Raw genomic sequence first — 57,409 nt, 5'->3', positions numbered from 1 at the left:
GACTTGTTTTGCTTGTGCGGCTACGGAAAACAACAACAGGTTACAGAGCGCTAAAATAAGGTATTTATGCATAGTGTCTAACTTTTCAATAGGTTAAGGGATGTTAGCATAAATACGAAACAACCGGTTAGTTTATGGGTTGGTTTTTTCATGAATCCAAAACAAGTGCCAGCCGAATTCGGTTTCACAGGGTTCACTGATTTGTCGGAGCGGTGCATGCCAGGCGGCTTGTTCAAACTTGGCTGGTAAAACGCCAGGTGCAAACCAGCCTAGATCACCGGCATGGGCTTTGGACGGACAGTCCGAATAACGTTCAACCGCTTGTTCAAAACTTAGGTCTTGCTGATCCAGCCGAGTTTTTAAGCGGGCGGCTTTTTTTAAGCTCGAAACCAGAATGTGAGAGGCATGGATTAATGGCATTATTTTTATGAATCGGTACAATTAAAACCTTATTTTAAATCTTTAAGAGAAGTCCATGTGCGGAATATGCGGAGAGTTTTTGTGGCAGGGTGAGCCAGCTAAAGAGCAAACCCTAAAAACGATGATGGCCAAACTGGAAAAACGTGGGCCAGATGACGGCGGGCTCTGGACTCAAAACCAGGTGGGTTTTGGTCACAGACGTTTATCCATTATAGATTTGAGCTCGGCTGGGCATCAACCGATGCGTGACCATGAGTTGAGTTTAGTCTTTAATGGTTGCATTTATAACTACAAAGCGTTGCGAGCCGAATTGATATCGTTGGGTCAGGAATTTAAGTCTCACTCCGATACCGAAGTCATTTTAAAGGCTTACCGTCAGTGGGGCATGGAATGCACCAGCCGGTTTGAAGGCATGTTTGCGTTTGCCATTTGGGATGATCATCATGAGCAATTATTGATGGCGCGGGATAGATTCGGCATTAAACCCTTGTATTACTCGGTGATAGAAGGTGGCGTGCGTTTTGCCTCCAATACCCAAGCGTTACTAGCGGCGGGTGGTGTGGATACCGACGTAGATCCAATTGGTTTGCATTTTCAACTTACCTTGCATGCGGTTATCCCCGCACCTCATACCATTCTTAAAGGTATTAAAAAACTAGAGCCGGGTCATTGGTTGGTGGTGAACCCAGATGGTCAGATGTTTAACAAACGTTATTGGTCATTAAATGCGCAACGCCCAACGGATTCAGCCCCATCTAAAGACCACCAGGCCTGGTTGTCACAAACGCATGATTTATTACAGCAAGCGGTAATGAAACGTTTGGATGCCGCAGATGTACCGGTCGGAGTGTTATTGTCGGGTGGCTTGGATTCGAGTTTGATCGTGGCCTTATTAGCCGAAGCAGGCGCGCAAGATTTACATACCTTTTCAATTGGGTTTGAAGATGCGCCGGAAGAAAAAGGTTCGGAGTTTGAGTATTCAGACCTGGTTGTTGAACGTTATCAAACCAAACATCATAAATATGTGGTGCCTAATGCTCAGGTATTACCGCGTTTGCCGGAAGCCATTGATGCGATGTCCGAACCAATGGTGGGGCAAGACGCGGTCGCGTTTTATTTATTATCTGAACAGGTTTCAAAAGACGTTAAGGTAGTGATGTCCGGTCAAGGTGCGGATGAAGTGTTTGGCGGTTATTTTTGGTATCCGCAAATGGTACAAGCCGAAGGTAGTGAACTAGAACGCTTTGCGCCACTTTATTTTGACCGATCACATGCTGAGTGGCTTGAAGCCGTCGATGCGCGTTTTCATATAGCCGACGTCACCTCACACTATATTCAAGATCGTTTAACTGAGCCGGGTGCGGATACGTTTTTGGATCAGGTGTTACGCTTAGATGCGACTACCTTAATTGTCGATGATCCAGTTAAGCGAGTCGATAATATGACGATGGCTTGGGGTCTTGAAGCGCGTGTGCCTTTTCTAGATCATCAACTCGTCGAAGCCGTAATGAGTGCGCCACCTGAGCTAAAATTAGAAGACGGTGGCAAAACCCTATTGAAACGTATATCGCGTGGTTTAGTGCCTGACGAAGTGATTGATCGACCAAAAGGCTATTTCCCCATGCCGGCACTTAAATATGTGCGTGGCGAATTTTATGAGTTTATGAAAGGGGTTTTAACTAGCCCGCGTGCACAAGAACGTCGACTGTTTAATCCGGACTATGTGCAAAATTTATTGGATAACCCAGAGGCGCCAGAGAGTTTCACCGCGATTAAAGGCAGTAAGTTATGGCACTGTGCCTTGCTAGAACTTTGGTTGCAACGTAACGTTGACCCTTATACAAATCACAAAACAGTTTAAAACACGTTATAATAACCAACCCATTTACTAGGAATTAGGAGTTTTTAATGGATGCACAAGCAATTGAAACAGAAGTATTAGCTAAAATTGATGAACAAGTTAAAAACAATCCGGTTGTTTTGTATATGAAAGGCACCCCACAAATGCCTTCTTGTGGCTTTTCTAGCCGTACTGCCGCAGCCTTAGTTGAAACAACTGAGAAGTTTGCCTTTGTGAATGTATTAGCCGATCAAGCGATTTACGAGTTTTTGCCTAAGTACCAAGATTGGCCGACTTTTCCACAGCTCTATATTGATGGCGAGCTGCAGGGCGGGTGTGATATTACGTTAGAGTTAGCGGAATCTGGTGAGCTGAAAAAGATGATGGCTGAGGCCAACGCTAAAGTTCAAGCTTAAAACGACATTTAAAAAATTGCCATGCATTGGTTTTAATGCTTGGCATGTTTATTTATAGCGTGTCTGAATCATGGTTTTGGGGCTTAACAAGCGGCCATTGGTTAACTATTTTACAAAATAGTTGAGCGGTTTTCTCGGTGTCGTAAGCGGCACTATGAGCCAGTTTGTTATCCCAGTCAAAGCCCGCCGCTTGTACCGCCTTGCTAAGCACGGTTTCGCCATACACCAGGCCTGATAAGGACACCGTGTCGAAAGTACTAAACTGGTGGAAAGGCGATTTAACTTTGGTACGATCAGACGCATGTTTAATAAAATTTAAATCAAACATCGCGTTATGCCCAACTAAAATCGCTCGGGTGCAACCCGTTTGTTTGATTTTGGTTCGAATCGGAGCAAAAAGTTGTTCTAACGCGACGCGTTCGCTTTTGGCTTGTCTAAAAGGATGGTATGGATCATCAATACCGATAAATTTAAGCGCGCTTTGATCAAGTTTTGAGCCTTCAAACGGCAGGATGTTTTGTTGATAGAGTGTGTCTGGAACCAGTAAGCCTTGCTCATCCATTTTTAAAGTCATGATGGCGACTTCTAAAAGTGCATGGTGTTGGGCTTCAAAACCGGCTGTTTCCACATCTACTACAATGGGTAAAAACCCACGGAAACGTTCTTTTATTTGGTTAACGGGTTGAACCGGATTGTTTTCAGTCATGTTTGAGTTCTTTGATCAGCACTTTAGACTGCCTTTGATAATTATAAAGCGATTGGCGGCTTTGCGGGAGATGCTCAAGTGAGCCAGGATTAAAACCATGTTCAATAAACCAGTGTTGGGTATGAGTAGTCAGTAAAAATAGCTGTGTTAAGCCAGCTTTCAGAGCAGAGTTTTCTAAGTATTTAAGTAATTCTTCGCCGAGCTCCTGACCTTGATAGTTGGGATCAATAGCTAAGCAAGCCAGTTCTGCTGATTGACCTTCAAAAGCATAGAGTGCTCCGCAGCCAATAATAAGGCCATCACGCTCTATTACTGAGAAGTTTTGAATTTCTAGTTCGAGTCTTTCTCTGGAGCGCTTAACTAGTTTGCCCTGAGACTCCAAAGGACTGATCAGATCAATAATGCCACTGACATCTTCAATGTTGGCTGGACGAATTTGGTGGTATCGGTCAGTAAAAACTAAGGTACCAATTCCGTCACGGCTAAAAAGCTCGATGAGCAAGCTACCCGGATCGGATTCATTCATTAAGTGAATGCGTTTAACTTTTGTGGCGTGATGAATAAGTTGCTCAATTAATTGTGCTTGCTCATCATTTAAGCTACGCCAGTTTTTTAACTCCGTTAAGCTTAATTGATGAGGTAGAGATTGCATTTGATCTGGGTTGGTATAAATCAATAGTTTATCAGCTTCTAGTTTATTAGCCACGCTGCAAGCTTGTTCTAGAGTGTTCAGGTTAAAGACTTCACCTGTAAGAGAATAAGCAAGTGGGGTCAGTAGCGCTATTTGTTCAGAGTCTAAAATAGCACGAATGGCGTGCTTATTTATTTTACGGGTCTGTCCTGTGTGTTGAAAGTCAACGCCATCAATCACACCTTTGGGTTGGGCAATAACCCAGTTACCAGAACATAAACTCAAGGGTTGGTTAGTGGCGGTTTGCTGGCGACTAAAGGCGGCTTCAAGTTGACTGCGAACCTGACCAATGGTGCGCTGTAAGGCTGGCAACATCTCGACAGAGGTAATACGGAACTGTTGGTGGTTCTGCCAATTAATATCGGTCGCGGCTAAGGCTTGATTAATTTGCGGAGACGCACCCATTACCAGCACAATTTTTAAACCAAGTGCATGTAAGTGGCCAATATCTTCGGCAAACTGTTGTAGGTTGCTAGATTGGACAATCAGTTCGCCTGGCAGGTAAATAACACAAGTCTTACCGCGATGCAGTTGAATATAGCCAGAAGATTGGCGTAGGCAGTTTAAAAAATCAGAATCAGATTGTTTCATCATGGTTTGGCAGTTATGAGAAAATATTGTTAATTAATTGAAAGAAGTATAGCAAACAGGCTAAAGCCAGTGGGAAAACTTATGTTTATCGCCTCTTTAGTCTTCTAAATCGAATTTTAAAGGAGTCACTATGCCCGTTTATCGTTCTAAAACCAGTACTCATGGTCGAAATATGGCTGGGGCACGTGCATTATGGCGTGCAACCGGTATGAAAACTGAAGATTTTGGAAAGCCGATTATTGCGATTGCGAATTCATTTACCCAGTTTGTACCGGGACATGTGCACTTAAAAGACATGGGGCAACTGGTAGCGGGTGTCATCGAAGAAGCCGGTGGCGTGGCAAAAGAGTTCAATACGATTGCTGTCGATGATGGCATTGCAATGGGACACGATGGCATGCTGTATTCTTTGCCGTCACGCGATTTAATTGCCGACTCAGTTGAGTATATGGTGAATGCGCATTGTGCCGATGCATTGGTCTGTATCTCTAACTGCGATAAAATCACGCCCGGCATGCTGATGGCAGCGATGCGATTAAACATTCCAACCATTTTTGTGTCTGGTGGACCTATGGAGTCGGGTAAAACTGTGTTAGGCGGCCAAGAAATTAAACTTGATTTAGTGGATGCCATGGTGATGGCCGCTGACGATTCTTGTTCAGATCAAGATATTCATGATGTTGAGATTTCGGCTTGCCCAACTTGTGGATCTTGCTCAGGTATGTTTACCGCAAACTCAATGAATTGTTTGGCCGAAGCCTTAGGTGTGGCCTTACCGGGTAATGGTTCAATGCTGGCCACGCATGCGGATCGCAAGCATTTGTTTGAAGAGGCTGGGCGTCGTATTGTTGAAATCGCCAAAGAATATTATGAGCAGGATAATGATCGTGTATTGCCTAGATCAATCGCGACTTTTTCGGCATTTCAGAATGTGATGGCTTTGGATGTGGCGATGGGCGGTTCAACCAACACTGTTCTGCATTTATTAGCCATTGCGCATGAAGCGGATGTCAAATTTACGATGGCTGATATGGATGAAGTTTCCAGGAAAATACCTTGCTTAGCCAAAGTAGCACCCAACTCCAAGAACTATCATATGGAAGATGTGCATCGTGCCGGCGGCATTATGCGTTTGTTGGGCGAGTTAGATCGAGGTGGCTTAATTGATACCTCTACTTATACCGTGCATGCTTCAACATTGGGTGCCGCAATTGAGTTATGGGATATTAGTCGGGAACCATCAGAATCGGTTCAAACTTTTTATAAAGCCGCTCCGGGTAATGTGCGTACAACCCAAGCCTTTAGTCAATCTAAACGTTGGAAAACACTTGATACCGATGATGAGAATGGCTGCATTCGTTCGGTTGAACATGCTTATACAAAAGATGGCGGGTTAGCCGTTTTATTTGGCAATATTGCACAAGATGGTTGTATTGTTAAAACGGCCGGCGTTGATGAAGAAATTTTTAAATTTAGTGGCCCAGCGCGTATCTATGAAAGCCAAGACACAGCCGTGGCGGGTATTCTAGCTAATGAAGTAAAGTCGGGTGATGTTGTCATAATCCGTTACGAAGGACCAAAAGGCGGACCGGGTATGCAAGAAATGCTTTACCCGACCAGTTACTTGAAGTCTAAAGGGCTTGGAAAAGAGTGCGCTCTGTTAACTGACGGTCGTTTTTCTGGAGGCACATCAGGTTTATCCATTGGGCACGCGTCACCGGAGGCGGCTGAAGGCGGTAATATTGGCTTAATCGAAGCGGGTGATATTATTGAAATTGATATTCCTAATCGGTCGATTAATGTCAAACTAACTGACTATGAGTTGTCCCAGCGGCGTCAGCTGATGGAGGCAAAAGGAGTTAAAGCCTGGAAGCCGCAAGAAAGTCGTCCTCGTCATATTAGTCCGGCCCTTAGAGCCTATGCCGCCATGACGACCAGTGCGGCTTTTGGTGCCGTCCGTGATGTTGAGCAGATAGAGAAACGATAATTAAATGGGGGTTTTACATGTTTGTTGATCGATTAACACATGAGCAACGTCAAGCGTTGTTTGATTTAGCCGTCATGACCGCTGCAGTGGATAATGATGTTTCAGAAGAAGAGTTGCAGTATTTAAAAGACTATAGCGACGCTTATTCTATCCCTTTTGAATTAGATAAAACTCATTTATCGGTGACTGATTTGTTGGGGGTGATGGATAGTAAGTTAGCCAAAGTTGTCACTTTGCAAGAGCTGATTAAAATCGCATATAAAGATGGTCATTTTGGTCCAGAAGAGCAAGATAAGGTATTTTTGATTGCTCAAAAAATGGGTTTGAACGATCCTGAGTTGATTTTAAATATTGAACGCTGGGTTAGACAAGGCTTTGACTGGATGCATGAAGGGGAGTTGTTACTTCACTAGGTTGTTAGGGTTAGTATTGCAGTCAATTCAGTTTTAAACAAACACAAAAAAACCCGGTAAACCGGGTTTTTTTGTGTCACGAGTTTTTAGCTAGATTACTGACGAATACTTGGTCCGTTAATTTCTAAGCCGTTGCTCATATAAGCTGTGAATAACTCTACGTTGTTGTAGTCGTCACCAAATACTGGAGATGGTGCGGCACGCATGTTTTTCTGACAGCCAGTATAGCGACCTTGAAGTGTAACAAGTCTAGACGAATTTAAACGCCAGGCAGGAAAGTGACTATTGTGACCAATTACAGGAGACAGAATATCTGAACGTGCTTTACGCGAAGCGTTATACACGTGGCAGCTAGCACAAGCCAAACCTAACTGGCCTCGTGGTTCAATATAGAATCTTTCACCAGCTGCAAAAGCTTGTTTTGCTTCTTCAGATTTTAGTTCTACGTTGATTCTTTCACCACGAGCCTCATAAGCCAAGTAGCCACTCATTTTGGCCATTTCTTGCCCCGTGTTACGATACTCTTTCAAACCCGCTGCCTTGCGGCATTGGTTGATCATCTGCTCAAGCACTTCTACTTTTTTTGTTTCTTCATTGAAACGTGGAAAGCTAGCTCGAACTTTGGTGACATCCTCACCAAAACACTTTTGATAGGTAGCTAAATCTTTATCATAGATAGCCTTACCTTCATCAAGAGCATCTAGGTATGGAGGGAATTCTTCACCCGCTTCCCATTGCATTCTACGGTCTTCATCGTAACCGTAAATGCCATTAATATAGTCTTCAATTGGGCGATCAGGTGTTTTCGCCTTGAAGTATTCGATTAAATCCATACGGCTTTGTTCTGGATCGACAGCCGCAACTTGGCTGCTGAAACTTACCGCAATCCCTAATGCTAGGGCTGATAACAATGTCTTCTTCATTTCCAATCCTCCGTCGGAGAGCTCTTTGTGTAAATCTTATGATTTTTTTATTATAGGTTGAGTGTGCCCAAAGGCACACTCAGACTAAGACTTATCTTAGTTTGAAAGTATCAGAACCTTTCTCACCAGTGTTGTCTTCAACACTGATTGTTACTTCGTCGCCAGAGTTTGCAGCAACGTTAACGTGCATGTAAGGGTTAGCTGAAACGTTTGCAGACCACTGAGCATCGATAACTTTTTTACCAGCAACACTTACGTCAACGTTAGTGATTAGCTTCATTGGGAAAGGCTTACCAGTAGACTGGTCCATGCGTGCGCCAGACTCCATTGGGTGTCTGATTAGTGATTTAATTTCAGCGACGCCGCCTTTAACTGATCCACGTGTTCTTAGATTGATAGACATTTGTAATTCCTTCTCAAATTTTATCTATGATAATAGGTTTGTTAGTTGAAAGGGGTTAATTAACCGCCACAACCACCGATGGTTACACGAACTTCTTGTTGTGCTTTGTATAGCTTGCCACCAGCTTTTACAACGCCCATAACCTGCTGAGTGCTACCTAAACGGATACGTGTTGAAACGAAACCTTGAGCGGCACCAGAGAACTTGTACTCACAAACTAGAGGAGTAGGGTTGTTTGAAGCGACGATAACGATTGACTCAACACCTTTCATGCCAGAAGCGTCAACAGTAACAGGTGTTACCGCGCCGTTTTCAGCAATAGCTGGAGCCGTTAGTTTAACGTCTGCAGAGTCAGCTGCATCGCTGCTACCAAGAAGTGCGTTTAGAGCTTCGTCAACTTTTTTAGCGTCAAACGCTTTTTTGTTCCAGCTGGCTAGAACAGTTGAAGGTGTTAATAAGCCTGCACTTACGGCAACAGAAGCTGCACCAGTTGCTAGTGTAGCTTTTAGGAATGATCTACGTTTCATAAGATTTAAAACTCCCAGTTAAGTTTTGGAATAAAAATTACAGAGTGTACATATAATCAACAAGCTTGTTGATTTGGTCATCTGAAAGAATAGCATTACGTCCGAATAATGGCATCATGCTGTAAGGTACTTGTGTTTCTTTTACGCCCCAAATTTTGTCAAACAATTTCTGTCTGTCTGGGTAACGCAACTTCATAGCAATTAAAGCTGGCCCGATGTTTCCAGGAGAGGTTCCCTCTTGGATCATATGACAAGCTAAACAATTACCTTCACTGCGTGAAAATGCAAGTTTTTTGCCTTCTTCAATGTTTTTCGCAAGGGCCGCTGCCGCAGCGGCGGCCTTTGCTGCATCGTCAGACGCGTAAACAGGTGCTGCAAATAATGCAACAGAAACAGTTAACGCAGCTAAAGCTTGCTTTACTTTAAAATTTACCATTATCTCCTCCTAAAGAGTCTCTTGTCGTTCCCATTTTTTTACTTTTGGGATTCTAATACTGAGCTTTTATCGAATTTGGCTCTTGAGGTGTAAGCTTACGGAGTTAGCTTTTAAAAGCAAGTTTTTTTGGGTGTAATCGCCATAGTTTTATTTAATCGCCCGATAAAGTATTTTCTATAACGATTGCTTGTTAGGTTGGATTTTCATCTATTCCAAGTGCCTTTAGTAGCTGTTTTGATGCTTTTTCTAAATGCCTGGATATGGGTGGGTTTTGCTGGTTACTGAGTCGAGCTAGGTGTTTGGCACGTTCAATGTCACCCATGCCTAAGTATGCATTGGCTTCATAAAAGTAGGCTTCCGCCAGCTTGTTAGTTTGAGCATAAAGTTGGCTTAATTTTTGGTAAATTTCAAACTGGTAGGTGTGGTTGTGCGGGTTACGCTCTAGCCGTTCAATAGCTTGCTCTATTTGTCCTGCTTGCTGGTAGGCTTGAGCTAATAACTGCAATATGGCTTGGTCTTGCGGATAAATGGCATGGAGTGCTTCAATGCTTGGCAGTTTTTGTGAGTTGTTATGCTGGCCATGCATAATCTGAGCTGTTTTTAATAAGCGATTGTTGGGGTGTTGGCTTAATGCCTCTTTTAGGCAGGCTGCTGAAGCGTTTTTTTCTGAAATATGCTGTTTATAGCATTGAATTACATTGCTGTATGGATTGCTTGCTTCGATAAATTCAGTGTTAGGCTGTTGTGCATGATGCTTTAGACGTTGTTGAATTAAAAACAGGTTGACCTTGTCGTGATGGTCTTCAGGTATGCCGAGTTGGTGGGCGCGATTACTGGCCTGAGCTAAACGTGTCTCGGTCACGGGGTGGGTCATGAGTATTTCTGGCGGGCGAAACTCGCTTAATTGGTATTGCTTGGCGAGCTTGCCAAAAAAGTCGGCCATGGCATTAGGGTTGTAGCCGCTTCGGTGCAAAAGGCTAATGCCGTGGTGATCGGCCTCATGTTCGTGAATTCTCGAATGTCTGAGCTGCTCTTGGAGGCTAAGGCCGGTGGCCCCCATGATGGTGGCAATGCCGGCGGATGGGTTTTGGGTACCAATTAAGATGGCGGCCAATAGTGAAGCGAAACTGGTGATATTAAGGCTGCTTTGTTGTTCAAACCGCCGTGAAAGGTGTTCTTGTGTGACGTGGGCAATTTCATGCGCTATTACCGAGGCCAGCTCATCTTCGGAGTCAGCCGCCAAGATTAGTCCACTATGAATGCCGATAATGCCATCAGGTCCAGCAAAGGCGTTGATGGCGGGGTCGTCAATCACATAGAAACGGTAGTTTCGGCCATCGTGAGTGTGGCTGGCAATGCGGTGACCTATGCGTCGAACGTAGCTAAGGGTTTCGGGGTCTTTGACTAGGTTAAATTGGGTGTGCAAAGCTTTCGTAAATGCGCGTCCTAAAGAGACCTCTGTGTTGCGATCGTAAATCACCAGGCCTGGTGATCCAAGGTCAGGTAGATTTTGTGCCGGGCTGATAGGGGTTATCAGTGCGAGGCTGATAAGGCTAATGGCCCTGATTAAATTAAGCTTTGGCATAGGCTAACTGGTCCTGTTATTTGCGTTTTAGGTTATTATAAGAACATAAAGTTTTAGGAGTGAAAAAATGTTTGAAGTGGATTTGCGTGGTTTGGTTTGTCCAATGCCGCTGATTAGGCTAAAAAAAGTGCTGGTCGAGCAGCGCGATGTGGCGGAGTTTAAATTACTGCTGAGTGATCGTGGGGCATTAAAAGATGTACCGGCTTTTTGTCATCAAGCCGGCCTAGACGCTGAGGTCAGCAAGGATGAAGAAACTTTGATAATATGGGTCAAAAGACGTCAAAACACTATTGAACAGGATAAAATTTAAGTGATGTATAGAAAATTAACAAAGGCAATCATCCCGGTTGCTGGATTGGGCACGCGCTTTTTGCCGGCGACCAAGGCGATACCTAAAGAAATGTTAACCGTTGTTGATAAGCCTTTGATTCAATATATCGTGCAAGAAGCCGCACAGGCTGGAATTACGGATATTATCTTGATTACACACTCGAGCAAAAACGCGATTGAAAATCACTTTGATTCGCACTATGAGCTTGAAAGTAAGCTTTTAGAATCGGCTAAGCATGATCGCTTGGACGCGATCGCTGATATTACGCCACCGGGCGTTAATTTGATTAGTATTCGGCAACCGGAAGCTTTGGGATTGGGGCATGCCATTTTGTGTGCCTCGCATGTCGTCGCACCCGATGAGCCTTTTGCAGTTTTGTTGCCAGATGTACTCATGTATCACCCGCAACAAGGGTGTTTGGCGCAAATGGCGAAGTATTACGAGCAGGTGCATACCAGTGTGGTCGCCCTAGAGCAGGTTCCTAGTGATCAAGTGGATAAATATGGCATCGCAGGCGTGATGGATGCCGATTTGCGAATTATGGAGTTGGTTGAGAAGCCGACGCCCGAAGAGGCGCCATCCAATTTGTCGGTGGTTGGGCGTTATATTTTTACACCACGTTTGATGCAACTACTTAAAACTACTCGGCCAGGTAAGGCGGGTGAAATTCAGCTAACAGATGCGATGGCGGATTTATTAAAAGAAGAAGTGATGTTTGGTTTCGAGTTTAAAGGTGGCAAAAGCTATGATTGCGGCGATAAGCAAGGGTTCTTGCAAGCCAATGTAGAGTATGCATTGCGTGATTCACAACTAGGTGCTTCATTTCATTCGTATTTGTCATCATTAGATTTGAATGAGCTAAAGCCGCAAAAGTCGAACTAGTGAGTTAACTAAAGAGGATCGAATTATGGCGGTGGACCAGTCGAAAGCATGGCAGAAGTTAGATGCGTTAGCAAAAAGCGGGGCGGCCGATAAACACTTAAAAACGTGGTTTGAACAAGACCCAAACCGAGCCCAACGTTACGCAATTGAGCTGGATGAGTTATTTTTGGATTATTCAAAAAACCGGATAGATGATGAAATTCTCACCGCTTTATTCGAGTTAGCCCAACAGCAAGCCTTGCCTGACTGGATTGATCGCTTAATAAGTGGTGAAGAGGTGAATGATACCGAGGGTCGTCCTGCGCTGCATACGGTGCTACGAGCCGGAACGGATGCCTCCATAAAAGGCTTTGCGGCTAGTGTGCAAGCGGATGTAAAAGATCAGTTTACGAAAATGACTGCGATTGTTAACAAGGTGCGTGCAGGTCATTGGCGTGGTTATAGCGGCAAACCGATTACGGATGTGGTTAATATTGGTGTAGGCGGCTCCGATCTGGGGCCTTTAATGGTCACGCAGGCGTTACAAACTCAAACTTCACCCATCAACTTGCATTTTATTTCGTCGATTGATGGTACCCAAACATCAAATTTATTGAAAGGCTTAAACCAAGAAACCACCTTGTTTGTGTTAGCTTCGAAATCTTTTACCACGATAGATACCCTGTCGAACGCGGAAACGGCCAAGGATTGGCTTGAAGAGCGTATTCCGAGCCTTAACACTATTATGGCGCAGCACTTTATTGGAGTGTCGACTAAGCCAGATATGATGTCTGAGTGGGGCATTCCGCCTGAAAACCAATTGTTATTTTGGGATTGGGTTGGTGGGCGCTACTCACTTTGGGCGAGTATTGGTTTCCCTATCGCTTTAAAAGTCGGCATGGACGGTTTTTTTGACATGTTGGCGGGCGCAAACTTGATGGATCAACACTTTGCCCAAGCGCCGCTGGAGCAAAATATCCCAGTCGTCATGGGATTGATTGATGTTTGGCACATTAATTTTTTAGGTATCCAAGCAAAAGCCATTTTGCCTTATGACGCTAGGCTTAGATATTTGCCCGCTTACTTGGAACAATTGGTCATGGAGAGCAATGGTAAATCTGTTAACCGACAGGGTGAGACGGTTAATTACAAAACCTGTCCGATTCTGTGGGGCGAAGTGGGTCCGAATGCGCAGCATGCGTTTTATCAATTGCTGCACCAAGGAACACAAGCGGTGATGTCGGACTTTATTGCGCCAGTTGAGCGTGATGATTTTGACCGTTATTCAGAAACCCACAAAAATGAATCTTTGCGATATCAACACCGTTTGGCGTTGGCTAACTGTTTTGCGCAGTCGCGTGTGTTAATGCTGGGTGATGCCGCCATACCCGACAACTTAAAGTCGAGTTTTGACTCGGCTTTTAAACATTATGCAGGTAATCAACCGTCCAATACCTTGTTGTTGAAGTCGATTTCAGCCAAAACCTTAGGTATGTTGGTGGCGCTTTATGAACATAAAACGTTTGTCGAATCCGTTATGTGGGAAATCAATCCATTTGACCAATGGGGTGTGGAGCTAGGTAAGTTGATTGCCAAAGACACCTATCAGGCAATGCTTGATGCCCAGCAAGCCGACCGGTTTGATGGTTCGACAGCACAGTTATTAAACAGGGTGAAGATGTCATGAAAATTTCAGTATTCGGATGTGAGCTAACCGGCTTGGTTACCGCTGGTGCGTTGGCGCATGCGGGGAACGATGTGATGGCTTTGCCCGTTGGTCAGGTAAAGGTTGAGGATTTGGTGGCTGGACGTTTGCCGCGAGAAGAACCAGGCCTGGATGCTTTGTTGGCTCAACAATATCAAGAAGGTCGGTTACAATTTGAAGCCGACTGGCAGGACGGGCTGGCGCATGCTGACGTATTAATTTTATCCACGCCATCTTGGCGTTTGGATCGAGCGGAAGCTTTAATTGAATTAATTGGTGAGACTGTTGAACGAGACGTGTTAGTGGTTAATCAGAGCACCTTTCCAGTTGGTACAGCAGATAGATTTGAACAGCGCTTGCTGGATGCTTTTGCGAAACGTAAGTTGGCTATAAATGTCGCTGTGGTTGCGATGCCTGATTTTATTAGTGAAGGTTCCGCGCTGGATAACTTTATGCGCCCAGACCGAATTGTTTTGGGTTGTCGGCAGCCAGGCAGTATCAAAATTATGCGCGATTTATTGCGCCCGTTTAACCGCATGACCGATCAGATTAAAGTGATGTCGACTCGCGCAGCGGAGTACACGAAATATGCGGTGAATGCGCTGTTGGCCACACGCATCAGTTTAGTGAATGAATTAGCGAATAATGCCGAACACTTTGATATTGATTTTGAAGAAGTACGCCAAGGTTTAGGCTCTGACAGTCGAATTGGCTTTAGTTATTTGTATCCCGGCTGTGGTTTTGGTGGACCGAGTTTTGCGGCCGATGTGCGTTCATTGGTCGGCGATTTGCAAACAAAGGGCTACGATGCCGATTTGCTTCGCACGGTTTTATCGAATAATGAAATCCAAAAAGAAGTCCTGTTCCGTAAGGCTTGGCGTTTTTTTGATACTGATCTGCGTGGTCTTAAAATTGGCGTATGGGGTTTGTCGTTTAAGCCCAACACGTCTACGGTTGAGAATGCCCCCAGTCTAAAAGCGTTAGAAGCCTTCGCGGCTCAAGGCGCTCAGATTAAAGCTTACGATCCAAAAGCTATGGAAGACTTTGCCGCCAGCTGGCAGGGGGCTCAGCCGATTGAACTGGTTGATACCATGTATGAAGCGATTGAAGGGGTGGATGCCTTGGTCATTTTGACCGAATGGAAGCTTTTTTGGAATCCGGATTATGCCGTGATGAAACAAAAGATGCGCCAACCAATTATTTTTGATGGGCGTAATATTTTTGACCCAGATATTATGAAACAACAAGGATTCCGCTATTTTGGCGTGGGTCGCGGCGAAGAGATTTAAGCCAAAGTCATTTTCAGTTGCTTTAAACCCATGTAGAATTAAATAAACTAAATTGAGCTAATAAGGATATAAATGAAACCACCATTTGAGCGCGGCATTTATTTGCTGCCGAATTTAATGACCACTTTGGCCTTGTTTGCTGGGTTTTATGCGGTGATTGCAGGCATGAACGGCGATTTTATGGCGGGGGCGATCGCGATATTTATTGCCATGGTGTTTGATGGATTAGATGGCCGTATTGCGCGTATGACCAACTCAAGCAGTGCATTTGGTGCGGAGTACGACAGTTTAGCCGACATGGTTTCGTTTGGTTTAGCGCCAGCCTTGCTCATGTATGTATGGGTGTTAAATGAATTTGGCAAACTCGGTTGGCTGGTGGCGTTTATCTTCACGGTGGGAGCGGCTTTGCGTTTGGCACGTTTTAATACCCAGGTCGGCGTGGCGGATCGACGTTATTTTCAAGGCTTACCTAGTCCAGCGGCGGCGGCTTTATTGGCGGGCTTGGTATGGATGGTCGAAAGTAATCAAATTGATACTGGACTCGAAGCCTGGGTGACCTTGGGCTTTACGTTAGCGGCCGGTTTATTGATGGTGAGCAATGTTCGCTTTAGTAGCTTTAAAGAGTTTAATTTAAAAGATAAAGTCCCGTTTGTAACCTTATTGTTAATTGTTTTAGTGTTTGTTGTCATTACATTAAAACCCTCGGTTATTTTATTTGGTCTTGCTTTTTTATACGTTATGTCGGGCCTAGTAATGACCTTGGTTCGACTGAAAAAGACACGTGCCCAGCGCCATCGCGCTAAAAGTGAATAACCCGTTTTTTAATGAATTTTGATTGAGACTGAATTGTAATGAAAGATCATTTGATAATTTTTGATACTACCTTGCGTGATGGTGAACAAAGCCCGGGCGCGTCCATGACGAAAGAAGAAAAAGTTCGCATTGCGAAACAGCTCGAAAAGTTGCGTGTGGATGTAATTGAGGCGGGTTTTCCAGCCGCCAGCCAAGGAGATTTTGAATCAGTTAAAGCGGTGGCGAGTGCGATTAAAGATAGCACCATTTGTGGTTTAGCGCGCGCGGTCGAAAATGACATTGCACGTGCGGGCGAAGCCATTAAGCCAGCCAACTCAGGACGTATCCATACGTTTATTGCGACCTCCCCAATTCACATGCAAATGAAGTTGCGCATGAGTCCGGACGAAGTGGTTGAGCGCGCGGTTTGGGCAGTTAAACAAGCGCGTAACTATACCGACAACGTTGAGTTTTCACCGGAAGATGCTGGGCGTTCTGAATTAGACTTTTTGTGTCGTGTGATTGAAGCGGTGATTAAGGCTGGCGCAACTACGATTAATATACCGGATACGGTGGGTTATAACGTGCCGGAACAGTTCGGCGCATTATTTAAAAATGTGATTGAACGCGTGCCAAACTCGGATAAAGCGATTTTTTCAGCGCATTGCCATAATGACTTGGGTTTAGCAGTAGCCAATTCATTGGCCGCCGTATCAAATGGGGCACGTCAGGTCGAATGCACCATTAATGGTTTGGGCGAGCGCGCAGGTAATACGGCCCTAGAAGAACTAGTGATGGCGGTGCGTACTCGTCAAGATCATTTTTCGGTGGATACGCGTATTCACACGCAAGAAATTTTAAATGCGTCACGTTTAGTGTCAAACATTACTGGCTTTACGGTGCAGCCCAATAAAGCGATTGTTGGTGCAAATGCCTTTGCGCATGAGTCCGGTATTCACCAAGACGGTGTATTAAAACATCGTGAAACCTATGAAATTATGCGAGCCGAGGATGTCGGCTGGGTAACCAATAAAATGGTGTTGGGTAAGCACTCGGGTCGTAATGCTTTCCGTACACGTTTATTAGAATTAGGTATCGAGTTTGAAACCGAAGAGCAATTAAATGATGCGTTTTTACGTTTTAAAGAGTTGGCGGATCGTAAACATGAAATTTACGATGAAGATTTACAGGCACTGGTAACCGATGCTAATAATGACCGGTTAGAAAACGAATCAATTCGTTTGATGGCGTTAAAAGTATCGAGTGAAATGGGTGAAGCGCCACAAGCCATCTTAACCTTATGGGTAAACGGTATTGAACACACCGCGCATGCGAAAGGCGGCGGTGTAGTCGATGCGACCTTTAAAGCCATTGAACAAATAGTGCATTCAGGCACCACGTTGGAGCTTTACTCTGTGAGTAATGTGACCAATGGCACCGACTCACTAGGCGAAACCACCGTGCGTTTGGAAAAAGGTGGGCGTATTCTAAATGGTCAAGGCTCGGACACGGATATTGTCACCGCCTCAGCGAAGGCTTATATCAATGCGTTAAATAAGTTTACGCTTGATGACAATAAAGCGCATCCGCAACGTGAAGAAACCATTTAAACGGTGTCTGAATCTAAAGTACATGCCGATGTTTGGACGGGTTTAGGCGTGACCGACTGGCAAGTTCGGCCAAGCTTTAATGCCTCACAAACTACAGCGCCCGGTTCTGTTAGCGAACCGGCTGAAGTGGCGGGTCAAAATCTCGCAGATCCGTTGCCAAGTTCCCTAACTCAACCCAACTGGGTGCTGATTGGCTCGGGTTTATCGAGTATTTGGCAACAAGCCGACCACCAGGCCTGGTGGTTATGGCAGTCTATTCTGACGTTTCACTTTGGCTCGGAAGAGGCTGTTGTTTTTTACGATACGGATGCTTTGCAGACTGAGCAAGCCATGTTTGATGTGGTTGAGCATTTAATCGAACTCGGCTGCGAGCAAGTGTTTAGTATGGAGCCAGATCACCAACTAAATGAAATGTTGGCCGAAGGCTTGCAAGTTATCCCGCTGCCAAGTTTTGAAATGATGCTTGAACAGCCCAATCTAAAGCGTGTATTTTATGAGCGCTTAATCCACCTTTCCCCAAACTAAAGCCGATCAGCCCCACCCTATGTTTAGCCACTTAAAACCCTTGGATGAATCCGATTTAGATTGGGTGATGCAAATTGAGCATCAAAATTACACTCATCCTTGGACCCGAGGCGGGTTTGAGCGCGCTTTACACCAAGGCTTGAATTATTTATTAATGGATGCGTCTGACGCCGCACTGGGTTATTGTTGTTTATTGCCGGTGTTGGATGAATTGCATTTATTAAATTTAAGCATTGCGGCCAATTGCCAAAATCAAGGCGTGGCAAAGCTAGCCTTACAGGCGATCTTTAGTCGGTTTGAAAATACCGAATATACAGTGGTGCTGTTAGAAGTGCGGCGTTCAAATAAGATCGCACGTAACTTGTATAAAACGATGGGTTTTGTCCAAGATGGGGTGCGAAAAAACTATTATCAATGTGATATTGATGGGCGTGAGGATGCGATTTTAATGTCGAAGCGTTTAGATAGCTAGGTGTAATAAACCACCAGGCCTGGTATTGGAAAGCACCAGGCCTGGTGGTAAGGCTTTATTTGCGTAATTCAGCCGGAATGGTTTCGGTTAGGGTTTTAGCCATGTCTTTCATCAGTTTTGGCGTACAAGCCAAAATATTACCGGATTCCAACATGTTGTCGTTGCCAGCAAAATCGGTACACATACCGCCAGCTTCTGTCACTAGTAAAATACCGGCGGCAATATCCCAAGGTTTCAGATTAAACTCCCAGTAACCATCCACACGCCCAGCGGCCACATAAGCCAAGTCTAACGCCGCCGAACCAGCGCGACGGATACCGGCCGTGTTAATCATGAAAGATTTAAAGCTGGCTAAATAGCTATCCACATAATTAAAATCATAATAAGGAAAACCGGTGGCCAGTAAAGCGTGCTTTAAGTGTTTTTGTTCAGTCACACGAATACGACGATTGTTTAAACGCGCACCGCCACCGCGGGTAGCATGGAACATTTCATCACGCACCGGATCGAATACCACGCCGTGAGTAAGTTTGCCTTTTTCCATTACCGCGATTGACACGGAAAACTGTGGGAACTGATGCAAAAAGTTAGTGGTGCCGTCGAGTGGGTCAATAATCCATTGCATATCCGCTTTAGGGTTTTGGCGACCACTTTCTTCGGCTAAAATTCCGTGCTCAGGGTAATACTTTTTAATGGTTTTGATAATGGCTTGTTCGGCCAAATTATCCACCTCACTGACGAAGTTATTTTTAGTTTTTTCTTCGATATTAAGACGGTCGATATTGTCGAGATTGCGAAGAATGATTTCGCCAGCTTCGCGTGCCGCGATCATGGCCACGTTCAAAATTGGGTGCATGTTGAGAGTTCCAGATTGTAAAAGAATGAGCAAACGCGTCGTTTACAAGACCCGAATATGAAAATGCAACAGGCCTAGTGTAAACTAGCTCGCTATTATAAACTAAAACGATGGAATCGACATGCCTGATAAATATGCGCCATTAGCTAATATTAAGATAGTCCTGGTTGAAACCTCACACCCAGGCAATATTGGCGGTGTAGCCCGGGCGATGAAGAATATGGGGTTAACACAATTAGCTCTGGTAAACCCGAACGATTATCCGAGTCATACGGCTTCATCACGTGCCTCGGGTGCGGGTGATATATTGGCGAATGCACAAGTGTTTGCAAGTTTGGACGAAGCTTTAGCGGATTGTTCTTTAGTGATTGGAGCCAGCGCGCGCTTTCGTAAAGTGGCTTGGCCGCAGTTGGATGTGCGTCAAACAGCCGCGTTAGCGCTCGAAAAATCAGCAAATAAAGTCGCGCTGGTATTTGGTCGTGAAGATTCGGGTTTGTCGAATGCAGAAATGGATCGATGTCATTATTTGGCCCACATTCCATCTAACCCTGAATACACCTCGTTAAATATTGCGGCCGCCGTGCAGGTGTTTGCTTATGAATGTCGAATGGCCTGCCAGCCAGTGATTGAGCAAGCGCAAGGTTATCGCCACGATGTCGCATCGAGTGAACAAATGGAAGGTTTTTACGGCCATTTGCACCAAGCCTTGCAAGATATTGAATTTTTGGATCCAGATAAAAATGCGCGTTTTATGCGACGCATGCGGCGTTTATTTAATCGCTCGCAGCTGGATGTAAAAGAAGTCGATATTTTGCGTGGTATTTTAACGGCTGCGCAACGTCAAGTGCAGTTGCGTGAGGAGAAGCAAAAACATGTTTGATCGAGTAAAACAAGACATAAAATGTGTATTTGAGCGAGACCCGGCCGCGCGAAACTTATGGGATGTATTGACTACTTACCCAGGTGTGCACGCGATTATTTGGTATCGTTTGGCGCATTTTTTATGGGGCAAAGGCTTAAAGTGGTTAGCGCGTTTTATCGCGACCACGGCACGTTGGTTTACCGGTGTTGAAATTCATCCGGCGGCCAAAATTGGCGAACGAGTGTTTATTGATCACGGTATGGGCGTGGTGATCGGTGAAACGGCTGAAATTGGCAATGATTGCACGCTCTATCATGGCGTGACCTTGGGCGGAACCAGTTGGAAGGAAGGTAAACGCCACCCTACGCTAGGCGAACGTGTTGTTGTGGGTGCGGGCGCCAAAATATTAGGCCCCATCCACATTGGAAACGATGCGCGTATTGGTTCGAATGCCGTGGTGGTCAAAGATGTACCAGAAGATAAGACTGTGGTCGGCATTCCCGGGCGTATCGTGCACAAAACCGATGATCAGCAACGCAAAAAACGTGAACAGATGGCTCAGAAGATTGGCTTTGATGCTTATGGCATTACGCAAGATGCCGATGATCCGGTCGAAAAAGCCATTTATAGTTTGCTCGATCATGTACAGGCGCAAGATGAACGTTTAGCTCAGCTAAGCTCAGAAATAGAACGTTTGGGTGGCGCGCGTGTCGATATGAAGTTACCTAACTTGGATGATGCGGTACTAGATCCGGATGATCCTGAGCAAGCCGCGCATTTAAATCGAGGCTCAAAAAATGAGTCAGCAGGTTAAATAGTTGAGTGTTCTAGTTGGTTATTATACAATTGGCATTACATTTATTTTAAAACTCGGATTTGTATAGATGAAACTTACTTCAAAAGGTCGCTATGCGGTAACGGCCATGATTGATATTGCCCTGAATCAAGACTCCGGGCCGATCACTTTGGCCTTAATTTCACAGCGCCAAGACATTTCCTTGTCTTATCTTGAGCAATTATTTGCTAAGTTAAAAAAATCCGGCTTGGTTAAGAGTGCACGTGGCCCAGGGGGTGGCTATCGACTAAGTCGAGAAGCGGGTGAAATTAGTATTAGCCATATTATTCACGCGGTAGACGAAAAGTTAGATGCACGCAAGTGTGAGGGACGAGCCAACTGTCAAAAGGGCAGTAAATGTTTGTCGCATGAGCTTTGGAATGATCTTAGTTGCATGATTGATGAGTTTTTAAGCGGGGTTTCGTTACAGACCTTGTTAGATAAAACCGCGTCAGATCATAAAATTACAGTGTCTTTATAGTTAGATAACCAGATAATTGTAAGGAGAAAATATGGGTGTTAGTCTTACACAGGCCGCAGCTCAGCGAGTCAAAACCATGCTTGAAAAACGTGGTAAAGGTATTGGTTTGCGTGTGGGCACCAAGGTAAGTGGTTGTGCCGGCTTTGCTTATGTCGTGGATTACGTCGACGAAGCGGCGCAAGATGACCAAGTGTTTGAAAATTTTGGGGTCGATGTTTATGTGGATGCCAAAAGTTTAAAGAATATAGAAGGTCTTGAAATCGACTATGTCAAAGAAAGTTTGTTAAACGAAGGTTTTGAATTCCGAAACCCAAACATTAAAGATGAATGCGGTTGTGGAGAATCCTTTACCGTTTAAGCCATATATTGGGTTGAAAAGTTTGTTTAAGAAACCCCTTTGATGGGGTTTCTTGCTTTTGGGCGCGACAATAAGCGATCAATTGTGCAAACCTTAGGTAGACTTGATAAAATAGGTTCCCTTTATGAAAGCCCAAGGAATACAAATGCTTGAACAAACCCTATCGATTATTAAGCCGGATGCTGTTCAAAAGAACCTAATTGGTGACATTATTCATCGATTTGAGTCTCAAGCATTGCGGGTGATCGCGGCTAAAATGATCCGAATGTCACCGGAACAAGCGGCCGGTTTTTATGCCGAACACCAAGGGCGTGAATTTTACGAGCCATTGGTGAGTTTTATGACATCCGGTCCATGTGTGGTTCAGGTTTTAGAAGGCGAAAATGCGATTGCTTTAAATCGTCAAATTATGGGTGCAACCGACCCAACCAAAGCCGCGCCAGGAACTATTCGAGCGGATCATGCAGAGTCGACGCGTGTCAACTGTGTGCATGGTTCTGATTCGCCAGAGAGTGCCGAACGCGAGATTGCGTATTTTTTTAGTGCAAACGACGTGTTCTCAGGTCGATAACACTTGCACCTATTGAGCTAAGGTTAGGAAAAGCATGACACAGGCGACAGAAAAAACAGATTTGCTGGGTATGGATAGAGCGGCGTTAGAAGCCTTTTTTGCTCAGCTGGGTGAAAAACCTTTTCGTGCCGTCCAAATCATGAAATGGATTCATCAGATGGGGGTGAGTGACTTTGATGATATGACCAATGTCAGTAAGGCTTTGCGCGAGAAGTTAAAGCAAGTCGCGCAGATTCGCACCCCAAAAATTATCGCCGAGCAGCGCTCGAGTGATGGCACTATTAAATGGGTGCTGGAAATGGATAACCACAACTGCATTGAAACCGTGTTTATTCCAGAAGCCGATCGTGGCACCTTATGTATTTCTTCGCAAGTGGGCTGTGCTTTGGAGTGTTCTTTTTGTTCAACCGCTCAGCAGGGCTTTAATCGTAATTTAGAGAGTTGGGAAATCATTGCTCAAATGTGGGTGGCGAATAAAGCGATGGGTGCCACGCCGCGCGATGAACGTGTGGTGAGCAATGTTGTTTTCATGGGAATGGGCGAACCGTTATTAAATGTCACGCATGTATTTCCAGTCGCGCGTATTTTGATGGATGATAATGCTTATGGCTTGTCAAAACGCCGCGTTACCATTAGCACGGCCGGCGTTGTGCCAGCTATCGACAAGTTGCGAGAAGAGGTGGATGCGAGTTTGGCGATTTCACTACATGCACCCAATAATGCCTTGCGTGACCAATTAGTTCCGGTGAATAAAAAATATCCACTTGAAGTCTTGATGCCAGCCTTGTTTCGTTATGTAGAGGGTGGTAATTCCAAAAAGCATATTACCATTGAATATGTGATGTTAGATGGTGTGAACGATCGGCTTGAGCATGCAGATGAGTTGGTTGAATTGTTAGGTGATCTAGCGTCCAAAATTAATCTGATTCCATTTAATCCCTTCCCAAATACAGACTATAAGCGTTCATCCAACAACGCCGTGCATCGTTTTCAGGATCGATTAAAACAAGCTGGGTTAAACTGTACCGTACGTAAAACCCGCGGCGAAGATATTGATGCGGCTTGTGGGCAATTAGCGGGTAAAGTAAAGGATCGAACGAAGCGGACACTTCATCGTGTAGAGTTGACGGATTTGACGACGCGTTCTCAGCCAAATCAAGTTTGAGGATTGTTTGTTTCCAAGAGGATAATGTCATGCAGAACCAAGAGATATCAGCCGAATCATCGTTTGCGCAAGTTTTGCGTAATAAACGTTTGGAAAAGAAACTTAGCCTAAAACAGGTGTCTGACAGCTTAAAACTGCCGCCTGATCGGTTAGAAGAGCTTGAACAGAAGACCTCTCTGGAAAGTTTAGATCCGTTTGAACGGGGTCATTTGCGAAACTATGCGGCGTTATTGGATGTTGATTTAAGCCCTTTTATATTGAGTAAAAGTGCTGACCAAAACTACAGCTCAAAACTTAAGCCAGTTCAGCAAAAAGGCTTAAATGTTAAGGCACCGGAAAATAGCCGTCGAGTCTATTGGGCGGTTGTTTGGGTTGTTGTGTTGGTTGCGGGATACTTTTTGGTTACAGGGTTGCTCGATTCCAACATCGTAGAGAATGTGGGCATCCCGTCTATGAATTCGGAGTCACTCATGCTCGAACCCCGTGTGATTGAAAATCAGAATGTTGAAACGGACTGAGCTGTGGCTTCGCAGACGAATTAAATAAAACCCTAGGAATAAAATTCTATGACGAAACAAATTGCGGCCATTCGCGGCATGAATGATATTTATGGTCAGCAAGCCATGGCGTTTCAACAAGTTTTGCAAGCCGCAGAGCAGACTTTGCATCAGTATGGATACCAGCCCGTTCGCTTGCCACTGGTTGAGAAAACCGAGTTGTTTGCGCGCTCTATTGGTGAAGTAACCGATATAGTTGAAAAAGAAATGTATACCTTTGCTGATCGTAATGGCGACAGTTTATCGTTGCGCCCAGAAGGCACGGCGGGCTGCGTGCGAGCCATGATCGAAAACGGTTTAACACACAATCAAATTCAAAAACTCTATTACTCAGGGCCGATGTTTCGTCACGAACGTCCGCAAAAAGGCCGTTACCGCCAGTTCCACCAAATTGGGGTTGAAGTGTTTGGTTTAGACGGACCGGATATTGATGTTGAATTAATCGCACTCAGCGCCCGTTTGTGGGAACAGCTAGGGTTGACAGGGTTAGAGTTGCAAATTAACTCGCTCGGCAGCCAGCAAGCCCGTGCGGCTTATCGTGATGATTTAGTGGCTTATTTGCAAAGTCGTGAATCTGAACTAGACGAAGACAGTTTGCGCCGATTAAATACCAATCCACTGCGTGTGTTGGATACCAAGAATCCAGCGATGCAGGATGTGGTGGCAAAAGCACCGAAACTAATGGACGCTTTAGATGCCGAGTCAAAAAAGCATTTTGAACAACTGTGTGTCCAGTTAGATGACTTAGGTTTGGATTATGTGATTAACCCAAACCTAGTGCGCGGTTTGGATTACTATAATCGCAGCGTATTTGAGTGGGTAACTAATGATTTGGGTGCGCAAGGTACGGTTTGTGCCGGTGGACGTTATGATGGCTTGGTTGAACAAATTGGTGGCAAGCCGACACCTGCTGTGGGATTTGCGTTAGGAATCGAGCGCTTAATGGCGTTGATTATTGATCAACAAAATCCAGCCTCGGGCATCCCCGCCGATGTGTATGTCGTATTAGCCGGTGATCAAGCTTTACGACCAGGCCTGGTGTTGGCCGAAATGTTACGTGATGCCTTGCCAGGTTTGAGTATTCAAATGCATTGTGGCGGGGGCAGCTTTAAAAGTCAGCTTAAGAAAGCCGATAAGTCGGGTGCGACCTATGCGGTTATTTTGGGTGATAATGAAGTCAGTCAACAAGTGGCTATGGTCAAACCATTAAGAGAACAGTCCGAACAACAGTCGCTGGCTTGGGATCAGCTGGCGACATTTTTTTCACAACATATGCAGGAAAGGTAAGTTATGAGTCGTTATGATACCGAGCAGGAACAAATGGACGCTATTAAAGCTTGGTGGGCTAAGTATGGCACGTTGATTTTAAGTGGTGTGCTAATAGTGGCGATCGCCTTTGCTGGCTGGCGTTATTGGCAGTCTTATAGCTATACCCAGTCGGCAAATGCCTCCGCCACCTTTGAGGTGTTAGAGTTGAGCCATCAAAATGCTATGTTTGGTGAAGTATCACGTGAAGCACGTCGTTTAATGCAAGATCAGCCAAACAGTCCATATGCGGGCGCGGCGGCGATGATGTTAGCGCAATTCCACTGGGATAAAGCTGAATCAGAAGAGGCGTTGGAGGCATTGCAATGGGTGGTAGATGCGAAGCAGCCTAGTGATATGAAGGCGGCCGCTCAGTTAAGAATGGCACGTATACATATAGAACTATCGCAGTTGGATGAAGCGCAAAACATATTAGATGGCTTTGCGGCACAGACATGGGTTGGTGCTCAACAAGCAAACGTGGATTATGTGAGTGCGTTATTAGCTCAGGCTCAACAAAATTTTGCTCAAGCTCAGGCCGCCTTTAAACGCGTGGTTGACAATGAGGAAGCTCAAGCCGATTTGCGAAATATTGCACGCTTACAAATGGATGATTTGGCGCAATAATGAAAACTTCTTTTTTAGTCGCAGGCTTATTTATAAGTGCCGTTTTATTACAGGCTTGCAGTTCAACTTCACAAACGGTTCGGATACCCACGCCATTAACAGATGGCGTTGAAACACGCGCTATGAGCCTGCAGTGGCAAGTTTCGGTGGATAAATTGGCCGAAGCGGATGGTCGCAGTTTGGCATTAACGAGTGATGGTCAACGCTTGTATGTGGCCTCCAGCTCAGGTTTGCTGACGGCGCTTTGGAAGCAGAATCAATCGCGTTATACCGATCAGGTCATTTGGCAAACCAACTATGAAGCGGCGGTAATTGCGGGACCGGTGTTAGCCGATGAAAAACTATTAGTGGGTTCGGCAAAAGGTGATGTATTGGCCTTGTCGCCCGATAATGGTCAAGTTATTTGGCAAGCGCGCCTAAATAGTGAAGTGATCAGTACACCGGTGGTTGAAGGCCATCGTGTATTTGTGCGCACTAATGATGGCCGGGTGGTTGCACTTAATGTGTCAACGGGTGAAGTCATTTGGGTAGCGGATCATCAGATGCCCAGCTTGTTTATTCGAGGTGCCGCGCCGGTATTGGTCGAGGGTGACAAGGTGTATGTTGGACGAGAATCAGGCTTTGTTGAAGCCCTGTCGATTAACACGGGTGAAACCATTTGGGACGCGCGTATCGCGACCCCGTCTGGCCGTACCGACTTAGAAAGAATGGTGGATATCCAGTCATCTTTGGTTTTGCACAATGGGCGTTTAATTGTGTTGAGTTACAACGGTCGTATGGCGGCGTTGAATCCTAACAATGGCAATATTTCTTGGGCTAAAGATATTTCGGGCTACCGTGATTTTACGGTGATTGATAATGTCATTTATTTGGTTGATGAAGAAGACATATTGCGCGCATTAGACCCGGTTACCGGTACCGAATTTTGGAATCAAGCGGCTTTAAAATACCGCTTGTTAGGTGATGTAAGGGTTGATTTAAATAACCCAACATCAAAACCAGCCATATTCTTAAGCGATGGTTTAGGATATTTGCATTGGTTAGATCCAAAGGATGGGCACATTATGGCGCGTTATAAACACGCCAATCATTTAAAAGACGGTGAGACTATTCTACAAATTCATCAAGATAAACAACATTATTATGTGTTAGATAGTGATGGTGGCGTAACGGCTTATCAACATCGAAGCGCACCGACCACCAGGCCTGGTGGTGTTAATTCGAGTGTAAACCATGAGTAAACCGATTGTGGCCCTAGTGGGGCGACCCAATGTAGGTAAATCTACCCTATTTAACCGTTTGACTAAAACCCGCGACGCCATTGTGGCCGACTATCCGGGTTTAACCCGTGACCGTCAATATGGCACGGGTCGAGTGGGTGAACATGACTATATTGTGGTCGATACCGGCGGACTGAGTGGTGAAGGCCTTGGGATTGATCCTTTAATGGCATCTCAAGTTCAGCAAGCACTGGAAGAAGCTCATGCGATTTTCTTTATTACCGATGGCCGAGCCGGGTTAACCCCCGCAGATGAATCGATTGCGAACTTTATTAGGAGTTTTGGTAAACCAGTACAGTTGCTGGTAAATAAAACCGAAGGCTGTAACCTAGAAGTCTTAACCGCTGAGTTTTATGGCATGGGGTTAGGCGAGCCAATTGGGATTTCATCCGCTCATGGTGATAACGTAGCCGAAGCGGTGGATGATTTAATTGAACGTTTACCGAATGAACTATTAAGTGACGATGTTGGTTTGGACGAACACCCGGGCATTCGAGTCGCGGTAATCGGTCGCCCAAATGTAGGCAAGTCCACCCTAATCAACCGAATGCTAGGTGAAGACCGTGTAGTGGCGTTTGATATGCCCGGTACCACACGCGATAGTATTTATGTGCCGTTTGAACGTGACGGACAAGCTTATACCCTGATTGATACAGCGGGAGTGCGTCGTCGAAAAAATGTATTCGAAAAAATTGAAAAGTTCAGTATTTTAAAAGCCATCGAAGCCATGCAGGATGCGCATGTGGTGGTGATGTTAATGGACGGTTCCGAAGGCATTACCGATCAAGATTTAACCTTGTTAGGTTTGGCGATAGAGTCTGGACGCGGCTTGGTTCTAGCGGTAAATAAATGGGATAACTTAGACCAAGATCAACGCAAAAAAATCCGCCACGAGTTGGATTATCGTTTGCAGTTTGTCGAATATGCTAAAACGCATCTCATTTCGGCTTTGCATGGCACCGGTGTGGGCGATTTATTCAAAACAATTAAACAGGTTTACCATGCGGCCACACATAAAGTGCCGACATCGGACTTAAATCGAGTGCTGGAACAAGCCATACTGGATCATCAACCACCGTTAGTAGGCGGGCGTCGTTTAAAAATGCGTTATGCTCACTTAGGTGGCTTAAACCCACCGCGTGTCATTATCCATGGTAATAAATTGGACAAGGTTCCCACACCTTATAAGCGTTATTTAGAAAATGTATTTCGAAAAGCGTTTAAATGGGAAGGCACACCGGTTATTGTAGAGTTCAGAGTGGGTGAAAACCCATTTGATGAGAACAAAGATCTATTAACGCCAAAACAAAAAGATCGAAAACGCCGAATTAAAACATTCGCAGAGTCGAAAAAAGCTCGAAATAAGCCAAGACAGCGTTCAAACTAATGGTTTAACCCTATTTAATTAGCAGGCCTGGTGGTTTATCAGGTCATATAATTTTCCCTTGATGTTATTAACTTTCAATCCTAAGGTGGCAGTGCAAAAATGACAGCGACAAAACGCATTCGCGAGATTCCTTACAATTACACTTCTTTTTCAGATCGAGAAATCGTTTTACGTTTTTTAGGTGAAGCGAGTTGGCAGACGATCGAACAGTTGCGTGAAACTCGTAATACAGGGCGTTCTGCGCAAATGTTGTTTGAAGTGTTGGGGGATATGTGGGTGGTGTCACGCAACCCATATATTCAGGACGACTTGTTGGAAAACCCCAAACGTCGAAGTGCTTTAATTAATGCTTTGCATCATCGTTTAGCTCAGGTTGAAGCCCGCTTAAATAATAATAAGGTAGCTGAGTCGTTACTCAATTCTGTGCGTAAGGCCGTAGCTGATTTTGAAGCCTGGTTTCCGCAACAAGTGGCCCTGCGCCAAAAAGTTAGTAAACGACTAAAGAAAATCACACGTGCGGATAATGCAAACTTTGGTGGTTTGTCTAGGGTAGCGCATGCAACCGATGCGACTGACTGGCGGGTTGAGTTGCCATTGGTGGTGATTTGCCCGGATACCGAGCAGGAAGTCGCAGATATTGTGGCAGCCTGTATTGAACTTGGTCTAGTGATTATTCCACGTGGTGGTGGCACAGGTTATACAGGTGGCGCGATTCCTTTGCATGCCAATACGGCGGTTATTAACACTGAGAAACTTGAATTCCTCAGTATGGTTGAGCCAATTGAGCTGCCGGGGGTGGGCGTTAAAGTACCTACCGTGCGTACTGGTGCTGGGGTCGTGACTAAGCGCGTAACCGAATTGGCAGAACGCAATGATTTAGTGTTTGCGGTTGATCCGACTTCGCATGATGCTTCCACCATTGGCGGTAATATTTCGATGAATGCTGGCGGCAAAAAAGCCGTGTTGTGGGGCACTACGCTGGATAATTTAGCTTCGTGGAAAATGGTAATGCCGGATGCCACCTGGTTAGAAGTGGTACGTGTTAATCACAATCTAGGAAAGCTCCAAGATCAAGCGATGGTCACATTTGAAATCCACCGTTATCAACGCGATGGCGTTACGCCGGTGGGGGAGGTTGAAACCCTAAATATACCGGGTACGGCCTTCCGCCAAGCCGGTTTAGGTAAGGATGTTACCGATAAGTTCCTGAGTGGTTTGCCTGGCGTGCAAAAAGAAGGTTGTGATGGCTTAATTACCTCGGCACGTTTTATTTTGCATCGTATGCCAGAACACATTCGTACTGTATGTTTAGAGTTTTTCGGCACCGATTTAAGTTTAGCCGTACCTGCGATTGTTGAAATCACCGACTTTATAGAAAGCAAAAAAGCTCAAGGTATTTTGCTGGCTGGTTTAGAACATTTGGACGAACGTTATGTAAGAGCGGTTAAATACAACACTAAAGCCAAACGTCGTGAATTGCCTAAAATGATTTTGATCGGCGATATTGCTGGCGAAAACGGCTTTGAAGTTGCAAAAACTTGTCAAGAAATTGTTGAGTTAGCGAATAAACGTAATGCCGAAGGTTTTGTGGCGGTGAGTGCTGATGCGCGTAAACGTTTCTGGGCAGATCGTTCACGTACCGCTGCGATTTCAGCACACACCAATGCTTTTAAAGTCAACGAAGACGTGGTGATTCCATTGCCACGTTTAAATGAATATAACGAAGGCATTGAACGCATTAACATCGAAATGTCGATTCAAAATAAAATTGATATTTTAGATAGCTTAAGTGCCTATTTCTCAAGCGATATTCCCGAATATACTCTCGAAGACGACTTTGAAGACAGCCAAGGCGGGCCAGCCGAATACTTTAATTCGAAAGTGCAGGCGACGCTTCTGCATTTAGAGAAAGTGAAGCTTCGCTGGACTACCTTGTTAAGCTCGTTAGATCAGCCGGCCGCCAATTTAGTCGATTTTCTAGATGAAAGTGCGCGTACTCAAATACGTGATAATGATACTTTGGTTAAGCTGATTCTACGCCGAGACTTGGTAATTTCATACCGTCAAGAAGTGTTGGGTTTTTTGCAGCAAACCTTTATGGGCCATGACTTTGAAGCGGTTATGGTGCGTTTAAAAGAGTTGCATTTTGAATTACGTAACGCACGATTGTTTGTGGCATTACACATGCACGCTGGCGATGGCAATATCCACACCAATATACCGGTGCATTCTAATAACTATCAGATGATTCAGTTGGCGGATCTCGTGGTTAAACGTGTGATGAAATTAGCAACCGATTTAGGCGGCGTAATTTCAGGTGAGCATGGTATCGGCTTAACCAAAATTGAGTTTTTATCGCCGGAAAAAATTCAGGCTTTTGTGGACTACAAAAATAAAGTTGATCCGAATGGTCACTTTAACAAAGGCAAACTGATGCCGGGTTCTGGCTTGCATAATGCCTATACGCCGTCCTTGTCATTAGTGAAGCAGGAAGCCTTGATTTTAGAGGCCAGTGAGCTTGATCAGCTCAATAATGATATTAAAGATTGTTTGCGTTGCGGCAAGTGTAAACCCGTGTGTCAAACCCATATTCCACGCGCAAACCTACTTTATTCACCGCGGGATAAAATTTTAGCTACCGGCCAAGTCATCGAAGCATTTTTATACGAAGAGCAAACCCGACGTGGCATTTCACTGCATCATTTTGATGCGATGAACGATGTCGCGGATCACTGCACCACCTGTCATAAATGTGAAGCGCCTTGTCCGGTTGATATCGATTTTGGTGATGTCTCGATACGCATGCGCAAAATCTTAACCGATATGGGGCAAAAACAAATCAGTATTGGTACCAAAGCAGCGCTATTCTACTTAAATACCGGACAACCAGGCCTAGTGAAGTTTTTGCGCACCACCTTATTAGGTTGGGGCGCTGTCAGTCAACGTGTTGGTCATCGTTTAGCCAAATGGACTGGAATACTTGGGCGCAAAGGTCAGTTGCCGGCCAGTTCTACAGGTCAAACCCCTGTGATTCAGCAGGTGGTTCATTTTGTGCGTAAGCCGTTGGATATAGGTCCTAATCAGCCTACTATGCGTGCCTTGTTGTCACTTGAAGATCGTACGGTTGTGCCGATTTTGCGCGATCCGGTTAAAACCACAGAAGAAACCGAAGCCGTGTTTTATTTCCCAGGCTGTGGTTCAGAGCGTTTATTCAGTGACATCAGTATGGCGACCTTAACCATGCTGTATGAAACCGGTGTTCAGACTATTCTTCCACCAGGGTATTTGTGTTGTGGTTACCCACAAACGGCGGCCGGTCAAGCGGCGAAAGGCGCACAAATAACGACTGAAAACCGAGCTTTGTTCCATCGTGTCGCCAATACGCTCAATTATTTGGATATTAAAACCGTGTTGGTTTCATGTGGTACCTGTATGGATCAATTGTTAAAGTATGAGTTTGAACAAATTTTCCCGGGTTGTCGATTATTAGATATCCACGAATACCTAATGGAAAAAGGGGTCAAAATGCAGGGGGTCGAAGGGGTGCAATATATGTATCACGAGCCTTGCCATGATCCAATGAAAAAATACGATTCGGCTAAGGTAGCCAGCACGTTAACTGGAATGGATGTGCCTTTAAATGACCGTTGTTGCAGTGAGGCGGGTACGCTGGCGACGGCACGTCCCGATATTGCAAACCAATTACGCTTCCGCAAGGAAGCCGAGTTAAAGCAAGGTATTAAAGAATTAACGGGTTCGGAGAAAGCGGTGAATGGCAACGTGAAGTTATTAACTTCATGCCCAGCTTGTCAACAGGGCTTAAACCGTTACCAAGATGAAACCGGCCTAAAAACCGATTATATTGTGGTAGAAATGGTGAATAACCTGCTTGGCAAAAGCTGGAAAAAAGACTTTATTTCGAAGCTGGAAAATGAAGGGATTGAGCGCGTATTGTTGTAAGATTCGCGCGCTTAATTTAAGCTACAAAAAAGCCGCTATTTTAAACTAGCGGCTTTTTTGTAGCTCGTTACGTAACTATTTATTTAGGCGTTTGTTTTGAGTAGAACTCAGCTAACGCTTTAATTTCTTCATTTGTTAGATCACGAGCAAAGGGAGCCATCATAGAATTGCGACGTAAACCTTCACGATAATCTTTTAGGGCTTTTTCTAGGTAGGCTGCGTGTTGACCGGCAATTTTAGGGAAGTTGGGTGCTAAGCTATTACCATCAGCGCCATGACATGCGACACAGGTATTGCTTTTAGCTGGCGGTTCCATTGCAATAGCGCCCATGCTGATTAAGCTTAAAGCGAACGCGGTGATGATTCCTTTTTTCATGCTCATTTTCTCCAAGTTTGAACTCATATTAACAGGAATAACTGTGGTTTATTATAACCAAATCAGTCATATAAATAAAAAAACCGCCCGTAGGCGGTTTTTTTATCAAGCACTATAAAATTATAGACCTGACATATAAGCTGCTAGGTTTTCGATGTCAGCGTCAGACAAACCAGCGGCCATAGGCTGCATCATTGCAGACATAGGGCCAACGCTTTCGCCAGCACGGTACTTTTTAAGGAGGCCAGCTAATTCACCAGCATCACGACCTTTAACAGACGGCCCTACACCACCTTCACCACCTGCACCGTGACAACCCATGCAGGTTGAGTAGGCTGCTTGACCAGCTCTTACGTCAGCTGCTTGAGCAACCATACCAAAAGACATTAAACCTACTGCCGCAGCAGCTAAAATTGCTTTACTCATTATGCACTCTCCTAAAGTACTAAATAAAAATTTCAGGGTTAACCCTTAGCGCTAATTAGAAACTAAAAGCAAGCTTGAGTCAAGCTAATGCAGGGCTTGACGCGACTATAAGCAATTAATGTTATTAGTTAATTTTATGGGTGTGTATAAAGAGTTAATAAAAAACACTTAGATTAAAACAGCGCTTATTGGGTTAGAATGTTTTTTCACAAAAGGGAGGTTGCATGGTTTTGATTAAACTTTGGCTGATTACGATATTAGCCACAATTGTTAGCTGGTATGCATTAAAACTGGTGAACAATCCTAAGCCGTTAGGTTGGGTGTTTTTATTTTGGTTGGGTGTTGTCGGGGTGTCGTCGATACTGCTGTATTTAATTTCCGTGTTTTTAGTCGCCTAATTTTTGCTAGTGCATTGATATATTTTATGGCGAAATATTAATATTTTATTTCGTTTTGTTTAAATTCTTGTAATAAACGCTGAAAGCTTTGATAACGACTGTAGGCAATTTTATCCTGCTCAACAGCTTGTTTGATAGCACAATCTGGTTCGATGTCATGGGTGCAATTATGAAATTTACACTGGCCTAGAAAAGGCTCAAAATCGGTATAGTAACCCTCTAGTTCAGTAAGTGAGCAAGGGCTTGGGCTGAATTGACGAACCCCTGGAGAGTCAATGATGTCGCCACCTTTGGGTAGGTGGTAAAGAATACTGTTGGTTGTCGTGTGTACACCTAACCCAGTCGCGGCCGATAACGCGCTGGTACGGATGTCTAAGTCTGGAATTAACGCGTTAATTAAAGAGGATTTGCCCGCCCCGGAAGGCCCAACTAACACACTAGTTTGTTGGTCTAAAAAAGCTTCTAAATCTTCAAGGCCATCTTCAAGTTGGCTGGAAACCGGAATCAGTTCAATGCCCATTTCTTCGTAAGGTATTAATAATTCTGCGACGGCTTCCCAAGCTTCATCATCTTGAATCAGATCAATTTTATTAATGATGATCGCAACCGGAATGTTTAATTGCGCGGCCGCCACCAGGTAGCGGTCGATCATGTCTGGATGAATGCCGGGTTCGATTGGTGTGACAATGCCAATCACATCAATATTGGCGGCGACCATGCGAGTTTGGCCTCGGAAGCCTGGACGAGACAACTCACTGTGACGAGCAAGCACTTCACTCACCACACCAGTGCCTGCTTCGATGTCCGGTTGCCACCTCACGCGATCACCTGCGACGAGTTTGCCAAGATGTTGACGCACGGCGCAGTTAACGAGCTCACCCTGCTCCGTTTCTACCAGTAAACGTTTACCAAAGTTGGTGACCACCAGGCCTGGTCGTATCGAGCTTTCGGTGGGTAACGAATCCGCTTGGCGTTTTTGTTGAACACGGCGTTGTTGTTGATCGCTAAGTTTGCGTTTGCTCATAACATTTCCTAGGTTCACCACCGATACACAAGCGAATCGAAAACCTCGTGCTTCAGGGGGAATGCTTAATCCAATAAAGCGTTAATTTTGGCGGCCATAATCATATCATTTTGGCTTAGACCTTTTATGTTATGAGTTTTAAGTGTGATGGTGCATTCGTTATATCCAAAGCAAATAGTCGGGTGGTGATCTTCTTTGTGAGCCACCCAAGTAACCGCATTCACAAACGCGACGGTTTGATGGTAGTTTTTAAAACGGAAGGTTTTATGGATCGATGCATAATCCAGGGTTACATCCCAACCGGGAAGCATATTCAGGTAACTTTCAATCGTCGGAATCACTAAACCTTTTTGGCCTTTTGGTATGTCTTCACATTTTTGTTCTAATAAATTTGGGAGTTCACTCATTGGTTTTCTCCTTTTAAGGTGTTTAAATGGTCGATGCGAATTTTAGCGGGTGGATGGCTGTCGTGGTAAGCCGAGAAGCTTGGGTCCGGTGTTAAAGTGCTCGCATTATCACGGTAAAGCTTTAATAGTGCACTGATTAAATGTTGCGCGCCAACATGCTGAGCGGCAAACGCATCGGCTTCAAATTCATGTTTGCGGCTTTTAAACGCCATAATTGGCCCTAACAAAAAGAACATGACGGGTACGGCGGTAACGAATAATAACAAGGCCGCTGCCGGTGATGCGCTTTCAATCCCGAGCCCGCTATAGAAAGCCGGCAACTGAACCAGCCAGCCCAATAAAGCTAAACCGATTAAGCTGATTGCCGCGCCTTCAATTAAACGTTTAGTAATGTGGCCGTGCTTAAAGTGGCCGAGTTCATGTGCCAGTACAGCTTCGACTTCATCGACCGTGAGTTTTTCCAGTAGGGTGTCAAAAAACACGATGCGTTTGTTTTTGCCCATGCCCGTAAAATAAGCATTGCCATGGCCGGAACGTGATGAGCCATCCATCACAAAAATACCATTCGATTCAAATCCGGTGCGTTCCAATAAGGCTTCAATGCGTTGTTTCATTTCACCCTCTTCAAGCGGGGTGAACTTATTAAACAACGGCGCAATCCATTTAGGATAAGCCCACAATAAAGTTAAATTAAACCCCATCCAAATTAGCCAGGTATATAACCACCAGGCCTGGTCGATATAGCTGTTCATAATACTGACAATTGCCCAAAGCAAAGGCAGGCCTAAAATAAACATCAGCCCCCACTGTTTCAGGAGGTCGCTGATAAATTTAGCCGGTGTGGTTTTGTTAAAGCCAAACTGGGCTTCAATTTTAAAAGTGCTGATAATAGCAAAAGGCAGGTGAAGTAGGGCTAAAAACCAAAAGGTCGAGAGTAGAAAACCAACATCTTGCCATATAGGTACAAGCTCTAAGTTTTGCCAAATGCGATAAATGTCTTGAAACCCGCCGCCGAGGGTCATGATTAAAATTACGGCCGCATCAAAGAACAAAACAAGACGGCTTAATTGAAGTTTAGCCCGTGAATAATCGGCGGCTTTTTGATGCGCCTCTAAGTTGACCACTTCGCTAAACTCTTGAGGTACTTGCTCGCGATGACGAAGAATGTGGAACTGGTTTTTAACGTTTAACCAAAGTTCGATCAACAAGTTGCTGGCCAGACTAAGAATAAACAAGACACTGATGAAATTCATACAAACACCTTTAAACTCGTTTTCATTATGGGGTTGGCGGGTTAATATAGTGGGCTATTGTAAGTTAAAAGGCAGAGTTTATGAAATCGGATAACAATTTGATTTGGATTGATCTTGAGATGACTGGATTAGAGCCACGTGAGCACAAAATTATCGAGATCGCGACCCTGGTCACCGACTCGGATTTAAATGTGCTGGCTGAAGGCCCGGTTATGGCGATTAACGTGGGCGATACCGAGCTAGCGAAGATGGATAGTTGGTGTGTTGATCATCACGGTCGTTCGGGTTTAACCCAACGGGTAAAAGATTCCAATGTTTCAGCGCGTGATGCCGAACTAAAAACCATTGAGTTTTTAGCCCAGTTTGTATCAAAAGGTGTGTCGCCTATGTGTGGCAACAGCATTTGTCAGGATCGACGTTTTTTAGTCGAAGAAATGCCCGAATTAGAAGCCTATTTTCATTATCGGAACCTAGATGTGAGTACATTAAAAGAGCTGTCGAAGCGCTGGGCGCCAGATGTGTATGCTTCACATAAAAAACAAGGCGCACATTTGGCGATGGCCGATATCCTTGAGTCAATTGATGAGTTAAAACATTATCGCGAATATTTGTTTAAAAAATAATAACCTAGTAAACTAGTCAGAAATGAGTGCCCTTGCTCATTATTCAAAATAAAATCAAGCATTTTGAGTTCTCAAGGCGCTTGGTTTTCTATATAATTAGAATCTTTTTTCGATTTTATGAACTAAGCAGACGGTTACTTTGTAACCATTTTGGTCTGTTTAACAATTGGAGGGCCATTATTGTGGAACTAACTGGTGCCCAAATCCTAATCCATTTTTTGGAGGATGAGGGGGTAGAGCATATTTGGGGTTATCCGGGTGGCGCAGCTTTGCCTATCTATGATGCCTTGGACACGGACGCTAAAGAATTGAAGCATATTCTTGTGCGTCACGAACAAGCCGCGGTACACGCAGCGGATGGTTATGCACGCTCTACAGGTAAGCCAGGTGTGGTGCTCGTAACGTCGGGACCTGGAGCCACCAATACTGTTACTGGTATTGCAACGGCACACATGGATTCGACCCCCCTCATCGTTATTACTGGACAGGTAGCCACCGATATGATCGGTTTGGACGCCTTTCAAGAAGTCGATACGGTTGGGATTACGCGCCCCATTGTGAAACACAATTTCTTGGTCAAGGATGTGAATGATCTTGCGATGACGCTCAAAAAAGCGTTTTATATCGCAACAACGGGCCGACCTGGCCCAGTTGTTATTGACATACCTAAAGATGTCCAAAACGCCACAAGCACCTATGAATATCCACAAGAAGTTGAGTTACGCTCCTACTTACCTGTTGTAAAAGGGCATACTGGACAAATTAAAAAAGCCGTGGAAATGATGCTCAGCGCTGAGCGGCCCATTTTTTATACCGGTGGTGGCGTGATCATGGGTGAAGGCTCAGAAGAGCTGGTGAAACTTGTGAAGTCGTTGGGTTATCCAATCACACAAACTTTGATGGGTTTAGGTGCCTTTCCGGCGGATGACAAACAAAACATTGGCATGCTTGGGATGCACGGTACTTACGAGGCCAACTTAGCGATGCATCATTGTGATGTATTGATTGCGATTGGTTCACGTTTTGATGACCGTGTAACTGGCAATATCGCCAAGTTCTGCCCGACCGCCAAAATTATCCATGTGGATATTGATCCGGCATCTATCTCAAAAAACGTGGTGGTGGACATTCCGATTGTGGGACCGGTTCAACAGGTCGTGCAAGAAATGAATACGCAACTGGCGAAGCTAAACAAAAAGCCAGACGCTGTGGCCTTGCAGGCCTGGTGGTCGCAAATAGATGAATGGCGGAATGTGGATTGTCTTAAATACGACACCACAGGCAGTAAAATTAAGCCTCAGGCGGCGGTTCAAGCGGTTTGGGAAGTCACCAAAGGCGATGCTTATGTCACCGCGGATGTGGGGCAACACCAAATGTTTGCGGCGCAATATTATACGTTTAACAAACCACGTCGTTGGATTAACTCCGGCGGACTCGGCACCATGGGCTTTGGTTTGCCTGCAGCGATGGGTGTGCAGATGGCTTATCCGGATGCGACCGTACTTTGTATTACGGGTGAAGGTTCAATTCAAATGAACATCCAAGAACTTTCGACCTGCATGCAATACGGTTTACCGATCAAAGTGGTGTGCTTAAACAATGGTTTCTTAGGTATGGTTCGCCAATGGCAAGAGTTTTTCTACGACCGTCGTTATTCGATGTCTTATATGGATTCCTTGCCAAATTTCGTCAAATTGGCTGAAGCTTATGGCCACGTTGGCGTGCGTATTGACGATCCTAAGACCATGAAAAAGCAGTTAGAAGAAGCGTTTGCTTTAAAAGATCGTTTTGTGTTTATCGACATTATTACCGATCAGCAAGAAAACGTATATCCCATGATCCCGGCCGGTGCGGGACAAAACGAAATGATTTTGGTGTAACGATGAAGCATATTATTTCAATGTTAATAGAAAATGAATCGGGGGCGTTATCACGTGTATCCGGTTTATTCTCCGCGCGTGGTTATAACATTCACGCTTTGACCGTCGCACCGACAGAAGATGAGTCACTTTCGCGTTTAACGCTGGTGACGATTGGTACCGCCCATCAAATTGAACAGATTGTGAAACACCTCAATCGCTTAATTGATGTAGTGAAGGTGATCGACTTAACCGAAGGTCCACATATTGAGCGTGAGTTGATGCTGGTTAAGCTGTCGGCGACCGGCGAATTCCGTGAGGAATTTGTGCGTTTAACGGATATTTTCCGCGGCACAATTGTGGATGTAACCGCCACCACCTACACCGTTCAAATGATCGGCGAAACACAGAAGTTGGACGCTTATATTGCCGCGATTGATCCAGCCTTGATTCTGGAAACCGTGCGTTCTGGCGCAATGGGAATCATGCGTGGCGAGAAGTGTTTACAGATTTAACGCCTAAGCGGATAAACCACCAGGCCTGGTTTTAGCAAAAAAATCAGGTCTGGGTTATAATCCCCCAAATTTTCTAACAGATTTTATTTTAACCCTTTCAAATTTAAAGGAAAAAACATGCAAGTTTACTACGATAAAGATTGCGATCTTTCAATTATCCGTGGCATGAAAGTAGCGGTAATCGGCTTTGGTTCACAGGGTCACGCTCACGCGGCTAACCTACAAGATTCAGGTGTAGATGTGACGGTTGGCCTACGTCCAGGTTCGTCATCTATCAAAAAAGCCGAAGGTTATGGTCTAAAAACCGCTGACGTTCCAAGCGCGGTTGCCGCGGCTGATTTGGTTATGATTTTGACGCCAGATGAATTCCAGTCTCAGTTATACAAAGAAGAAATCGAACCTAACTTGAAGAAGGGGGCGGTTTTGGCTTTCGCTCACGGTTTCGCGATTCTTTATAACCAAGTCGTACCACGTTCAGATCTAGACGTGATCATGATCGCGCCGAAAGCACCGGGTCATACTGTACGTTCTGAGTTTGTTAAAGGCGGCGGTATTCCTGACTTAATCGCGATTCATCAGGACGTATCTGGTAAAGCGAAATCAATCGCGCTTTCTTACGCTTCTGGCGTGGGTGGTGGTCGTACTGGTATTATCGAAACCAGCTTCCGTGAAGAGTGTGAAACGGATCTATTCGGTGAGCAAGCAGTACTTTGTGGTGGTGCGGTTGAATTGGTTAAAATGGGCTTCGAAACCTTGGTTGAAGCCGGTTATGCACCAGAAATGGCGTACTTCGAATGTTTACACGAGTTAAAACTGATTGTCGACTTGATGTACGAAGGCGGTATCGCCAACATGAACTACTCTATCTCGAACAATGCCGAGTATGGTGAGTATGTGACTGGCCCACAGGTTATTAACGAAGAAAGTCGCATGGCGATGCGTGAAGCGTTATATAACATCCAGAGCGGTGAGTACGCGAAGCGTTTCATTTTAGAAGGTATGACGAACTACCCAGAAATGACCGCGATGCGTCGCATGAACGCTGAGCACCCAATTGAAGTGGTGGGTGATAAGTTACGTTCGATGATGCCTTGGATTCAAGCCAACAAGATCGTTGATAAAGACAAAAACTAATTTTTTAGGGGCTTGTTTTCCTGATTTCTTTGTTGGAAGTTGACTCGTTTACTAGTTGTAAATTTCGCCAACTTCCGCCGCGAACTCAGAAAAAACGCCACCTAAACTCTGTTTAAGAACCTGCCTTGTGCAGGTTTTTTTATGGGTGAAGCCCTAATTTATAGGAAAACAAGCATGTTAGATGAGGCGATTGAGAGTTTGCCAGAAATTCTGAAACGCGACCTGGAAGACAATCTTTGTGTGTGTAATCAAGTGCCAAAAATAAAAGTGATCGAAGCGATTGTATTAGGCGCCGATACTCGCGAAAAAGTCTGCGCACAAACCTATGCATCGGATGGGAATGGCTGTTGTAAATTGCAGATAAAACACCTGTTGGATCATTTTAATGCCCAGCGTAAATTGGACTAAATTAACGTGAAGTTATACCAAAATGATTGAGGTGGCCGGCTACTCAGGTCTGTTTTTAAGTGCATTGATAGCGGCGAGTTTGTTGCCGTTGCAGTCGGAAGCCGTGTTGGTGAGTTTAATCATGACCGAACGATACGATTGGATTATGTTATGGCTGGTAGCGACCGTCGGTAATGTATTGGGCTCAATTATTAATTGGTGGTTGGGTGTGTATTTAGTGCATTTTCGCAATAAATCTTGGTTTCCGGTGAGCGAACCACGTTTACAGAAAGCGCAGAATTTTTATCATCGCTATGGTCGCTGGTCTTTATTATTAAGCTGGATGCCCGTAGTAGGGGATCCGCTGACGTTGGTGGCAGGGGTTATGCGAGAATCATTTTGGGTGTTTTTAGCCCTGGTAACCTTAGCAAAAGGTGGGCGTTATTTGATTTTAATTTTGTCGGTACAAGGCTGGGGTTAAGTTAAGCCTTTAGTATTCGATATGAAACTAAAGGCCAAGTGGTGCCATGTTTAGAAAGGGCAACCCATCGCGCGAGCATTAGCTTTAACTTTTTCGCGTTCAGCGGCATCCGCATCAGCGTCGAAACCGTCACGCTCATACCAGCCCTGAGTGTGTTGCAAAATAACGTCGGATAAGGCTTCGGTGTGATCATGGCGACTATTCAGCGCCTTGATGTAACTGAACTTTTCACCGCCAGCCTCTTCAAAATATTCACGGTTTTCACCGTCAATTTCTTCAATGGTTTCTAAACAATCCGCTGAAAAACCGGGGCAGATAACCTGCACATGTTTTACGCCTTCGGCTGGTAAGGCTTTCATGGTGGCGTCGGTATAGGGTTTAATCCATTCTTCTTTACCAAATAAAGACTGGAAGGTGACGCGATATTCGGGTTTTTCTAAGCCTAACTCTTCCGCCACCAAGCGCGAGGTAACGTGACATTCGCAATGATAAGGGTCGCCATTGTCTAAATAGCGTTTCGGAACACCGTGATAAGACATAACTAACAAATCAGGTTTGCCGTGTTCGGCTTGGTGTTCACGAATCGAGTTGGCCAACGCCTTTATGTATCCAGGGTGGCGATGATAGTGGTTTACAAAACGAATTTCGGGTAACCAACGCCAACCCCGCAATACTTGGGTAACTTTATCAAAAGTTGATGCAGTGGTGGCCCCTGCGTATTGTGGGTAAAGCGGCAGCACAATCAGGCGTTGAACCCCTTGTGCTTCCAGTTTTTTCAAAGCCGACTCAATCGAAGGGTTGCCATAACGCATCGCCAATTCGAACACGACTTTACCTTTAAATTGTGGGCGTAGTTGCTCGCTGATACCATCCAATTGGCGCTGAGTAATATCAAGCAGTGGTGACCCCGGCCCTTCTGAGCCCCAAACTTCTTTGTAAGCTTCGGCAGATTTGGCTGGGCGGGTATTTAAGATAATACCATTTAAAATTAACCACCATAACCAGCGGGCGGGCGGCGGCTCAACCACACGTGGATCCCATAAAAACTCTTTTAAATAAGGTTTTAGTGCTTGTTTAGTTGGTGCATCTGGGGTACCTAAGTTGGTAATTAAGATGCCGGTTGCAGCTTCGTCACCGTGCTGGTAATGCGTGTTGTTGTGATAAAACATAGCGGTCTCTTGTTTTGGTAAAAAGTTACTATATTGTATAGGGTGTGTATAAAATGACAAGACTAAAAAATAGTCTTAGTCTTTGCTTGCAGGCGCAGTTTAATCAGGTAATGTCGGGATTCACATTTAATTCTCAGTGTCGGTAAACTTCGACTATTATGATGAACTCAAATACGATTCGTACAACGTAATAACAATATGAGATTTAATAAGTATGCGTTTAAGTTTAACAGGTTTAATGCTCGGGCTTTTACTGGGCTCTTTCGGCTTAACATCTCAAGCCAGCCAGACACAGTCGGTTGTCTCGGCCAAGGTGTTTGAAAAGCAGATTGTTGAAACGATCCAAGCTTTGGGCGATTTAAACGCTAGTGAATCCGTTGATATTAGCGCCTCCGTCACTGAGCAAGTCGAGTCAATTCATTTTAATGATGGAGACTATGTTAAAAAAGATCAGCTACTTGTGCAGCTTAGAAGTGCAGAAGAGCGCGCTAGCTTGGCGGAGCTCAAAATTGCGACTAACAATGCCAAGCAGCTTTATGATCGTTATTTACCCTTGTATACACGTGGCGACATTGCCCAGTCAACTTTAGATGAGTACAAACGTGAGTGGGACTTAGCGCGGGCGAAAGAGGCGGTGTTACAAGCCCGACTTGAAAAGTTAACCTTAAAAGCGCCGTTTGCAGGACGAGTTAGCATTCGACAGATTAGTGAAGGAGCGCTCTTAACGCCTGGCACAAAAGTGACCGAATTGCAGGACTTAACTCAAGTAAAAATCGACTTTAGTGTGCCGAGCCGATTTTTAACCGAGCTAAGTGTTGGGGATCGGGTGGTGACAAAAACCGATGCTTATGTCGGCCAAGATTTTATAGCGCAAATCGAAACGATTTTGCCAAGGGTGGATGTTAAAACCCGCAGTGTTCAAGTGCGTGCTAAGTTAACCAATCCTGACGGACTATTGGTTCCAGGCATGTTGATGAAGGTTGAACTTCAACAAAAGCCCAGATCCGTTCTGTTTATCCCTGAAACGGCGATTGTTCCGATTGCTGAACATCATTATGTTTATCAATTAATGCCAGAGGCGAATGGGCTTTATAAAATCAGCCGAAAACAGGTGGCCTTAGGCATGCGACAACCAGGCCTGGTGGAAATTAAAACCGGCTTAGAATTAGGCGATAAAGTCGTCAGTGAAGGGGCATTACGTGTCCGTCCAGGACAGGTCGTCAACGCCATGGATAAGCTCCCGGTCCAGTCCAGCAGTGGCCTTGAGGATGTGGCATTATGATGTTATCCGATGTGGCTGTAAAACGCCCAGTACTGGCCGCGGTGATGTCGTTGTTGTTAGTGGCGTTTGGCTTGGTGGCGTTTGATCGTTTGGCCCTGCGAGAATATCCCAATATCGATCCGCCTGTTGTGTCCATCACGACCTCTTATGCCGGTGCTTCGGCGGCCGTTATTGAATCGCGTATTACCAAAATTATTGAAGACCGGATTGCGGGCATTGAGGGTATTCAATATGTCCAATCCAGATCAACAGATGGGCGTTCAAGGATCACGATCGAGTTTGATATTAATCGAGATATCGACGCCGCCGCTAATGACGTACGTGATCGTGTTTCACGATTAGCCAGGGATTTACCGATTGAGGCCGATCAACCAGAAGTCCAGAAAGTAGATGGTGACGATGACGTCATTATTTGGTTTAACTTAACGGCCGATAATATGACGGTGCCGCAATTAACCGATTATGCGAGTCGTTATTTAGTGGATCGTTTTTCGGTGCTCGATGGTGTGGCTCGTGTGCGGATTGGTGGTGGACAAGAATACGCGATGCGTTTGTGGTTGGATTCGGATGCCATGACGGCACGCGGACTTACCGTGGCCGATGTGGAGCAAGCCTTGCAACGTTCGAATGTGGAGTTGCCTGCCGGGATGGTGACCATGCAACAAATGTCGTTTAGTGTTCGCGTGGATCGTCAACTGCTAACCCCCGAAGACTTTGAACGTTTGGTGGTGATGCAAGGCGAAGGCATGAACCTAGTTCGACTGGGTGACATAGCACGAATCGAAAAAGGCGCGATTGAAAACCGTACTCTGTTTCGGGGCAACGAGTTACCCATGGTGGGTTTGGGGATTATTAAACAGTCAACTGCCAATACCTTAAGTGTGGCGGATGTGGTTAAATCAGAGGTGGAACGACTAAATAAAATTTTGCCCGATGGCATGGCGATTAAACCCAGTTATGACAGTTCGGTGTTTGTAAAGAGCGCCATAACAGAAGTGTATAAAACCCTGGCGATTGCGATTGGTTTGGTTATGTTGGTTATTTTTGCGTTTTTACGCAGTGTGCGAGTCGCGATTATTCCGCTCGTCACGGTTCCGGTGTCACTGATTGCGACCTTCTGGGTGTTATGGATGCTGGGTTTCTCAATCAATATACTAACTTTATTGGCGTTGGTGTTGGCGATAGGGCTAGTGGTGGATGATGCGATTGTTGTGCTCGAAAACGTGCAGCGTCATATTGAGAAAGGCTACTCCCCCCTGAGTGCCGCCTTTGTTGGCACACGTCAGGTTGGTTTTGCGGTGGTCGCCACCACTTTGGTATTGGTGGCGGTATTTGTACCGATTAGTTTTCTTGAGGGCAATCTAGGGCGGTTGTTTAGTGAGTTTGCGATTACGCTTGCGGTGGCGGTGTTGTTTTCGAGCTGGGTGGCTTTAACCTTATCCCCTGCGCTGGCCTCAAAACTCTTAAAGCCAGGCAAATCAAATCCTTCGCACATTGATTTTGATGCCGAGCATGTGCCGGATAAACCTAATTTTTGGATTCGAATTTACCGCCCTGCTTTGACATTCGCGTTACGTTGGCCCTGGCTAATCGCCGGAATTTTTGGTGCCACATTATATGCATCGTACTTTTTAATGCAAAACCTACCCCAAGAATATGCCCCACAGGAAGATCGGGGCGCGTTCTTTGTCATAATCTCAGGCCCTGAGGGCGCCACCCACGATTACATGAAAGACTATATTAATGAAATCGAGGCTCGCTTGATGCCACTAGTGGAGGCGGGTGAAGTTAATCGTTTATTAGTACGCTCGCCACGTGGATTTGGTAGCACTCAGGTATTTAACACCGGTATTGCAATTTTGGTTTTAAACGATTGGTCTGAGCGTCGTTCCGCATTTGAAATCATGCAAGATGTGCGGCAAAAGTTAGCTGATTTACCTGGTGTACGCGCCAATCCAGTCATGCGACAAGGTATCGGTGGGCGTGTGCAAAAACCAGTGCAGTTCGTAATCGGCGGTGGGAGTTATGAGCAAATAGCCGAGTGGCGAGATATTATGCTGGACAAGCTACAAGAAAATAACCCCGGCTTAGAGGGAATCGATTCAGATTATAAAGAAACTAAACCCCAGTTGCGTGTCCAGATTGACTATGAACGTGCGGCTGATTTAGGGGTCTCCACGCTGGATATTGGGCGGACACTTCAAACCTTGCTGGGATCGCGAAAGGTCACCACATTTGTAGAACAGGGTGAAGAATACGACATAATTCTTGAGGCTGAGCGAAGCGATTTCCGATCGCCAAAAAGTTTAGATAATATCTATGTGCGTTCTCAGAGAACCCAAGAGCTGATTTCGTTATCGAGTTTAGTCAGTATTGAAGAGTTTGCCGATTCAGGTTCGCTAAACCGATATAACCGTATGCGAGCGATTACGATTGAAGCCAATTTGGCGGATGGTTATACCTTAGGAGAAGCATTAAATCACTTAGAAAACCTTGCTAGAACTCACCTTCCGGATGATGCCATGATTGACTATAAAGGTCAGTCGCGCGACTTCCAAACATCGGGTAATGCGGTACTGTTTGTATTCTTGCTCGGTATGGTGGTGGTGTTTTTAGTGTTGGCGGCTCAATTTGAAAGCTTCATTAGTCCTTTTATTATTATGTTTACCGTGCCCTTGGCTGTCGCAGGCGGATTGTGGGGGTTATGGCTACATGGGCTGAGCTTAAATATTTATACGCAAATTGGCTTGGTGATGTTGGTGGGGCTCTCAACCAAAAACGGGGTGTTGATCGTTGAATTCGCAAACCAGTTAAGAGATAAAGGCCAAACGTTTTATGACGCCCTGTTCGAAGCCGCCTGTTTACGTTTGCGCCCGATTTTGATGACGGCGATAACCACCGTGGTGGGGGCGATTCCATTGGTGATTTCTACAGGCGCGGGGGCCGAAACACGTTATGTGATCGGTATCGTACTGCTGTGGGGCGTATCTCTAGCGACTTTATTTACGTTATTTGTTATTCCAGTGGTTTACCAATGGTTAGGTAAATACAGTCAGCCAGCTGGTGAGAATAAGCGAAAGTTAGAAGAGGAACTGGGTGACTTAACGAATGTTTAATTCGTTTTGAAACGCGTAAACGTGATAAAAATACGTGCTACTTGGGAGTTACTTATTATAAATCAATGGTTTCAAGATAGGCCTGAGTGCGAAGGTTCGATTAATTTGTATTTTTACGTGTATAATTATTACATAATTCGTTTTAAAAGGTTTTTATTATGTCAAAGCGTTCATCGTCACTCAGTCTTAAGGTTATCGGAATTGCGTCTAGCGTTGGCTTGGTCGTCGCTTTTTTAGTTGGTTTAATGATGTATTTTACGTCGGTAAAACCGGTGGAAAAAAATGTTCAGCAAGAATTGTTGGCAGAAATGAAAATTCACATTGATGCCGCGATGGAGCTCAAGGTGCAAAGTGGCATTATGGGCGCCACCGCCATGACCTTGCAAAACCAGGTTATTGAGTCGTTGCAGGTAGAGGATCGAGAGTCTGTTATCCCCTTTTTTTCTGGCATTCGTGATGGGTTTCGTTCTAAATCCAACTTTAACAATATCGGTACGATTTTAATGACGGCTGATGGACGCATGATGATTCGCTCTTGGGAGATTGATAGTTACGGCCAAAATGCGTCGCATAGTCCATTAGTGCAACGCGCAATGAAAGAACGTCAAGCTTTTGGTGCGCTCGGGGTTGGCGCTCGTGGAGTAGGTGTAATGGCGATTTCACCAGTAATTGATGACGGTGAATTTATGGGAATGATTTCACTTATTCAAGGACTCGCATCCGTTAAGCACGACTTAAAACACAACTTGAATATTGATTGGGTTTTGCTCGCAGATAAACGTTATATTGCTGAAAAGTATGGCGATATGCCAAACGTTGATCAAAATAAACCCGTCAATGAGCGCTATATTTTAGCGAATAATCGCTGGTTTGATGAAGCCACAGTTGAACGAGTGACAAAACACTTTAATCCGGTAGATGGTGAAGATACGGCTATTTACCTGGGTAGTGGAAAGGTTTTCGTTGATTTGCCTGCCTATGATGAAGAAGGTTTGGTGTTTGGACGTCATATGTTTGTGATGGATGAATCGGTTTATTTAGCTCCTATTAATATGGCTGTGAATGCGGCCTGGTTATCATTAGTTGGTGTGCTATTAGGTATATTTTTCTTAACCTTTGCCTTGGTTGTGGCGATTGGTCGTATGGTTATAAAACCATTGCAAAAAGTTCAGCAAACCACTGATAATATCATGCGTACCGGTAATTTTAGCTTACGTGCAGACGTGGGGTCTATGGATGAAGTGGGCAAAACGGCTAGTGCCCTTAATGAACTGCTAGAGCAAATTAGTAAAGCCTTAGATGAAGCAAACGAAACGGTTAGTTCAATTTCACAAGGTGACTTCAGTCATCGTATCAGTGGTCAATATGTCGGTGATTTGGATAAGTTAAAGCAAGGCGTAAATGACAGTGCCGAAAATATTGCACAGGTTATGAATCAGTTAGCTCAAACTATGCAAGCCATGCATGACGGCGACTTCAAAATTAATATTGATTGTCAGGCGAAAGGCGAATACTTAACCATGATGAACAATGCCCAATCAGCCATGAATGAAATGAATAGTGTTATTGCACAGATAAACGAAGTCATGGGTTATATGTCGCAAGGCCAGTTTGGTCATCGCGTTGAGTTAGAAGCGCGCGGTGAAATGAACGTACTGAAAGAACGCATTAATGAATCGATGGAACAGTTAGATGATGCGATTAAAGACATTACACGTATCGTGGTGGCTCAAAGTGAAGGTGATTTAACTCAGTCGATCGTCGGTGACTATGAAGGTGACCTGAAGATGTTGAAAGATGCGGTTAATCAATCACTTGAAAAACTGGCTGAAATTGTATCGCAAGCCATGCAAGCGGCTGATATTGTTAGCAATGCTTCAGATGAGGTTTCGCGTGGTGCATTAGACTTGAGTCAGCGAGTTCAAGAACAAGCCGCGGCGCTGGAGCAAACATCCGCCACCATGGATGAAATGAACTCAGCGGTTCAGAATAATACAGACAACTCACAACAAGCCGCCGAAGTAGCGAGTAAAGTTCAAAAAGAAGCGGTTCAAGGTGAGCAGGTTATGCAGCAGACCATTATCGCCATGAATTCGATCCAAGAGTCGAGCCATAAAATTTCGGATATCGTATCTTTAATTGATGGTATTGCGTTCCAAACTAACTTGTTAGCGCTTAATGCCGCGGTTGAAGCGGCCAGAGCGGGTGATCATGGTCGTGGCTTTGCGGTGGTGGCTGGCGAAGTTCGCGCTTTGGCTCAAAAATCAGCCGAAGCGGCGAAAGACATTAAAAAGTTAATTGATGAAAGTGTATCGCGCATTGATGATGGTACACGTTTGGCTAGTGAATCAGGTGAGCGTTTAGCATCCATTACCGGCTCGATTGAGCAAGTAACTGGCATGATTAACCAAATTGCACGTGCTTCAAGTGAGCAGGCAGAAGGTGTGTCACAAGTGCATACGGCTATTAGTGACATAGATGGCGCGACACAGCAAAATGCCGCACTGGTTGAACAAACATCGGCCGCGGCAGAAAGTATGAGTGAACAGGCAACCGAGCTAAGTCGAAATATGGCTTTTTTCAACACAGGCGCAAATTCTAATAGAATGAGACCGCAGCCAAAAATTGCGGCTAAGCCGGCTAGTCAAACCCAGTTGTCATCTGCTTATACTAACAATAAATCTAAAATGGATCCTAAGTCATTGGATAATAAAGTGTCCGAAACTAAAGTTAAGGCAGTGTCTAATCCGCAGCCAAAATCAAATAGAAACGAAACTGAGTGGGAAGAGTTTTAAAGCGCAAATATTAGCGGTTTAAACCCAACAAAAAAGCACCTTAATGGTGCTTTTTTGTTGGGTGAATTTTTAGGTGTGTTGTTTATGGTTTAACATAATTTTTTCCATTAATACCAAGCTTTCAATGTGACTGGTGTTCGGAAACATATCGAACAGCTGAATCCGTTTAAGTCGATAACCTTGTTGTTCAATGGCTTGCAGATCACGAATCAAGGTATCGCTTTGACAGGATACATAAACGATACGATTTGCATTTAGTTCACCAATCTTTTGGCACAGGTTTTTGGCACCTAAGCGCCCCGGGTCAAGCAATATCGAATCGTAGCTTGACCACCAGGCCTGGTGGTGGGCATCTTCAAAAAGATCCGCCTTATAAAACTCGGTATTATTGAGTTGATTATTTAAGGCGTTTTGTTTCGCTAAAATCACCGCGTTTGCGAGGCCTTCTACGCCCACAACTTTGCCTGCATGTTGGGCTAAAGCTAAGCTGAAGTTGCCTATGCCACAAAATAAATCCAAAATCCGGTCCTGTTGGTTAGGCGCTAACCAGTCTACGACTTGATTAACCAGGGCTTGGTTAATCGGCGCATTAACTTGAATAAAGCCTTGCGGGTCGAAATTAAGTTTAAGTTGGTTTAAAAGGTAATAAGGCGCATCAACGTCGGCGGTTTTTTGATAAACATCACTGGTGATCCAAACGCCTTGTTCAGCTTCAACTAGTTGCACTTCTTTAGCTTGCCGACTTGCTAGAGGCAAGAGTTCAAATCGCGCTTTCTGAAGGGCTTGATTTAAAGCCGGGGTTAAGATAGGACAGTATTCAATGTCGACAGGGGTTTGAGATTGGGCTTGTCGAAAACCTAGTTTAGCCTGTTTGGTTTTTGGATCTTTGACGAGTACAAGTCGTGCACGGCGTCGATAATGTTGGCTAGCTGTTCCAAGTAAAGGCTCTATCGTTAACTTTCGGGTGTTGAGTGATTTACTGAGCTGTTGTAAAAAATTCTGTTGTTTCCATTTGTGTTGGCTACTAAGTGAGAGATGCTGTAGTTGGCAACCTCCGCAAGTAGCATAATAGTCGCAAAACGGGGTCTTTCTATGCTCAGAATACCGATGCCATTTAGTCGGTGTAGCCTCAGCATGACTGGGTTTGTCGATCATGATTTTGACATCAACCAACTCGCCAGGCAAGGCTTGGGATATGAATACCACCTTACCTTCTATCCGAGCAAGTCCACGACCATCATCAGCTAATGCTTCAATTTCAACGGAGTTATGGTGACCTTGTAAGTGGCTAACATGGTAATGAGTGGTTTTGGGTTTTGAGCGCTTAATTGGTAGTTTCATGGTCTCTAGGCAATTTGGATGTTTTTAGTGCCAATCACATCACCTACTGTCGATTTAAAGTAGACGGGATCAAAAGCAGGGGGTAATTTGTCATTAATTACAAAGTACATAAATACCGCATGGAGTGCGCCAAAACGGTAGAAGATGTTGCCAATATAGCGTTTAAACCAGGCTGGTTGAATGCGCTTGAGCTTTAACTTGCTTTTAGCGGCACCAAATAAATAGCCATAGGTGGCACCCACAATTTTTTGGTCGGACTTTAATCGGCCATTTTTAACAAGGTCTTTGGAGATGCGAACGGCTTCACGAATCGATTTAGCTATGGATAAACTTAGCTCTCGTCTCACAGTTTGACGATTAGACTGGTTAAATAGTTGGTGTTTTTCAGCTAATACTGAATGGGCCTTGGCCAAGTGCAAGGTGATCTCACCATCACGTGCTTGGTGATAAAACACATGGTGACTCAGACTAGTAAAAAAATCACGTTTAAAAATAAAGCGGTTGATGCGATTAGTCAGGTCTTTAAATGAAAAAAACGGCATTACGGCCATTGGGACGATAATTAACAGGGTGAATAATATCGAAAAACTGACCGCAAGCGTGCGGCGGCGTATTTGAAAACCATCGTATAAACCAATTAATACAATACCAAAGCTAATGACCAATACAAAGGCTAATAATAGAGTATTGAAAATATGGCCAACTAAAAACTTGCGGCCTTGCGAACTTAAAAGGACGGCTTTTAAAAAGCGTGTGGTTTCATGCAGTCGAAAAGTCAGTTCACCTTTCATGTTTCTCTCTCCTGACCTTAAACGTGTCAATTAGTATGGAAACTTGTATGGTGCGCCCGAAGGGATTCGAACCCCAGACCTCTGCCTCCGGAGGGCAGCGCTCTATCCAGCTGAGCTACGGGCGCTTATTCTTTCGTGCGCACATTATAAAGGATTTTAGGCGTAAGTTTTAAAAACAATCCAGCGGTCTGGCAAGTGATTGGTGGATCGTTAAATGGCGTGAGTATTTTTGCCAGCTGAAGTGAACTTTGAGTATAATTGGACTTAACGAATTAACAGGCGTTATAAATGAGTTCAAGTACAATAGATAGTCGACGATTTTTTCGACTCGATATGCCAGTATACGCTCATATCATGCCGCGCAATCGTATCCCGGGTTGCGACTTCTTTGCTACCTCGGCGGTTTATCTGACTAAACAGCGCCTAGCCATGGCGGATGCCAAGTTGATTGAAGCCAAAGATTGGTTAGCAAAAGTCAAAGACGAAACAGATTTAGCGGGCGTAGTTTTGAGCGATATTGTAAAACGTATCGCATTTTTTAACGACGTAATGCAAGGCGTTCAAGCTGGGAATGCGCCGTTTAAACTTGAAGACTATGGCCGAAACTTGAGCTTGGCAAAAGCCGAAAATGCGCATCTTGAGACCTACAAACTCAGCTCACCCAAAAGTTATGCCTTTTTTAAGGGCATCGAAAATAAAATCAAAACCTATCTGAACGAAGTGCATTACATGACACAAAACTCAGATAGCCGCGAAATTAAATATCGTCAGCTTTTGTACGTTACGCCAACGCAAGCGGACCAAAATTTAGACATACTTAAAAGCACAAAATTTGATGGATTGGCTTTACCCCAGTTTATTCGCGCTTTAACGGAGTATGTGAACCTAAGTTTAGGCAGTTTTCTCGCGTTTCAGCAGGACTCGGTGCTAAAGCGTTATCCAACCCAATGGGAATCTATCAGCGTTAATCTCAGTGAAGGCGGTATACGTGTTGAGCAGCCAAAGGCTCTGAAGCCGGGTGAGGCGGTTTGTGTAGCTTTCCACAGCGATAACCATGCGTCTATTATTGGAATCAAAGGTTCTGTGGTGGCTTGTGACCCAGTTGCTAAAACAGCCCGTTATTGTCTGAGGATTAATTTTGACTTCCCAGATCGCGCCCAGCAGATGTTAATCCAAAAAATCATGAACCAATTTGAAATTAGTCAGTGCGCTGAATGGATAACTAATGCTGGATAAAAACTACAAACTCGAAAAAGGCTTTTTAGCTGAAATTCCGTTAAGGTTTCGAAGTGGTTCAATGGCCATGTTGGGTATAGAGCCGATGATCAATATTTTGAATTGGTCACCACCAGGCCTGGTGGAACGTTACTTTAAAAAAAAGCCACCAGAAGGTGAGGACTTAGATCTGGTTCAATCGCGTATCGTCCTAAGTAAGATAACTTATTTTAATCCACAAACTTTAGATAAAGATAACTTGCAAACCCTGTTGCGTTTGGCGGCCGTTATGTTGGACTTTCCAAGTGCGGATCCAGAAAAAATGGCGGAATTAACCCGACATACTTATCCGGTTTTTTCAAGTTGGATGCTAATGGCTAATAAGTTTATGCGTCAATCAAAAACCGTCACAAACGGGACGCATGCAGTAAAAGACAGCCATGACGTGACGGTAGATTGGTGTCGTTAAAACAAAGAGCATCTCAAAAGTTTTGTCGATACTTAAACTAGTGCCATAAAAAAGCCGAGCAGGCAGGTAATGTCTGTTCGGTTTTTTTATTCCGCTAGAAAATTCAGTGGCTTAAACTAACTTCGCATGAATTGATCCATCCGGTCGAGTGCGATTTTTAAGTTATCTAAACTGGTGGCGAATGAAATGCGAATATGGCCTTCTGCGCCAAAACCCGAGCCAGGTACGGCGGCGACTTCGACATCTTCTAAAATGGCCGTCGCCATGTCTGCATCACTTATGAAGCCTTTCATCTTCATTGCTTGGGCAATATTAATGAACATATAGAAAGCCCCATCAGCCGGCAAACATTTAAAGCCAGGAATCTGGTTTACGCGCTCAACTACAAATTGGTGGCGTTGTTTAAAGGCATTCAGCATGGTATCAATGCAATCCTGCGGACCATTTAAGGCCGCCACTGCCGCGGCTTGCGAAATAGAACAAGGGTTTGAGGTACTCTGAGATTGCACCGTTTTCATGGCTTTAATAATAGTTTCCGGACCCGCCGCATAACCAATGCGCCAACCTGTCATCGAATAAGCTTTGGATACACCGTTTAAAACCAATGTACGGTCTTTTAAGTCCGAGCAAACTTCAAGCAAAGTGGTAAAAGGCGTGTCACCCAATACGATGTGCTCATACATGTCATCACAGGCAATTAACACTTGTGGGTGTTGACGTAATACGTCTGCCAGCGCAGCGAGTTCATCGCGAGTATAAATCGCGCCAGTTGGGTTGGATGGGCTATTAATTACAACTAATTTAGTTTTGGCATTAATAGCGCTGGCCAATTGAGAAGGCGTGATTTTGAAGTTTTGTTCAATTCCGGTTTCGATAATCACCGGTTCGCCGCCAGCCAATAAAGCCATGTCGGGATACGAAACCCAATAGGGTGCGGGAATAATGACTTCATCACCGTCATTGAGCACGGCTTGGCATAGGTTGTAAAAACTTTGTTTACCACCGCTGGAAACTAAGATTTCACTTAAATCGTAATCTAAGCCATTATCGCGTTTAAATTTGGCTTGAATCGCCAGTTTTAAATCGGGCGTTCCATCTACAGCGGTATAACGCGTATCGCCTTGTTGAATCGCATTAATACCGGCGGCCTTAATATGATCAGGGGTATCGAAGTCAGGTTCACCCGCGCCCAAGCTTATAATGTCTTTCCCTTCGCGTTTAAGTTCAGCCGCTTTAGCTGAAATTACGAGGGTTAAGGAAGGTTTTACGCGATTAACACGATCGGAAAGCAAGGCCATTTCTCTCTCTCAGGTTTGTATAATGGTGCACATCAAACAGCGCACGGGTTTTTTAGATGTAAAATAAGGCTTTATTTTACTGCATTTAAGCGTTATTTAAAGCCGTTTGCGAAATAAGTTTTAAGGGGTAATATGGCAAAAGCATTTGAATTGGTTTCACAGTACCAACCTGCTGGGGATCAGCCTGCCGCAATTGCAGGCCTGGTGGAAGGTTTGCAGGACGGCGAAGCCTTTCAAACCCTGTTGGGTGTAACTGGTTCTGGCAAAACCTATACGATTGCAAATGTGATCAAAACCGTACAGCGTCCCGCCATTATTATGGCGCATAATAAGACCCTAGCGGCTCAACTCTACGGTGAAATGAAAAGCTTTTTTCCCAATAATGCGGTTGAGTATTTCGTGTCGTATTACGATTATTATCAGCCTGAAGCTTATGTGCCGGCTTCCGATACGTATATCGCCAAAGATGCCTCAGTTAATGAACAGATCGAGCAGCTCCGATTATCCGCGACCAAAGCTTTAATGGAACGCCCGGACGTGATTTTAATTGCCACCGTATCCGCGATTTATGGTTTGGGTGATCCTGATCAATATTTGAGTATGATTTTGCAATTACGTTTGGGCGACCCGATTAGCCAACGCGACATTTTAGCTAAATTAGTCACGATGCAATATACCCGCAACGACTTTGAGATGTACCGTGGCACATTTAGAGTGCGGGGTGACGTGGTGGATGTTTACCCAGCCGAAGCCGAACAGTATGCGGTGCGGATTGAATTGTTTGATGACGAAGTCGAAGCGTTAAGTTGGTTTGATCCTTTAACGGGCGAAATAATTAGTAAAGTGACACGTGTGACGGTTTATCCAAAGTCGCATTATGTTACCCCGCGAGAGCGTGTGATCGAGACGATTGAAAAGGTTAAAGTAGAGCTTAAAAGTCGGCTAGATGAGTTGCGCAGCTTAAATAAACTGGTTGAGGCACAACGTTTAGAGGAGCGTACTCGGCTTGATATCGAAATGATGATGGAACTGGGTTATTGTCAGGGAATCGAAAACTACTCGCGTTATTTATCGGGTCGAGAAGAGGGCGCGCCGCCACCCACTTTAATTGATTATTTGCCAAACAATGCGTTGATGATCATTGATGAAAGTCACGCTACGATTCCACAAATTGGCGGCATGTATAAAGGTGACCGATCACGTAAAGAAAACTTGGTTAATTATGGCTTCCGTTTGCCCTCTGCGATGGATAACCGCCCCATGAAGTTTGACGAGTTTGAAGGCTTGATGCCGCAAACCATTTTTGTATCCGCAACACCGGCTAATTATGAGTTGGAACACAGCTCAAAAGTGGTCGAGCAGGTGGTGCGTCCGACGGGTTTACTTGATCCGGTGATTGAAGTTCGGCCGGCGACTACTCAGGTGGATGATTTATTGGGGGAGATAAGGTTAATCGCTGAAAAAGCGCAACGGATTCTGGTTACTACCTTGACTAAACGCATGGCCGAGGATTTGACCGATTATTTGGAAGACCACAACGTACGAGTGCGTTATTTGCATTCCGACATTGATACAGTTGAACGCATCGAAATAATCCGCGATTTACGCAAGGGTGAATTTGATGTGTTGGTCGGGATTAACTTACTACGAGAAGGACTGGATATTCCAGAAGTTTCTTTGGTGGCAATTTTGGATGCTGATAAAGAAGGTTTTTTACGCTCGGAGCGTGCTTTGATCCAAACGATGGGGCGAGCCGCGCGAAACCCGGATGGTCGCGCCATTCTGTACGCCGATAAAATGACACGTTCCATGCAAGCGGCCATTGATGAATCGGAACGCCGACGTCAAAAGCAGATTGAATTTAACTTAAAGCACGGTATTACACCGACCGCGTTACGTAAAAAAGTAACCGATATTCTTGAACATTCGCCCTATGCCAGTAAATCGTCTAGAAAGCATGGTGAAAGTAAGGCGGCTGAGTCTAGTGGTGATTATGCTGAATTGGACTTGGTGAGTTTGCGTCCGGCTGAATTGGCTAAGATGATTAAACAGACTGAAAAATCAATGTATGCAGCGGCTAAGTCATTGAATTTTGAGGAGGCTGCTCAACTAAGGGATCAGTTGAAAAGGCTTAAAGCAGGTATGGTAGGAATTGGTGATTTACGATAGAATGATTAAGTTATGGGCACCTTGATTAACCCCTGGTTGATTCTGCGGGGCTTAGCCAGGTTTCTCAGCTCTGCGTTGTGAACCTTTGCAAGGTCTAGACATTCCTTCAGGTTC

Annotated in this window: 56 protein-coding genes and 1 tRNA gene (1 of these 57 cut by a window edge); 37 read left to right on the top strand and 20 right to left on the bottom strand. The window is 44.8% G+C overall.

The genetic code is table 11. The features are described from left to right. Positions 1–72, bottom strand: the beginning of a protein-coding gene (locus IBX48_RS01185; RefSeq protein ID WP_296829834.1) for an alpha/beta hydrolase. 798 nt of this gene lie to the left of the window's left edge; only the first 72 of its 870 coding nucleotides appear in the window; the start codon lies at positions 70–72; its stop codon lies off the left edge, out of view. A 60-nt stretch (positions 73–132) separates the two neighbouring features. Continuing rightward, the gene (locus tag IBX48_RS01180) at positions 133–420 is read right to left on the bottom strand and encodes a peptidylprolyl isomerase (protein WP_296829832.1); all 288 of its coding nucleotides are present in this window, start codon (positions 418–420) and stop codon (positions 133–135) included. Positions 421–475: 55 nt separating this feature from the next. Between IBX48_RS01180 and IBX48_RS01175 the strand changes: the two genes are divergently transcribed. Further along, on the top strand, positions 476–2,281 hold the full coding sequence (locus tag IBX48_RS01175; protein ID WP_296829830.1) for an N-acetylglutaminylglutamine amidotransferase: 1,806 nt from the start codon (positions 476–478) through the stop codon (positions 2,279–2,281). 47 nt (positions 2,282–2,328) lie between these two features. After that, positions 2,329–2,676 (top strand): Grx4 family monothiol glutaredoxin, encoded by a 348-nt coding sequence (gene grxD, locus IBX48_RS01170; RefSeq protein WP_296829828.1) that lies wholly within the window; start codon positions 2,329–2,331, stop codon positions 2,674–2,676. 52 nt (positions 2,677–2,728) lie between these two features. On the opposite strand, the gene rnt is transcribed toward grxD, so the two are convergent. Further along, the gene (rnt, locus tag IBX48_RS01165; RefSeq protein ID WP_296829826.1) at positions 2,729–3,382 is read right to left on the bottom strand and encodes a ribonuclease T; all 654 of its coding nucleotides are present in this window, start codon (positions 3,380–3,382) and stop codon (positions 2,729–2,731) included. Further along, the gene (gene argA / locus IBX48_RS01160) at positions 3,375–4,667 is read right to left on the bottom strand and encodes an amino-acid N-acetyltransferase (protein WP_296829824.1); all 1,293 of its coding nucleotides are present in this window, start codon (positions 4,665–4,667) and stop codon (positions 3,375–3,377) included. Before argA ends, rnt begins: the two co-directional genes overlap by 8 nt. Before the next feature lie 127 nt (positions 4,668–4,794). On the opposite strand from argA, the gene ilvD reads away from it, so the two are divergent. After that, entirely contained in the window at positions 4,795–6,651 is a 1,857-nt protein-coding gene (ilvD, locus tag IBX48_RS01155) for a dihydroxy-acid dehydratase (protein WP_296829822.1), read from the top strand. A gap of 17 nt (positions 6,652–6,668) precedes the next feature. Next, on the top strand, positions 6,669–7,064 hold the full coding sequence (locus tag IBX48_RS01150; protein WP_296829820.1) for a TerB family tellurite resistance protein: 396 nt from the start codon (positions 6,669–6,671) through the stop codon (positions 7,062–7,064). Between the two features lie 95 nt (positions 7,065–7,159). On the opposite strand, the gene soxA is transcribed toward IBX48_RS01150, so the two are convergent. The 5 genes from soxA to IBX48_RS01125 form a co-directional block, all read right to left on the bottom strand. Beyond that, the gene (soxA, locus tag IBX48_RS01145; RefSeq protein ID WP_296829817.1) at positions 7,160–7,987 is read right to left on the bottom strand and encodes a sulfur oxidation c-type cytochrome SoxA; all 828 of its coding nucleotides are present in this window, start codon (positions 7,985–7,987) and stop codon (positions 7,160–7,162) included. A gap of 91 nt (positions 7,988–8,078) precedes the next feature. Continuing rightward, entirely contained in the window at positions 8,079–8,390 is a 312-nt protein-coding gene (gene soxZ, locus IBX48_RS01140) for a thiosulfate oxidation carrier complex protein SoxZ (protein ID WP_296829815.1), read from the bottom strand. A gap of 59 nt (positions 8,391–8,449) precedes the next feature. Further along, the gene (gene soxY, locus IBX48_RS01135; RefSeq protein WP_296829812.1) at positions 8,450–8,917 is read right to left on the bottom strand and encodes a thiosulfate oxidation carrier protein SoxY; all 468 of its coding nucleotides are present in this window, start codon (positions 8,915–8,917) and stop codon (positions 8,450–8,452) included. A 37-nt stretch (positions 8,918–8,954) separates the two neighbouring features. Beyond that, complete coding sequence (soxX, locus tag IBX48_RS01130) at positions 8,955–9,353, bottom strand: sulfur oxidation c-type cytochrome SoxX (RefSeq protein ID WP_296829810.1); 399 nt, start codon at positions 9,351–9,353, stop codon at positions 8,955–8,957. 190 nt (positions 9,354–9,543) lie between these two features. Further along, positions 9,544–10,938, bottom strand: a complete 1,395-nt coding sequence (locus IBX48_RS01125) for a M48 family metalloprotease (RefSeq protein WP_296829807.1) — start codon at positions 10,936–10,938, stop codon at positions 9,544–9,546. Positions 10,939–11,005: 67 nt separating this feature from the next. Here IBX48_RS01125 and IBX48_RS01120 point away from each other — a divergent pair, with 67 nt between their 5' ends. The 8 genes from IBX48_RS01120 to rimI all read left to right on the top strand — a co-directional run bounded on the left by IBX48_RS01120 (position 11,006) and on the right by rimI (position 18,523). Further along, a complete protein-coding gene (locus IBX48_RS01120; RefSeq protein ID WP_296829804.1) occupies positions 11,006–11,248 on the top strand; it encodes a sulfurtransferase TusA family protein in 243 nt (80 codons plus the stop codon). A 3-nt stretch (positions 11,249–11,251) separates the two neighbouring features. Continuing rightward, positions 11,252–12,151, top strand: a complete 900-nt coding sequence (gene galU, locus IBX48_RS01115) for a UTP--glucose-1-phosphate uridylyltransferase GalU (RefSeq protein WP_296829863.1) — start codon at positions 11,252–11,254, stop codon at positions 12,149–12,151. Between the two features lie 25 nt (positions 12,152–12,176). Further along, positions 12,177–13,817 (top strand): glucose-6-phosphate isomerase, encoded by a 1,641-nt coding sequence (pgi, locus tag IBX48_RS01110; protein ID WP_296829799.1) that lies wholly within the window; start codon positions 12,177–12,179, stop codon positions 13,815–13,817. After that, complete coding sequence (locus tag IBX48_RS01105) at positions 13,814–15,124, top strand: UDP-glucose/GDP-mannose dehydrogenase family protein (RefSeq protein ID WP_296829796.1); 1,311 nt, start codon at positions 13,814–13,816, stop codon at positions 15,122–15,124. Before pgi ends, IBX48_RS01105 begins: the two co-directional genes overlap by 4 nt. Positions 15,125–15,196: 72 nt before the next feature. Beyond that, entirely contained in the window at positions 15,197–15,937 is a 741-nt protein-coding gene (gene pssA, locus IBX48_RS01100; RefSeq protein WP_296829793.1) for a CDP-diacylglycerol--serine O-phosphatidyltransferase, read from the top strand. A 38-nt stretch (positions 15,938–15,975) separates the two neighbouring features. Next, positions 15,976–17,526, top strand: coding sequence for a 2-isopropylmalate synthase (locus IBX48_RS01095; protein ID WP_296829790.1), 1,551 nt, complete (start codon positions 15,976–15,978; stop codon positions 17,524–17,526). A gap of 3 nt (positions 17,527–17,529) precedes the next feature. Next, positions 17,530–18,051, top strand: coding sequence for a hypothetical protein (locus IBX48_RS01090; RefSeq protein ID WP_296829787.1), 522 nt, complete (start codon positions 17,530–17,532; stop codon positions 18,049–18,051). 19 nt (positions 18,052–18,070) lie between these two features. After that, complete coding sequence (rimI, locus tag IBX48_RS01085; RefSeq protein ID WP_296829784.1) at positions 18,071–18,523, top strand: ribosomal protein S18-alanine N-acetyltransferase; 453 nt, start codon at positions 18,071–18,073, stop codon at positions 18,521–18,523. Positions 18,524–18,578: 55 nt separating this feature from the next. On the opposite strand, the gene IBX48_RS01080 is transcribed toward rimI, so the two are convergent. Further along, positions 18,579–19,379, bottom strand: coding sequence for an inositol monophosphatase family protein (locus tag IBX48_RS01080; protein ID WP_296829781.1), 801 nt, complete (start codon positions 19,377–19,379; stop codon positions 18,579–18,581). A gap of 121 nt (positions 19,380–19,500) precedes the next feature. On the opposite strand from IBX48_RS01080, the gene IBX48_RS01075 reads away from it, so the two are divergent. The 12 genes from IBX48_RS01075 to IBX48_RS01020 all read left to right on the top strand — a co-directional run bounded on the left by IBX48_RS01075 (position 19,501) and on the right by IBX48_RS01020 (position 32,767). Continuing rightward, on the top strand, positions 19,501–20,259 hold the full coding sequence (locus IBX48_RS01075) for an RNA methyltransferase (protein ID WP_296829779.1): 759 nt from the start codon (positions 19,501–19,503) through the stop codon (positions 20,257–20,259). Next, the gene (gene cysE, locus IBX48_RS01070; RefSeq protein ID WP_296829776.1) at positions 20,252–21,055 is read left to right on the top strand and encodes a serine O-acetyltransferase; all 804 of its coding nucleotides are present in this window, start codon (positions 20,252–20,254) and stop codon (positions 21,053–21,055) included. Before IBX48_RS01075 ends, cysE begins: the two co-directional genes overlap by 8 nt. A 70-nt stretch (positions 21,056–21,125) precedes the next feature. Further along, positions 21,126–21,557, top strand: coding sequence for an Rrf2 family transcriptional regulator (locus IBX48_RS01065; protein ID WP_296829773.1), 432 nt, complete (start codon positions 21,126–21,128; stop codon positions 21,555–21,557). Positions 21,558–21,588: 31 nt separating this feature from the next. Further along, positions 21,589–21,915, top strand: coding sequence for an iron-sulfur cluster assembly protein IscA (iscA, locus tag IBX48_RS01060; protein ID WP_296829770.1), 327 nt, complete (start codon positions 21,589–21,591; stop codon positions 21,913–21,915). Positions 21,916–22,060: 145 nt separating this feature from the next. After that, positions 22,061–22,486 carry a nucleoside-diphosphate kinase gene (ndk, locus tag IBX48_RS01055; protein ID WP_296829767.1) on the top strand — a complete coding sequence of 142 codons (426 nt, stop codon included), beginning with the start codon at positions 22,061–22,063 and terminating at the stop codon, positions 22,484–22,486. A gap of 34 nt (positions 22,487–22,520) precedes the next feature. Continuing rightward, on the top strand, positions 22,521–23,651 hold the full coding sequence (rlmN, locus tag IBX48_RS01050; RefSeq protein WP_296829764.1) for a 23S rRNA (adenine(2503)-C(2))-methyltransferase RlmN: 1,131 nt from the start codon (positions 22,521–22,523) through the stop codon (positions 23,649–23,651). A 29-nt stretch (positions 23,652–23,680) separates the two neighbouring features. Continuing rightward, entirely contained in the window at positions 23,681–24,169 is a 489-nt protein-coding gene (locus IBX48_RS01045; RefSeq protein WP_296829761.1) for a helix-turn-helix transcriptional regulator, read from the top strand. Positions 24,170–24,217: 48 nt separating this feature from the next. Beyond that, positions 24,218–25,495 (top strand): histidine--tRNA ligase, encoded by a 1,278-nt coding sequence (hisS, locus tag IBX48_RS01040; RefSeq protein WP_296829758.1) that lies wholly within the window; start codon positions 24,218–24,220, stop codon positions 25,493–25,495. 3 nt (positions 25,496–25,498) lie between these two features. Continuing rightward, positions 25,499–26,140, top strand: a complete 642-nt coding sequence (locus IBX48_RS01035) for a tetratricopeptide repeat protein (RefSeq protein ID WP_296829755.1) — start codon at positions 25,499–25,501, stop codon at positions 26,138–26,140. Then, positions 26,140–27,381 carry an outer membrane protein assembly factor BamB gene (gene bamB, locus IBX48_RS01030; RefSeq protein ID WP_296829752.1) on the top strand — a complete coding sequence of 414 codons (1,242 nt, stop codon included), beginning with the start codon at positions 26,140–26,142 and terminating at the stop codon, positions 27,379–27,381. Before IBX48_RS01035 ends, bamB begins: the two co-directional genes overlap by 1 nt. Continuing rightward, the gene (der, locus tag IBX48_RS01025; protein ID WP_296829749.1) at positions 27,374–28,807 is read left to right on the top strand and encodes a ribosome biogenesis GTPase Der; all 1,434 of its coding nucleotides are present in this window, start codon (positions 27,374–27,376) and stop codon (positions 28,805–28,807) included. Before bamB ends, der begins: the two co-directional genes overlap by 8 nt. A 99-nt stretch (positions 28,808–28,906) precedes the next feature. Beyond that, a complete protein-coding gene (locus tag IBX48_RS01020; RefSeq protein ID WP_296829746.1) occupies positions 28,907–32,767 on the top strand; it encodes a DUF3683 domain-containing protein in 3,861 nt (1,286 codons plus the stop codon). A 79-nt stretch (positions 32,768–32,846) separates the two neighbouring features. Here the strand turns inward: IBX48_RS01020 and IBX48_RS01015 are convergent, their stop codons facing one another. Then, positions 32,847–33,143 carry a cytochrome c gene (locus IBX48_RS01015; RefSeq protein ID WP_296829743.1) on the bottom strand — a complete coding sequence of 99 codons (297 nt, stop codon included), beginning with the start codon at positions 33,141–33,143 and terminating at the stop codon, positions 32,847–32,849. A gap of 120 nt (positions 33,144–33,263) precedes the next feature. Then, entirely contained in the window at positions 33,264–33,569 is a 306-nt protein-coding gene (locus IBX48_RS01010) for a c-type cytochrome (protein WP_296829740.1), read from the bottom strand. Positions 33,570–33,793: 224 nt separating this feature from the next. On the opposite strand from IBX48_RS01010, the gene IBX48_RS01005 reads away from it, so the two are divergent. Then, positions 33,794–33,967 (top strand): hypothetical protein, encoded by a 174-nt coding sequence (locus IBX48_RS01005; protein ID WP_296829737.1) that lies wholly within the window; start codon positions 33,794–33,796, stop codon positions 33,965–33,967. 37 nt (positions 33,968–34,004) lie between these two features. Here the strand turns inward: IBX48_RS01005 and rsgA are convergent, their stop codons facing one another. From rsgA to IBX48_RS00990, 3 genes are all read right to left on the bottom strand, one after another. Continuing rightward, the gene (gene rsgA / locus IBX48_RS01000; protein WP_296829734.1) at positions 34,005–34,991 is read right to left on the bottom strand and encodes a ribosome small subunit-dependent GTPase A; all 987 of its coding nucleotides are present in this window, start codon (positions 34,989–34,991) and stop codon (positions 34,005–34,007) included. Between the two features lie 65 nt (positions 34,992–35,056). Further along, positions 35,057–35,398, bottom strand: coding sequence for a 4a-hydroxytetrahydrobiopterin dehydratase (locus IBX48_RS00995; RefSeq protein WP_296829731.1), 342 nt, complete (start codon positions 35,396–35,398; stop codon positions 35,057–35,059). Next, positions 35,395–36,651, bottom strand: a complete 1,257-nt coding sequence (locus IBX48_RS00990) for a M48 family metallopeptidase (protein WP_296829728.1) — start codon at positions 36,649–36,651, stop codon at positions 35,395–35,397. The genes IBX48_RS00995 and IBX48_RS00990 overlap by 4 nt, the downstream gene beginning before the upstream one ends. Positions 36,652–36,731: 80 nt before the next feature. Here IBX48_RS00990 and orn point away from each other — a divergent pair, with 80 nt between their 5' ends. The 6 genes from orn (at position 36,732) to IBX48_RS00960 (ending at position 41,650) form a co-directional block, all read left to right on the top strand. Next, the gene (orn, locus tag IBX48_RS00985; protein WP_296829725.1) at positions 36,732–37,274 is read left to right on the top strand and encodes an oligoribonuclease; all 543 of its coding nucleotides are present in this window, start codon (positions 36,732–36,734) and stop codon (positions 37,272–37,274) included. 182 nt (positions 37,275–37,456) lie between these two features. After that, the gene (locus IBX48_RS00980; protein ID WP_296829722.1) at positions 37,457–39,154 is read left to right on the top strand and encodes an acetolactate synthase 3 large subunit; all 1,698 of its coding nucleotides are present in this window, start codon (positions 37,457–37,459) and stop codon (positions 39,152–39,154) included. A gap of 2 nt (positions 39,155–39,156) precedes the next feature. Beyond that, entirely contained in the window at positions 39,157–39,648 is a 492-nt protein-coding gene (gene ilvN, locus IBX48_RS00975; RefSeq protein ID WP_296829719.1) for an acetolactate synthase small subunit, read from the top strand. A 117-nt stretch (positions 39,649–39,765) separates the two neighbouring features. Then, on the top strand, positions 39,766–40,782 hold the full coding sequence (gene ilvC / locus IBX48_RS00970; RefSeq protein ID WP_296829716.1) for a ketol-acid reductoisomerase: 1,017 nt from the start codon (positions 39,766–39,768) through the stop codon (positions 40,780–40,782). 174 nt (positions 40,783–40,956) lie between these two features. Next, the gene (locus tag IBX48_RS00965; RefSeq protein WP_296829713.1) at positions 40,957–41,190 is read left to right on the top strand and encodes a (2Fe-2S)-binding protein; all 234 of its coding nucleotides are present in this window, start codon (positions 40,957–40,959) and stop codon (positions 41,188–41,190) included. 22 nt (positions 41,191–41,212) lie between these two features. Beyond that, positions 41,213–41,650, top strand: a complete 438-nt coding sequence (locus IBX48_RS00960) for a YqaA family protein (protein ID WP_296829709.1) — start codon at positions 41,213–41,215, stop codon at positions 41,648–41,650. A gap of 50 nt (positions 41,651–41,700) precedes the next feature. Here the strand turns inward: IBX48_RS00960 and hemH are convergent, their stop codons facing one another. Further along, positions 41,701–42,819: a ferrochelatase gene (gene hemH, locus IBX48_RS00955; protein WP_296829706.1), complete on the bottom strand. Its 1,119-nt coding sequence runs from the start codon at positions 42,817–42,819 to the stop codon at positions 41,701–41,703. Between the two features lie 214 nt (positions 42,820–43,033). On the opposite strand from hemH, the gene IBX48_RS00950 reads away from it, so the two are divergent. The 3 genes from IBX48_RS00950 to IBX48_RS00940 all read left to right on the top strand — a co-directional run bounded on the left by IBX48_RS00950 (position 43,034) and on the right by IBX48_RS00940 (position 50,012). Further along, positions 43,034–44,101, top strand: a complete 1,068-nt coding sequence (locus IBX48_RS00950; RefSeq protein WP_296829703.1) for an efflux RND transporter periplasmic adaptor subunit — start codon at positions 43,034–43,036, stop codon at positions 44,099–44,101. Further along, complete coding sequence (locus tag IBX48_RS00945) at positions 44,098–47,217, top strand: efflux RND transporter permease subunit (RefSeq protein WP_296829699.1); 3,120 nt, start codon at positions 44,098–44,100, stop codon at positions 47,215–47,217. The genes IBX48_RS00950 and IBX48_RS00945 overlap by 4 nt, the downstream gene beginning before the upstream one ends. 158 nt (positions 47,218–47,375) lie before the next feature. Further along, the gene (locus IBX48_RS00940) at positions 47,376–50,012 is read left to right on the top strand and encodes a methyl-accepting chemotaxis protein (protein WP_296829695.1); all 2,637 of its coding nucleotides are present in this window, start codon (positions 47,376–47,378) and stop codon (positions 50,010–50,012) included. A gap of 69 nt (positions 50,013–50,081) precedes the next feature. Here the strand turns inward: IBX48_RS00940 and rlmD are convergent, their stop codons facing one another. The 3 genes from rlmD to IBX48_RS00925 form a co-directional block, all read right to left on the bottom strand. Further along, on the bottom strand, positions 50,082–51,353 hold the full coding sequence (rlmD, locus tag IBX48_RS00935; protein ID WP_296829693.1) for a 23S rRNA (uracil(1939)-C(5))-methyltransferase RlmD: 1,272 nt from the start codon (positions 51,351–51,353) through the stop codon (positions 50,082–50,084). A gap of 5 nt (positions 51,354–51,358) precedes the next feature. Beyond that, positions 51,359–52,144, bottom strand: coding sequence for a hypothetical protein (locus tag IBX48_RS00930; protein WP_296829690.1), 786 nt, complete (start codon positions 52,142–52,144; stop codon positions 51,359–51,361). A gap of 48 nt (positions 52,145–52,192) precedes the next feature. Continuing rightward, positions 52,193–52,269 (bottom strand) — tRNA-Arg (locus IBX48_RS00925). Between the two features lie 163 nt (positions 52,270–52,432). Here IBX48_RS00925 and IBX48_RS00920 point away from each other — a divergent pair. After that, the gene (locus IBX48_RS00920) at positions 52,433–53,380 is read left to right on the top strand and encodes a PilZ domain-containing protein (RefSeq protein ID WP_296829686.1); all 948 of its coding nucleotides are present in this window, start codon (positions 52,433–52,435) and stop codon (positions 53,378–53,380) included. Continuing rightward, a complete protein-coding gene (locus IBX48_RS00915; RefSeq protein ID WP_296829683.1) occupies positions 53,370–53,828 on the top strand; it encodes a hypothetical protein in 459 nt (152 codons plus the stop codon). The genes IBX48_RS00920 and IBX48_RS00915 overlap by 11 nt, the downstream gene beginning before the upstream one ends. 116 nt (positions 53,829–53,944) lie before the next feature. Here the strand turns inward: IBX48_RS00915 and IBX48_RS00910 are convergent, their stop codons facing one another. Beyond that, positions 53,945–55,126 carry a pyridoxal phosphate-dependent aminotransferase gene (locus IBX48_RS00910; protein ID WP_296829679.1) on the bottom strand — a complete coding sequence of 394 codons (1,182 nt, stop codon included), beginning with the start codon at positions 55,124–55,126 and terminating at the stop codon, positions 53,945–53,947. A 132-nt stretch (positions 55,127–55,258) separates the two neighbouring features. On the opposite strand from IBX48_RS00910, the gene uvrB reads away from it, so the two are divergent. Next, positions 55,259–57,295, top strand: coding sequence for an excinuclease ABC subunit UvrB (uvrB, locus tag IBX48_RS00905; protein WP_296829676.1), 2,037 nt, complete (start codon positions 55,259–55,261; stop codon positions 57,293–57,295). The last annotated feature ends 114 nt before the right edge of the window (positions 57,296–57,409 follow it).

It is taken from the genome of Thiomicrospira sp. (assembly GCF_014859555.1).
In the GTDB taxonomy this organism is placed as follows: Bacteria; Pseudomonadota; Gammaproteobacteria; order Thiomicrospirales; family Thiomicrospiraceae; genus Thiomicrospira.
The sequence above is the reverse complement of the archived record's forward strand: the minus strand, read 5'-3'. Positions and strand labels throughout refer to the sequence as shown.

Bases quoted from the DNA above. Each gene is read 5' to 3' on its own strand.
- galU (WP_296829863.1), top strand. From the start codon at position 11,252: ATGTATAGAAAATTAACAAAGGCAATCATCCCGGTTGCTGGATTGGGC.
- IBX48_RS00965 (WP_296829713.1), top strand. From the start codon at position 40,957: ATGTTAGATGAGGCGATTGAGAGTTTGCCAGAAATTCTGAAACGCGAC.
- ilvN (WP_296829719.1), top strand. From the start codon at position 39,157: ATGAAGCATATTATTTCAATGTTAATAGAAAATGAATCGGGGGCGTTA.
- IBX48_RS00930 (WP_296829690.1), bottom strand. From the start codon at position 52,144: ATGAAAGGTGAACTGACTTTTCGACTGCATGAAACCACACGCTTTTTA.
- soxA (WP_296829817.1), bottom strand. From the start codon at position 7,987: ATGAAGAAGACATTGTTATCAGCCCTAGCATTAGGGATTGCGGTAAGT.
- ilvC (WP_296829716.1), top strand. From the start codon at position 39,766: ATGCAAGTTTACTACGATAAAGATTGCGATCTTTCAATTATCCGTGGC.
- hisS (WP_296829758.1), top strand. From the start codon at position 24,218: ATGACGAAACAAATTGCGGCCATTCGCGGCATGAATGATATTTATGGT.
- orn (WP_296829725.1), top strand. From the start codon at position 36,732: ATGAAATCGGATAACAATTTGATTTGGATTGATCTTGAGATGACTGGA.
- soxY (WP_296829812.1), bottom strand. From the start codon at position 8,917: ATGAAACGTAGATCATTCCTAAAAGCTACACTAGCAACTGGTGCAGCT.
- pgi (WP_296829799.1), top strand. From the start codon at position 12,177: ATGGCGGTGGACCAGTCGAAAGCATGGCAGAAGTTAGATGCGTTAGCA.
- IBX48_RS01075 (WP_296829779.1), top strand. From the start codon at position 19,501: ATGCCTGATAAATATGCGCCATTAGCTAATATTAAGATAGTCCTGGTT.
- rnt (WP_296829826.1), bottom strand. From the start codon at position 3,382: ATGACTGAAAACAATCCGGTTCAACCCGTTAACCAAATAAAAGAACGT.
- IBX48_RS01010 (WP_296829740.1), bottom strand. From the start codon at position 33,569: ATGAGTAAAGCAATTTTAGCTGCTGCGGCAGTAGGTTTAATGTCTTTT.
- iscA (WP_296829770.1), top strand. From the start codon at position 21,589: ATGGGTGTTAGTCTTACACAGGCCGCAGCTCAGCGAGTCAAAACCATG.
- IBX48_RS01080 (WP_296829781.1), bottom strand. From the start codon at position 19,379: ATGCACCCAATTTTGAACGTGGCCATGATCGCGGCACGCGAAGCTGGC.
- IBX48_RS01105 (WP_296829796.1), top strand. From the start codon at position 13,814: ATGAAAATTTCAGTATTCGGATGTGAGCTAACCGGCTTGGTTACCGCT.
- ilvD (WP_296829822.1), top strand. From the start codon at position 4,795: ATGCCCGTTTATCGTTCTAAAACCAGTACTCATGGTCGAAATATGGCT.
- soxX (WP_296829810.1), bottom strand. From the start codon at position 9,353: ATGGTAAATTTTAAAGTAAAGCAAGCTTTAGCTGCGTTAACTGTTTCT.
- IBX48_RS00950 (WP_296829703.1), top strand. From the start codon at position 43,034: ATGCGTTTAAGTTTAACAGGTTTAATGCTCGGGCTTTTACTGGGCTCT.
- IBX48_RS01180 (WP_296829832.1), bottom strand. From the start codon at position 420: ATGCCATTAATCCATGCCTCTCACATTCTGGTTTCGAGCTTAAAAAAA.
- ndk (WP_296829767.1), top strand. From the start codon at position 22,061: ATGCTTGAACAAACCCTATCGATTATTAAGCCGGATGCTGTTCAAAAG.
- IBX48_RS01150 (WP_296829820.1), top strand. From the start codon at position 6,669: ATGTTTGTTGATCGATTAACACATGAGCAACGTCAAGCGTTGTTTGAT.
- rimI (WP_296829784.1), top strand. From the start codon at position 18,071: ATGTTTAGCCACTTAAAACCCTTGGATGAATCCGATTTAGATTGGGTG.
- hemH (WP_296829706.1), bottom strand. From the start codon at position 42,819: ATGTTTTATCACAACAACACGCATTACCAGCACGGTGACGAAGCTGCA.
- IBX48_RS01095 (WP_296829790.1), top strand. From the start codon at position 15,976: ATGAAAGATCATTTGATAATTTTTGATACTACCTTGCGTGATGGTGAA.
- cysE (WP_296829776.1), top strand. From the start codon at position 20,252: ATGTTTGATCGAGTAAAACAAGACATAAAATGTGTATTTGAGCGAGAC.
- IBX48_RS00960 (WP_296829709.1), top strand. From the start codon at position 41,213: ATGATTGAGGTGGCCGGCTACTCAGGTCTGTTTTTAAGTGCATTGATA.
- IBX48_RS00920 (WP_296829686.1), top strand. From the start codon at position 52,433: ATGAGTTCAAGTACAATAGATAGTCGACGATTTTTTCGACTCGATATG.
- IBX48_RS00990 (WP_296829728.1), bottom strand. From the start codon at position 36,651: ATGAATTTCATCAGTGTCTTGTTTATTCTTAGTCTGGCCAGCAACTTG.
- argA (WP_296829824.1), bottom strand. From the start codon at position 4,667: ATGATGAAACAATCTGATTCTGATTTTTTAAACTGCCTACGCCAATCT.
- IBX48_RS00940 (WP_296829695.1), top strand. From the start codon at position 47,376: ATGTCAAAGCGTTCATCGTCACTCAGTCTTAAGGTTATCGGAATTGCG.
- uvrB (WP_296829676.1), top strand. From the start codon at position 55,259: ATGGCAAAAGCATTTGAATTGGTTTCACAGTACCAACCTGCTGGGGAT.
- rsgA (WP_296829734.1), bottom strand. From the start codon at position 34,991: ATGAGCAAACGCAAACTTAGCGATCAACAACAACGCCGTGTTCAACAA.
- soxZ (WP_296829815.1), bottom strand. From the start codon at position 8,390: ATGTCTATCAATCTAAGAACACGTGGATCAGTTAAAGGCGGCGTCGCT.
- IBX48_RS01005 (WP_296829737.1), top strand. From the start codon at position 33,794: ATGGTTTTGATTAAACTTTGGCTGATTACGATATTAGCCACAATTGTT.
- IBX48_RS01120 (WP_296829804.1), top strand. From the start codon at position 11,006: ATGTTTGAAGTGGATTTGCGTGGTTTGGTTTGTCCAATGCCGCTGATT.
- IBX48_RS01035 (WP_296829755.1), top strand. From the start codon at position 25,499: ATGAGTCGTTATGATACCGAGCAGGAACAAATGGACGCTATTAAAGCT.
- IBX48_RS00915 (WP_296829683.1), top strand. From the start codon at position 53,370: ATGCTGGATAAAAACTACAAACTCGAAAAAGGCTTTTTAGCTGAAATT.
- der (WP_296829749.1), top strand. From the start codon at position 27,374: ATGAGTAAACCGATTGTGGCCCTAGTGGGGCGACCCAATGTAGGTAAA.
- IBX48_RS01020 (WP_296829746.1), top strand. From the start codon at position 28,907: ATGACAGCGACAAAACGCATTCGCGAGATTCCTTACAATTACACTTCT.
- pssA (WP_296829793.1), top strand. From the start codon at position 15,197: ATGAAACCACCATTTGAGCGCGGCATTTATTTGCTGCCGAATTTAATG.
- rlmN (WP_296829764.1), top strand. From the start codon at position 22,521: ATGACACAGGCGACAGAAAAAACAGATTTGCTGGGTATGGATAGAGCG.
- bamB (WP_296829752.1), top strand. From the start codon at position 26,140: ATGAAAACTTCTTTTTTAGTCGCAGGCTTATTTATAAGTGCCGTTTTA.
- IBX48_RS00945 (WP_296829699.1), top strand. From the start codon at position 44,098: ATGATGTTATCCGATGTGGCTGTAAAACGCCCAGTACTGGCCGCGGTG.
- IBX48_RS01125 (WP_296829807.1), bottom strand. From the start codon at position 10,938: ATGCCAAAGCTTAATTTAATCAGGGCCATTAGCCTTATCAGCCTCGCA.
- IBX48_RS01065 (WP_296829773.1), top strand. From the start codon at position 21,126: ATGAAACTTACTTCAAAAGGTCGCTATGCGGTAACGGCCATGATTGAT.
- grxD (WP_296829828.1), top strand. From the start codon at position 2,329: ATGGATGCACAAGCAATTGAAACAGAAGTATTAGCTAAAATTGATGAA.
- IBX48_RS01045 (WP_296829761.1), top strand. From the start codon at position 23,681: ATGCAGAACCAAGAGATATCAGCCGAATCATCGTTTGCGCAAGTTTTG.
- IBX48_RS01015 (WP_296829743.1), bottom strand. From the start codon at position 33,143: ATGAAAAAAGGAATCATCACCGCGTTCGCTTTAAGCTTAATCAGCATG.
- rlmD (WP_296829693.1), bottom strand. From the start codon at position 51,353: ATGAAACTACCAATTAAGCGCTCAAAACCCAAAACCACTCATTACCAT.
- IBX48_RS00910 (WP_296829679.1), bottom strand. From the start codon at position 55,126: ATGGCCTTGCTTTCCGATCGTGTTAATCGCGTAAAACCTTCCTTAACC.
- IBX48_RS00995 (WP_296829731.1), bottom strand. From the start codon at position 35,398: ATGAGTGAACTCCCAAATTTATTAGAACAAAAATGTGAAGACATACCA.
- IBX48_RS01175 (WP_296829830.1), top strand. From the start codon at position 476: ATGTGCGGAATATGCGGAGAGTTTTTGTGGCAGGGTGAGCCAGCTAAA.